The 42653-nt window shown below is 52.8% G+C and carries 49 protein-coding genes, 1 pseudogene and 1 riboswitch; of the genes and pseudogenes, 40 read left to right on the top strand and 10 right to left on the bottom strand.

The window, feature by feature from the left end; genetic code table 11:
- Positions 1-607: diacylglycerol kinase family protein (locus QW71_RS27245; protein WP_039306722.1), on the bottom strand; the 607-nt coding region annotated here is incomplete at its 3' end.
- A gap of 86 nt (positions 608-693) precedes the next feature.
- Complete coding sequence (locus QW71_RS27240) at positions 694-1032, bottom strand: DUF4870 domain-containing protein (RefSeq protein ID WP_039306720.1); 339 nt, start codon at positions 1030-1032, stop codon at positions 694-696.
- Positions 1033-1658: 626 nt separating this feature from the next.
- Here QW71_RS27240 and QW71_RS27235 point away from each other — a divergent pair.
- The 7 genes from QW71_RS27235 to QW71_RS27205 all read left to right on the top strand — a co-directional run bounded on the left by QW71_RS27235 (position 1659) and on the right by QW71_RS27205 (position 7672).
- Positions 1659-1847 carry a hypothetical protein gene (locus tag QW71_RS27235; RefSeq protein ID WP_019913840.1) on the top strand — a complete coding sequence of 63 codons (189 nt, stop codon included), beginning with the start codon at positions 1659-1661 and terminating at the stop codon, positions 1845-1847.
- Positions 1848-2248: 401 nt separating this feature from the next.
- Positions 2249-3298, top strand: coding sequence for a cytochrome c oxidase subunit II (gene coxB, locus QW71_RS27230; protein ID WP_039306711.1), 1050 nt, complete (start codon positions 2249-2251; stop codon positions 3296-3298).
- A 137-nt stretch (positions 3299-3435) separates the two neighbouring features.
- Positions 3436-5274, top strand: a complete 1839-nt coding sequence (gene ctaD / locus QW71_RS27225; protein WP_047014007.1) for a cytochrome c oxidase subunit I — start codon at positions 3436-3438, stop codon at positions 5272-5274.
- A 6-nt stretch (positions 5275-5280) separates the two neighbouring features.
- Positions 5281-5907, top strand: a complete 627-nt coding sequence (locus QW71_RS27220) for a cytochrome (ubi)quinol oxidase subunit III (RefSeq protein ID WP_039306709.1) — start codon at positions 5281-5283, stop codon at positions 5905-5907.
- Between the two features lie 4 nt (positions 5908-5911).
- Positions 5912-6235 (top strand): cytochrome C oxidase subunit IV family protein, encoded by a 324-nt coding sequence (locus QW71_RS27215; RefSeq protein ID WP_039306707.1) that lies wholly within the window; start codon positions 5912-5914, stop codon positions 6233-6235.
- A 27-nt stretch (positions 6236-6262) separates the two neighbouring features.
- Complete coding sequence (gene ctaG / locus QW71_RS27210) at positions 6263-7189, top strand: cytochrome c oxidase assembly factor CtaG (RefSeq protein WP_039306747.1); 927 nt, start codon at positions 6263-6265, stop codon at positions 7187-7189.
- 18 nt (positions 7190-7207) lie between these two features.
- Positions 7208-7672, top strand: a complete 465-nt coding sequence (locus QW71_RS27205) for a DUF420 domain-containing protein (RefSeq protein WP_039306705.1) — start codon at positions 7208-7210, stop codon at positions 7670-7672.
- Positions 7673-7768: 96 nt separating this feature from the next.
- Here QW71_RS27205 and QW71_RS27200 read toward each other — a convergent pair whose 3' ends face one another.
- Complete coding sequence (locus QW71_RS27200) at positions 7769-8566, bottom strand: MBL fold metallo-hydrolase (protein ID WP_039306703.1); 798 nt, start codon at positions 8564-8566, stop codon at positions 7769-7771.
- A 352-nt stretch (positions 8567-8918) separates the two neighbouring features.
- Between QW71_RS27200 and QW71_RS27195 the strand changes: the two genes are divergently transcribed.
- The 6 genes from QW71_RS27195 to QW71_RS27170 are packed head-to-tail and all read left to right on the top strand — an operon-like array spanning position 8919 to position 13436.
- Positions 8919-9647 carry a hypothetical protein gene (locus tag QW71_RS27195; protein ID WP_039306700.1) on the top strand — a complete coding sequence of 243 codons (729 nt, stop codon included), beginning with the start codon at positions 8919-8921 and terminating at the stop codon, positions 9645-9647.
- A gap of 54 nt (positions 9648-9701) precedes the next feature.
- On the top strand, positions 9702-10097 hold the full coding sequence (locus QW71_RS27190; RefSeq protein ID WP_039306744.1) for a GntR family transcriptional regulator: 396 nt from the start codon (positions 9702-9704) through the stop codon (positions 10095-10097).
- Between the two features lie 14 nt (positions 10098-10111).
- Positions 10112-11041, top strand: a complete 930-nt coding sequence (locus QW71_RS27185; protein WP_039306741.1) for an ATP-binding cassette domain-containing protein — start codon at positions 10112-10114, stop codon at positions 11039-11041.
- 3 nt (positions 11042-11044) lie between these two features.
- Positions 11045-11947, top strand: coding sequence for an ABC transporter ATP-binding protein (locus QW71_RS27180; protein ID WP_039306699.1), 903 nt, complete (start codon positions 11045-11047; stop codon positions 11945-11947).
- Positions 11940-13229 carry an ABC transporter permease gene (locus QW71_RS27175; RefSeq protein WP_039306696.1) on the top strand — a complete coding sequence of 430 codons (1290 nt, stop codon included), beginning with the start codon at positions 11940-11942 and terminating at the stop codon, positions 13227-13229. Before QW71_RS27180 ends, QW71_RS27175 begins: the two co-directional genes overlap by 8 nt.
- Positions 13230-13241: 12 nt before the next feature.
- A complete protein-coding gene (locus QW71_RS27170) occupies positions 13242-13436 on the top strand; it encodes a hypothetical protein (RefSeq protein WP_039306693.1) in 195 nt (64 codons plus the stop codon).
- 73 nt (positions 13437-13509) lie between these two features.
- Here the strand turns inward: QW71_RS27170 and QW71_RS27165 are convergent, their stop codons facing one another.
- Positions 13510-14139 (bottom strand): bifunctional 2-polyprenyl-6-hydroxyphenol methylase/3-demethylubiquinol 3-O-methyltransferase UbiG, encoded by a 630-nt coding sequence (locus QW71_RS27165; protein WP_039306690.1) that lies wholly within the window; start codon positions 14137-14139, stop codon positions 13510-13512.
- A gap of 129 nt (positions 14140-14268) precedes the next feature.
- On the opposite strand from QW71_RS27165, the gene QW71_RS27160 reads away from it, so the two are divergent.
- Complete coding sequence (locus QW71_RS27160; RefSeq protein WP_047014004.1) at positions 14269-14655, top strand: DUF4878 domain-containing protein; 387 nt, start codon at positions 14269-14271, stop codon at positions 14653-14655.
- 118 nt (positions 14656-14773) lie between these two features.
- Positions 14774-14962, top strand: a complete 189-nt coding sequence (locus QW71_RS27155) for a hypothetical protein (RefSeq protein WP_039306684.1) — start codon at positions 14774-14776, stop codon at positions 14960-14962.
- Between the two features lie 346 nt (positions 14963-15308).
- On the opposite strand, the gene QW71_RS27150 is transcribed toward QW71_RS27155, so the two are convergent.
- Entirely contained in the window at positions 15309-15755 is a 447-nt protein-coding gene (locus tag QW71_RS27150) for a hypothetical protein (RefSeq protein WP_039306681.1), read from the bottom strand.
- 173 nt (positions 15756-15928) lie between these two features.
- A riboswitch (cyclic di-AMP (ydaO/yuaA leader) is annotated at positions 15929-16098 on the bottom strand.
- Between the two features lie 512 nt (positions 16099-16610).
- Between QW71_RS27150 and QW71_RS40085 the strand changes: the two genes are divergently transcribed.
- Entirely contained in the window at positions 16611-16832 is a 222-nt protein-coding gene (locus QW71_RS40085; RefSeq protein WP_200905980.1) for a hypothetical protein, read from the top strand.
- 70 nt (positions 16833-16902) lie between these two features.
- Here QW71_RS40085 and QW71_RS27140 read toward each other — a convergent pair whose 3' ends face one another.
- Entirely contained in the window at positions 16903-17145 is a 243-nt protein-coding gene (locus QW71_RS27140; RefSeq protein WP_039306675.1) for a glutaredoxin family protein, read from the bottom strand.
- Entirely contained in the window at positions 17142-17468 is a 327-nt protein-coding gene (gene ytxJ / locus QW71_RS27135) for a bacillithiol system redox-active protein YtxJ (protein ID WP_039306673.1), read from the bottom strand. The genes QW71_RS27140 and ytxJ overlap by 4 nt, the downstream gene beginning before the upstream one ends.
- Positions 17469-17698: 230 nt before the next feature.
- Here ytxJ and QW71_RS27130 point away from each other — a divergent pair, with 230 nt between their 5' ends.
- The 4 genes from QW71_RS27130 to QW71_RS27115 all read left to right on the top strand — a co-directional run bounded on the left by QW71_RS27130 (position 17699) and on the right by QW71_RS27115 (position 20043).
- Positions 17699-18421 carry an SDR family NAD(P)-dependent oxidoreductase gene (locus tag QW71_RS27130; RefSeq protein WP_039306670.1) on the top strand — a complete coding sequence of 241 codons (723 nt, stop codon included), beginning with the start codon at positions 17699-17701 and terminating at the stop codon, positions 18419-18421.
- A gap of 76 nt (positions 18422-18497) precedes the next feature.
- On the top strand, positions 18498-19133 hold the full coding sequence (locus tag QW71_RS27125; RefSeq protein WP_039306668.1) for a ThuA domain-containing protein: 636 nt from the start codon (positions 18498-18500) through the stop codon (positions 19131-19133).
- Positions 19134-19270: 137 nt separating this feature from the next.
- Positions 19271-19636 (top strand): MerR family transcriptional regulator, encoded by a 366-nt coding sequence (locus QW71_RS27120; protein ID WP_039306735.1) that lies wholly within the window; start codon positions 19271-19273, stop codon positions 19634-19636.
- Positions 19637-19701: 65 nt separating this feature from the next.
- On the top strand, positions 19702-20043 hold the full coding sequence (locus QW71_RS27115) for a co-chaperone YbbN (RefSeq protein ID WP_039306666.1): 342 nt from the start codon (positions 19702-19704) through the stop codon (positions 20041-20043).
- A gap of 180 nt (positions 20044-20223) precedes the next feature.
- Here QW71_RS27115 and QW71_RS27110 read toward each other — a convergent pair whose 3' ends face one another.
- On the bottom strand, positions 20224-21126 hold the full coding sequence (locus tag QW71_RS27110; RefSeq protein ID WP_039306663.1) for a CHAD domain-containing protein: 903 nt from the start codon (positions 21124-21126) through the stop codon (positions 20224-20226).
- A 286-nt stretch (positions 21127-21412) separates the two neighbouring features.
- On the opposite strand from QW71_RS27110, the gene QW71_RS27105 reads away from it, so the two are divergent.
- Positions 21413-22309: a hypothetical protein gene (locus tag QW71_RS27105; protein ID WP_052770290.1), complete on the top strand. Its 897-nt coding sequence runs from the start codon at positions 21413-21415 to the stop codon at positions 22307-22309.
- 455 nt (positions 22310-22764) lie between these two features.
- Here the strand turns inward: QW71_RS27105 and QW71_RS27095 are convergent, their stop codons facing one another.
- Positions 22765-23544, bottom strand: a complete 780-nt coding sequence (locus QW71_RS27095; protein WP_039306657.1) for a carbon-nitrogen family hydrolase — start codon at positions 23542-23544, stop codon at positions 22765-22767.
- A 108-nt stretch (positions 23545-23652) separates the two neighbouring features.
- Here QW71_RS27095 and QW71_RS27090 point away from each other — a divergent pair, with 108 nt between their 5' ends.
- From QW71_RS27090 to QW71_RS27050, 9 genes and pseudogenes are all read left to right on the top strand, one after another.
- Complete coding sequence (locus QW71_RS27090) at positions 23653-24081, top strand: MarR family winged helix-turn-helix transcriptional regulator (RefSeq protein WP_039306654.1); 429 nt, start codon at positions 23653-23655, stop codon at positions 24079-24081.
- A 39-nt stretch (positions 24082-24120) separates the two neighbouring features.
- Entirely contained in the window at positions 24121-24756 is a 636-nt protein-coding gene (locus tag QW71_RS27085) for a nitroreductase family protein (protein WP_039306651.1), read from the top strand.
- 131 nt (positions 24757-24887) lie between these two features.
- Positions 24888-25184, top strand: a complete 297-nt coding sequence (locus tag QW71_RS27080) for a putative quinol monooxygenase (protein ID WP_039306648.1) — start codon at positions 24888-24890, stop codon at positions 25182-25184.
- Between the two features lie 21 nt (positions 25185-25205).
- Positions 25206-26400, top strand: a pseudogene (locus tag QW71_RS37370) (pyridoxal phosphate-dependent aminotransferase).
- Positions 26401-26615: 215 nt separating this feature from the next.
- Positions 26616-28244, top strand: coding sequence for a phosphatidylserine/phosphatidylglycerophosphate/cardiolipin synthase family protein (locus tag QW71_RS27070; RefSeq protein WP_039306645.1), 1629 nt, complete (start codon positions 26616-26618; stop codon positions 28242-28244).
- Between the two features lie 64 nt (positions 28245-28308).
- The gene (locus tag QW71_RS27065; protein WP_039306641.1) at positions 28309-28686 is read left to right on the top strand and encodes a hypothetical protein; all 378 of its coding nucleotides are present in this window, start codon (positions 28309-28311) and stop codon (positions 28684-28686) included.
- A gap of 112 nt (positions 28687-28798) precedes the next feature.
- On the top strand, positions 28799-29125 hold the full coding sequence (locus QW71_RS27060; protein WP_039306638.1) for a metalloregulator ArsR/SmtB family transcription factor: 327 nt from the start codon (positions 28799-28801) through the stop codon (positions 29123-29125).
- 108 nt (positions 29126-29233) lie between these two features.
- Positions 29234-31012 carry a SulP family inorganic anion transporter gene (locus QW71_RS27055; protein WP_039306635.1) on the top strand — a complete coding sequence of 593 codons (1779 nt, stop codon included), beginning with the start codon at positions 29234-29236 and terminating at the stop codon, positions 31010-31012.
- Positions 31013-31228: 216 nt separating this feature from the next.
- Positions 31229-31930 (top strand): DUF1361 domain-containing protein, encoded by a 702-nt coding sequence (locus QW71_RS27050; protein ID WP_039306632.1) that lies wholly within the window; start codon positions 31229-31231, stop codon positions 31928-31930.
- Here QW71_RS27050 and QW71_RS37365 read toward each other — a convergent pair.
- Positions 31906-32286 (bottom strand): MGMT family protein, encoded by a 381-nt coding sequence (locus tag QW71_RS37365; RefSeq protein WP_047014003.1) that lies wholly within the window; start codon positions 32284-32286, stop codon positions 31906-31908. The genes QW71_RS27050 and QW71_RS37365 overlap by 25 nt on opposite strands.
- A gap of 280 nt (positions 32287-32566) precedes the next feature.
- Here QW71_RS37365 and QW71_RS27040 point away from each other — a divergent pair, with 280 nt between their 5' ends.
- The 10 genes from QW71_RS27040 (at position 32567) to QW71_RS26995 (ending at position 42521) form a co-directional block, all read left to right on the top strand.
- Positions 32567-34114: a spore germination protein gene (locus QW71_RS27040; RefSeq protein WP_052770287.1), complete on the top strand. Its 1548-nt coding sequence runs from the start codon at positions 32567-32569 to the stop codon at positions 34112-34114.
- Complete coding sequence (locus tag QW71_RS27035; protein ID WP_039306629.1) at positions 34111-35265, top strand: Ger(x)C family spore germination protein; 1155 nt, start codon at positions 34111-34113, stop codon at positions 35263-35265. Before QW71_RS27040 ends, QW71_RS27035 begins: the two co-directional genes overlap by 4 nt.
- 2 nt (positions 35266-35267) lie before the next feature.
- The gene (locus QW71_RS27030) at positions 35268-35471 is read left to right on the top strand and encodes a hypothetical protein (RefSeq protein WP_039306625.1); all 204 of its coding nucleotides are present in this window, start codon (positions 35268-35270) and stop codon (positions 35469-35471) included.
- A gap of 27 nt (positions 35472-35498) precedes the next feature.
- On the top strand, positions 35499-36593 hold the full coding sequence (locus QW71_RS27025; RefSeq protein WP_039306622.1) for an endospore germination permease: 1095 nt from the start codon (positions 35499-35501) through the stop codon (positions 36591-36593).
- A 124-nt stretch (positions 36594-36717) separates the two neighbouring features.
- Entirely contained in the window at positions 36718-37338 is a 621-nt protein-coding gene (locus tag QW71_RS27020) for an alpha/beta hydrolase (protein ID WP_039306619.1), read from the top strand.
- 15 nt (positions 37339-37353) lie between these two features.
- A complete protein-coding gene (locus QW71_RS27015; RefSeq protein ID WP_039306615.1) occupies positions 37354-37650 on the top strand; it encodes an antibiotic biosynthesis monooxygenase in 297 nt (98 codons plus the stop codon).
- A 17-nt stretch (positions 37651-37667) separates the two neighbouring features.
- The gene (locus QW71_RS27010; RefSeq protein WP_039306612.1) at positions 37668-38483 is read left to right on the top strand and encodes a phosphotransferase family protein; all 816 of its coding nucleotides are present in this window, start codon (positions 37668-37670) and stop codon (positions 38481-38483) included.
- Between the two features lie 27 nt (positions 38484-38510).
- Positions 38511-39056, top strand: a complete 546-nt coding sequence (locus tag QW71_RS27005; protein ID WP_039306609.1) for a DUF1697 domain-containing protein — start codon at positions 38511-38513, stop codon at positions 39054-39056.
- 264 nt (positions 39057-39320) lie between these two features.
- Positions 39321-41507: a glycosyltransferase family 39 protein gene (locus QW71_RS27000; protein WP_039306606.1), complete on the top strand. Its 2187-nt coding sequence runs from the start codon at positions 39321-39323 to the stop codon at positions 41505-41507.
- A 30-nt stretch (positions 41508-41537) separates the two neighbouring features.
- Positions 41538-42521: a glycosyltransferase family 2 protein gene (locus QW71_RS26995; protein ID WP_039306604.1), complete on the top strand. Its 984-nt coding sequence runs from the start codon at positions 41538-41540 to the stop codon at positions 42519-42521.
- Positions 42522-42653 lie beyond the last annotated feature (132 nt).

Here is a 42653-nt window from a genome sequence, read left to right as displayed (position 1 = left end):
GGTTGCAGACCGAGACCAGCCACGCCCGGTCGAAGGTCTGCAACCTGCCGTCGCAGGTCACGCTGACCCGGCAGGACTTGAAGGTAATCAGCGTATGCAGAATGCCGATGATATAAGCCAGGCGGCCGGCACCGATGGCATTGCACAGCCGTTTGTAGCGGCTGTTGTTCACATTGACGGCCACCTGGGCATCGAAGCCGCTGGCTACGGCGGTCAGGGTGAGCCCGTCCGCGCCCGAGAGCAGATCAGCTTCGAGGCAGCGGTCCTGCAGCGCGTTATCCAGCGCCGCCTCCGGAGTAAGCGGGATACCGAAGCCCCGCGCGGTGTCGTTGCCGGAGCCGGCGGGGATTACGCCGAGCGGCACCCCTCTGCGCCGCAGTGCGCCCAGCACGCTGTGGATCGTGCCGTCGCCGCCGATAACGATGGCGGCGCGCCAGTCCTCGCGGCGGGCAAGGGCGTGCAGCACCTGATTCTCCGCGCTGTCTGCGCTTTGCGTGAACAGCGCTTCATGCGGAATGGCGCGCGCCTTGAGCATGGCTTCAACGGTATGCCAAGTCCGCAGCCCCGCTCCGCCGCCCGAGCGGGAATTTATGATCAATAAATACATGGATGTTCCCCCAGCCTGTAATGATTCCTGTATGTCCTGATTCCATTGTACGGAGAGGACAGGCAAAAGGGAATCTTTTTTGCCGGTTACAGCTGCCGCAGCTGACTCTCGGCGATTGCTCCTGCCCAGGGCAGCCTATACCATCTTCCGCCCAGTGCGTGGTAGATCATCAGCAGCCATACGGCGAAGCCCAGCAGGGAGAGAAGGGCGGCCACGACAGGACCGAGAAAAGGGATGAAGCCGCTCAGTACATGGGCTACCATCAGCGCTCCGAAGGCAATCAGGGATTGCAGCGAGTGGAACAGGACGAACCGGCTGCGCTTCTCCAGCGCGAGGAACACAATGGCACCAATGAACGGGAAGAAGTAACACAAGGCGGCGGCAATATTATCGGGCAATCCGGTGGAAGATCTGAAAGGGGACAAAGGGCTCACTCTCCTTGGTTTGGAGAAGAAAGGCACGGATAATCAACCTTCTTCCCTTCAAGCCTATGAAGAATCACGTTAAAGTATGAACTGCACAGGGGATATGTCCAATATTTTCTGCAGCATTGGGTAGACTAATATCAGGTTCCCGCTGCTGGCGGCAGACATACTATATATTTTAGCCAGAGAAGCCGGACGCGCGGCTGAGGTCAGGTTAGGAGTAGCGGTTGTAGCGGAAAATGAGGATCTTACTTAGCGTGGAAGCTAAAGAAGTATAAAAAATTTCCATTCGCATATTTTACAAGGAAAGGTGGAACTTGGACTGGAATATGATACAATATAACGATAAGGCCCGAAAGGAGTGATTCAGTAAGTGGCTCTTCGGGTAACTAAAGTGTCAAGGTGTCTTTACTCTGAGACATCCTTACTCTCAGCCCAAATCACGACGAACCTGCTTCACCGGCAAGGCGGATTTCCGGAATACCGGAAGGATGGTCAAGGCGGATAATGCAAGCCACGTATGTGTAATGGTTTCTTAACTTGCATTTCAAGGTTACGGCGGACTTTTCATCATGCATTCTCTACAACGGAGCATTCATTTTCAATGTTTTGGGAGGGAACTGATCATGGCAAGTAAAGGTCATAACGAAGTCAAGGAAAGTCTACGGGAAATGACACGCATTTTCCGGCCCAAAGATCCCAAGAAATTTGTGAAGGAGTACGTCCGGAAATATCGGATCACGGGAGGCTATGAAGAAGAGCTGACCATGGTTGTTGAGCATGAACTGGTAAGAATGAATTCGTCCGTTTCTTAAACAACAGATAGAATTGTTCTGCTTCTGCTTTTTGATGACAACATTTTGCGCTATAACATCCATGAGGATTCTCATAAACCGTGCCCGGGCAGCCTGCTGCCGCTGGAATCGGTTTTTTTTGTATGCCCGGTTTACCGGATACAGGTACCTATAATTAGTCAAATGAATTAATAGACACAAATACATATGAATACGCTTTAAAAGTAGTTTAACAGTTTTCAGCTTATTTTGAAAGCGCTTTTAAAATCAGTAAGGACAAGCTTTTTTCTTTTTAAAAATGATTTTGTGAAATTGTTGTGAACGATTGACAAAACAGTGGGGCGAACTTATATTAATAGTGATTGTTATAATTGACAGGAAAATACTCTAATCTACGAATTCGGGAAAAGCGGGGTAGATCAATGATGAAAACGTGGCAGGCTGGAAAGCGGCTTCTTCCCATGACCGCAGCGCTTGGACTCATTCTTGCCGGATGCGGGCGGGAAGACTTGTCGGTACTCAGACCGCAGGGACCCGCAGCGGAAAGCTCGTTTGCACTAATGAAGCTGTCGATCTCAATCATGATCGTGGTGCTTTTGGTCGTCTTCTCCATTGCGGCTTATGTATGGATCCGTTTCCGCCGGAAACCGGATCAGAACGAGATTCCCAAGCAGGTGGAAGGCAGCTTCAAGCTCGAAGTGCTGTGGACGGTCATCCCGCTTATTCTCGTAGTTGTGCTGGCGGTTCCTACAGTGAAGGCGGTGTTCGCTGCCGGTAATGATCATTCGGATGATAAGGATGCCATTAAGGTCAAAGTGACCGGCCATCAATACTGGTGGGAGTTTGAATATACGGATTACGGGGTGACAACAGCACAGGATCTGGTGATTCCCGCCGGCAAGGATATCGCTTTTGAGCTAAGCACCAAGGATGTCCTGCACTCCTTCTGGGTACCTTCGCTCTCCGGCAAAATGGACACCAACCCCGACGGAACGGTCAACCGCTTCAGCTTCAGTGCGCCGAATGAAGGCGTTTACCGCGGTAAATGTGCGGAGCTGTGCGGGCCTTCCCACGGCTTCATGGAGTTTAAGGTGAAATCAGTCAGTAGTACGGCCTTTGAGGAGTGGTTAGCTTCGATGAAGGCTCCTGATTCCGTGTTGCCGGATGATCCGGCGCTTGCGGAGACCTTCAAATCCCAGTGCCTGACCTGTCATGCGACTGGAAGTATGCAGGATCTTTCCCAGGCCCCCAATCTGACGGGAATCGGCTCCCGCGAATCGGTGGCCGGCATTCTGCTTAATGACGACACGCGCGTGGACGGGGCACCGGTAGAAGAGAATCTGAAGACGTGGCTGCATGATCCCCAGAGCGTGAAGCCGGGCAACAAGATGCCGGATCCCAAGGATCTGGGCTTAAGCGATGAAGAGATCGATGGAATTGCCGAGTTTCTGGCCGGTTACACGCTGGACTGAAGCCGGATAGCCTATAGCCCGAAGCGGAAGCAGCATATTTGAAAAAGGGGGTACGTACCTTGGCCGAAGCAGCGCAATCCTTGCATCCCTCCCAGCCCTTGAAGCATGGCCACAGCGTTAAGCGGCATACCGGGCTAATGGACTGGATCACCACCGTCGATCATAAGAAGATCGCAATTCTCTACCTGTGGGCTGGGGGCATCTTCTTCGGCATCGGCGGATTGGAAGCGATTCTGATCCGTATTCAGCTGATCAAGCCGATGAATACCTTTCTGGATGCCCAGACCTTCAACGAACTGATTACCATGCATGGCACGACGATGATCTTTCTTGGCGTCATGCCTGTCATCTTCGCACTGATGAATGCAGTCATACCGCTGCAGATCGGTGCGCGTGACGTAGCCTTTCCTTTTCTCAATGCGCTCGGATTCTGGACCTTCCTGTTCGGCGGTATTCTGCTCAACCTCAGCTGGGTAATGGGCGGTGCGCCTGATGCGGGCTGGACCGCATATACCCCGCTCTCCAGCACGGGCTACAGCCCCACGCACGGGGTGGACTTTTATACCATCGGGCTGCAGATTGCCGGTCTCGGCACACTTATTGGCGGCATTAACTTCCTGGCCACCATCATCACGATGCGCGCACCGGGGATGTCCTTCATGCGGATGCCGATGTTCGCCTGGACCACTTTTATTACTTCAGCCATTATTCTATTCGCTTTCCCTGCTATTACTGTAGGCCTTGTCCTGCTTACTTTCGACCGGATACTGGAAGCCAACTTCTTCAATGTGGCCGGAGGCGGCAATCCGGTGCTGTGGCAGCATATCTTCTGGATCTTCGGCCATCCCGAAGTATACATTCTGATTCTTCCGGCCTTCGGCGTCATCTCTGAGGTTATTCCGACCTTCTCGCGCAAGCGGCTGTTCGGGTACAGCTCCATGGTGTTCGCGACGATTCTGATCGCCTTCCTGGGCTTCATGGTCTGGGCGCATCATATGTTCACCACCGGCCTCGGTCCGGTAGCGAATGCGTTGTTCTCAGTCTCCACCATGCTGATCGCCGTTCCGACCGGGATCAAGATCTTCAACTGGCTGTTCACCATGTGGGGCGGACAGGTACGCTTCACCACCCCTAATCTGTTCGCAGCCGGCTTCATCCCAACCTTCACCATGGGCGGGGTAACGGGTGTCATGCTGGCCTCTGCGCCTGCGGACTTCCAGTTCCACGATACTTACTTCGTAGTGGCGCATTTCCACTATGTTATTGTCGGCGGTCTGGTGCTCGGGCTGTTTGCCGGACTGCACTACTGGTGGCCGAAGATGTTCGGGCGGATGCTTAGCGAGACGTTAGGCAAGTGGACCTTCTGGACGTTCATTATCGGCTTCCATCTGACGTTCTTCGTGCAGCATTTCCTGGGACTGATGGGCATGCAGCGCCGTGTATTCACCTATTTGCCGAATCAGCAGTTTGATCTGCTTAACCTGATCAGTACTATTGGTGCGATGCTGATGGGGGTCGGCATGCTGATCTTCCTCACGAATATCTTCCTGACCTCGAGACGGCCGGCTGATGCAGCCGATGATCCGTGGGAAGACGGGCGGACACTTGAATGGACGATTCCTTCACCGCCGCCGGAATATAACTTCAAGCAGACGCCGCTGGTGCGGGGCCTGGATGCCTTCTGGAAGGAAAAAATGGCCGGACACAAGGCGATGACCCCGTCCGAACCGGTGGGCTCGATTCATATGCCTTCGGCAACGATTCTGCCGTTCCTGATGTCGGTCGGTATTTTCATAGCGGGACTGGGCTTCATGTTCAGCCGTGATGAGTTCAGCAGCAGTATAATGAGCTTTCTGTTCAATAACTATATCGTTACGGCACTGGGACTGCTTATTACCTTCGGTTCCATGCTGATGCGGTCGCTGTTCGACGATCCGGGCTGGCATATTGAACCCGAAGAGCTGGAAGGAAGGTGAGCGGATATGACTACAGCACATGCTGAAGCAGCGAATGGGACTCTCCCGCATGAACCGGAAAAAGCAACACTCGAAGGACGCAACAAGGTGCTGGCCTTCTGGCTGTTCCTTGGTGGGGAAGCGGTGCTCTTCGGCACCCTCTTCGCAACCTTCCTGGCGCTGCGCAATCAGACCAATGAAGGCCCGTCTGCGAATGAGCTGTTTCATCTTCCGCTGGTCGCGGCGGCAACCTTTCTTCTGCTGGTCAGCAGTCTGACCAGTGTCTTCGCGATCCAGGCGATGCACCGGGGCCGCGTCACCATGCTGCGGAACTGGCTGCTGGTCACGGTACTGCTCGGACTTTGCTTCCTGGTTCTGGAGATTTACGAATTCAGCGTATACATCAGGCATGAGGAATTCGGAATGACCACCAGTGCATTCAGCTCGGCTTTTTATACCCTGGTCGGCTTTCACGGTGCCCATGTGGCCTTCGGTATTCTGTGGATATCAGTACTGATCGGCCAGTTAATGCATAAGGGGCTGACGGTGGTAACCGCACCTAAGATTTATGTGTCGGCGATGTACTGGCATTTCATTGATGTGGTGTGGGTCTTTATCTTCACGGTAGTATACCTCCTCGGAAAGGTGGGATGAAGCCATGGCGACGAAGCAGCATTCTCCGGACTCTCCGGTGAAGCACCGGCACCGCCCGGAAGGACCGCAGCGGCATATTGTAGTCTTTGTCTTCTCCATTGTCCTGACGCTGATCGCCTTTGCCGCAGTGGCCGCCGGAGGGGTGAATGCCACCTTTGCCGTTATTCTGCTGCTGGTGATGGCTGTGCTGCAGGTGATTCTGCAGATGGGCTTCTGGATGCATCTGAAGGACAAAGGGCATATGATGCCGATTATCTTCATGCTGGGCGGATTTTTTATCGCGGGTACTTGCATTATAATGTCGCTCTACTGGGTATGGTGGGATTAATACTGTACGGGAGGAGGGCTTGCCATGATGCCGGGATTACAATACTTCAGCTTTACTGAACTGTGGAGTCCGCTGTTTCTGGCCCTGATGCTCCTGCTGACTGCCGGATATTTTGTGCTGATCGGTCCGCTGGCCTCCCGGTTTGAGGGCAGTACTGCAGTCCCCTTCTGGCGGAGGGGGCTGTTCTTATGCGGAATGCTGGCCCTCTATCTGGCGCAGGGGGGGCCTGTCAGTCTGCTGGGGCATATCCTTTTTTCGTTCCATATGGTCAGTATGGCCTTGTCTTATCTTGTTGCAGTCCCGCTGATTATGCTGGGGATTCCTGACTGGTGCTGGCGTGCGCTGCTCCGGGTGAATCCGCTGCGCGGCCTTGCTTTTCTGGCTAAGCCCATCGTTGCCGCACTGCTCTTCAACGGATTATTCTCGCTCTACCATATCCCGGCGATTCATGATTATGTCATGCTGCATTTCGCGGTTCACCGCCTGTATTACGCCGTATTATTCCTGACTTCAGGGCTCATGTGGTGGAATCTGATCAATCCCCTGCCGGAATACCGGGCGCTGGGCGGCCTCGGTCAGGTAGGATTCATCTTTCTGAACATGGTCCTGCTGACACCGGCCTGCGGGCTGATTATTTTTGCCGGTTCTCCCCTGTATGCTACGTATAGTGACCCCAATACCTGGGCGATGGCCATGGGCTACTGTGTACCGCAGAGTCCGGCTGCTTTGCTGCAGGCTTTTGGCGGTCCCGGCTTCTTCGGATCTCTGTCCCCCAAGGTAGATCAGCAGGTCGGCGGCATCGTGATGAAGTTCATTCAGGAATTTATTTTTGCCTCGATGCTTGCTTATGTGTTCTATCATTGGTATAAAAAAGAGAACGGACAAGAGGACACGGAGTTGTCCGCGCCTGCCTCTGAACTTGCGGAGGAGGGTCTGAACTATAAGAGCTGGTAAGTGCCGAGGGGGATAATCATGGATATTTTCACATTGTTTCCAACGATCAGTACATCGTTCATCGTCATTAGCGCGGTGCTGGTGGCTATCGGCTGGAGACAAATCATTCAGGGCAAACGCGAAGCGCACAAGAAAACAATGATTGCAGCTGCTGTGGCGGCGATTCTCTTTTTCCTGGTGTACTCGTCAAGAACGATATTCGTGGGGAATACGACCTGGGGCGGACCGGATGATCTGTCGACGCTGTACCATGTCTTCCTGATCTTCCACATTGTGCTGGCAACCGTAGCTGCTGTATTCGGTATCACTACGCTGACGCTGGGCTTCAAGGCCAAGTATGCCAAACACCGCAAGTGGGGAAGAGTGACGGCTGTCATCTGGTTTATCACCGCTATTACGGGAGTGGCCGTTTATGTGCTGCTGTACATCTTCTATCCGGGCGGACACACGCTGCCGGTCTGGAAAGTCATTATGGGCGGTTAGCTGTAATTGAAGACAAGCCTGTACATCTGCTGTTCCGCTTATGCGGGGCGGGTGTATGGGCTTTTTGTTTGTGGTGCAGTAGTGGGGAGCGGTGGCTCAGAACTGCACGCTGAACCCCTTAAACCTATGTATCCCCGTTCCAAAATGATCCAGCTCCTGTTCCTGCAGATACTGGGCAGCCCGCCCGGCTTCCCGGAGAATCTCCGGATCGAGCCCCAGTGTATTATGCGAGCCGTATACTTTGCGGACGCCGTCAATTTGTGCAATCCGGGCCAATGAACGCACCAGGCCGGCGGGACTTGTCGAAGGATAGAACGCATAGACCGGCGTTGTGTCATAGAGCAGATCACCGGTGAACAGGAATCCCCGGCTGTCGTCCCCGAAGCATAAATGGCCCGGTGAGTGCCCGGGAGTATGATACACGGTTATTATCCGGCCTCCGCCCAGATCAAACAGATCTCCATCGCTGAGCAGCCCCGCCGGTTCCCCCTGATAAGGAGTATAGGCTGCCGGATCGAAGCCCTCCGGAACCTTGCGCGTAATGTCCCTGCCGATATCCCGCCGGATCTGCTCCAGAGACAAGCCCTGAATGCCGTGGACCAGCCAGTCCCGGTCAGCTTCATGCACATAGATTCGTTCGAATTGCCCATGGCTGCCGATATGGTCGGTATGCACATGAGTGGTAAGCACATCAACCGGGAGATTCGTCAGCTGGCCGGTTATACTGCGGATATTGCCGATGCCTAGCCCCGTATCAATCAGCGCCGCCCGGTCTTCCCCGATCAGCAGGAAGGAATGAACCTGCTCCCAATGCCCGTATTCGCTGATGGCGAAGGTGGTCTCATCTATAGACTCTACGGTAAACCACGGATCATTCAATCTATGCAGATCCAACTATACGCACCTCCAATTCCCCTATCGGATTTGAATTCCACACCATGCCTTGCCCGATATTTCCAGGTAGTCCGTTAATCATGCTGAGTTCTTACTGACCCGGCTGGAAGCAGGTGCATGTGCCGCAGCGGGCCCATATTATTCCATAATAGCACAGTGAACCGTGAAGGCGTGTTTCCGGACTTTATAATAATGCGCCCAATTACGTTGGTTGAAAACCCTTGACACTGGAAAATACAGGTCATATACTGTGTATATAGATATATACAGTAAGCGCAGAGAGAAGCACACTGAACCGTGTGAATCTGCTGCCGCCTGCCGATGATGACATCACAAAGCGAGGTTAACGGTTATGACAACATTAAAGAATGCATGGTTCATCGTGCGCAGCGATTTCCGCGGTGACAGGCTGAAGCTGCTGTGGGCGCTGCTGTTCGCCGTCGTATTCATGGGGTATATGGCCGCACTGGCCGGAATGGTATTGAATGATGCGATGGACCGGGGCGAGGGGAAGCTGCTGAGCGATGTTTTGCTGGTCACCATTATTTCTATGCTGGGAATTACCTTCTCCCGGAGAAACATGAAATATTTGGCGGATGATACCTATACCCGAATGCTGGCGTATATGCGGTCCCTGCCGGTACCTGCTGAGGTCATTCTCTGCAAAAGAAAACTGAATACGCTGTTTGCCTTTATCCTGAACAGCACACTGTACTTTGGTTTAATCTATACAATCGGCGCCAATATACGCAGCGAGCTGCCGGTCTCCGCGTATCTCGCATTTGCCCTTACCTGGATTGGATGCGGTCTGGTCATTGCCGGAATATACATTTTTATCGAGTTCTCGGTCAGCGGCAAAGCATATTTCCTGATTATGATCATCGTCATATTCCTGGCCATAGGTATTGCAGGACTGGTCTATCTGGCCGGAGGGAATCTGCTGCTTGCAAGTGTGGCTGTCTCGAAGGAGTGGGGGCTGTTGTCTCCGCTGATGTGGGGTTCGCTGCTGCTCGGCATTGTATCGGTACAGCTGTTCTCCCGGTGGACGATTCACCGGCTGAAGAGCCGTGATCTCGTATGAAACGGGGTAAAGTTTTAGTCCGGCATGCCGGAGCGTGGAAGGCAGGTGCGTATGATGTGGATACCCATACAAATTAATGAGAACAGCGCAGAGCCGCTGTACCATCAGATCGAAACCCAGCTGAAATCGCTGATTATCTCTGGCACGATCACGGAGGGCACTCTGCTTCCTTCCATCCGTGAGTTTGCGGGTGACCTGAAGTGCAGTGTGATCACCGTCCGGCGGGTCTATCAGGATCTGGAGAATGAAGGGCTGCTGCGCACAAGACAGGGAACGGGCACCTTCGTCTCCCATGTAGGAGACGGAACCATGGCAGGCTATAAGCAGGATGCCATCCGCAAAGCGCTGGAGAGTGCAGTGGATGTGGGGCTGTCCGTACATTGCAGTGAAGATGAGCTGACACAGCTGTTCAAGGAAATTGTGCAGGACAAATACGGGAAACAGAAATGAAGGACGGGGATCTCATGGTACAGCAAGCCATAGAACTACGGAATGTGTGCAAGAAGCGGAGGGGCAAGACGGTAGGGCCGCTTAATGTTAATCTGCCGCAGGGTTACATTACTGCGCTGGTGGGCCAGAACGGCTCCGGCAAAAGCACGCTGCTGCACATGCTGCTGCAACTGACTTTTCCAGAGGAAGGCGAGATCCGCTGGTTTGAGGAAGCCTACCGTGACGGGCTGCCGCTGCAGCTCCGCCAGACTATCGCTTATGTACCGGAGATCTCGCAGAATGAAGAGAATCTCTGGACAGCCGGCGAGGCTGCCGATTTCCGCCGCCGCTGGTATCCTTCCTGGGACCAAGGTTATTACGAGGAGCTGATCCTGAAGCTGGAGTTGCCGGAGAATGCCAGGCTGGGCAAGATGTCCAAGGGCGAACGCCGCAAATTCGAGATTGCCGCGGCCCTGGCTGCGAAGCCCCGGCTGCTGCTGCTGGATGAGCCGTCTTCCGGCCTTGACCCTTTTGCCTGGAAGATTATGATTGAGACTCTGCAGCGGTACATGGATGAGCATGAGGCCACCATCGTGATCTCGACCCACATTGTGGAAGAGGTGCGGCGGCTAGCGGATTACATTGTCCTGATGCATCAGGGGCAGCTGCTGGGAATGGCCGAGAAGGACAGCTTGTTCGGCTCCTGGAGTGAAATATGGGTTCAGGCAGAGGGCGGACAGGCGCTGGAGGAACTGGCAGCAGAGCTGCCGCAGGCGCTGGAGCTTAAGCTGGAAACGCCGGGAGTGGCTTCATTTTTGACCCAGCAAATCTATCAATATGAGAAACGCATTCATGATTTGGGCGTAAAGGTTATCAAGAGCCGCAGCCTGGAGCTTGATGAAATCCTAAGCTTATGGAGCCGGGGACATCGTCCGGTTCTGATTGACCAGAAGAGAGGGGAATAAGGAATGGAAGCTTTGCATTTGGAACAGGTAGTGAAGCAGTACGGCGATAAGACAGCAGTCAACGGAATCAGTCTGAAGGTAGAACAAGGCGAAATTTACGGTCTGCTGGGTGCAAACGGCGCCGGCAAAACGACGACTATGCGCATGGTGCTAGGTCTGATCTATCCAGATGAAGGCCGGATTCTTTATAACGGCAAGCCGTATAGCACGGAGCTTCAGCATCTGATGGGTTATCTTCCAGAGGAGCGGGGGCTATACCCGAAGGTCAAAGTAAGCGATCAGATTATCTATCTGGCCCGGCTTCGCGGCATGCCGGCAAGTGAGGCGGATAAGAGCCTGCGTTACTGGCTGGACCGGTTCGACGTTCCGGAATACTACAATAAGAAGATTGAAGAATTGTCCAAGGGCAATCAGCAGAAGATGGGCTTCGTCGCTGCCGTCGTCCATAAGCCGAAGATTCTGATTCTGGATGAAGCCTTCAGCGGCCTCGATCCGGTGAATGTGGAGCTGCTGAAGGATACAGTCAGAGAGATGCGGGATCAGGGCACGAGTATTCTTTTCTCAACCCACCGGATGGAGCATGTGGAGGAGTTATGCCGCAATATTACGATTCTCGACCGCTCAAACACCGTAGTTCAGGGAGACATCCGTGAGATCAAGAAGGGTTATCCGCGGGAAGCAGTCGTACTGCGTACAGCCGGGGAAGTGAACGGGCTTGCGGAGATTGCCGGAGTCACTGCAGTGGAGCGCCAGGAACGCGGATATCTGCTGTCCATCAGCGAGATTGGCGCAGCACAGCGCATTCTGCAGCTGGCCATGGCTCAAGGCGAGGTAGAGCATTTCGAGATTAAGGAACCGACGCTAAACCAAATCTTTATCAGGGCGGTGGGTGAATCTAATGAATAAGATGGGGAGCATTATCAACTTCACATTCAAGAACAAGGTAAGAACGAAATCCTTCATGATTACAACATTAATTCTGGTGCTCCTGCTGAGTATCGGGATGAATATTCCTTATCTGATCAAGGTGTTTAAGGGAGAAGACGGTGCCAAGGAAGCTACGCAAATCGGAGTGGTTGCAGAGCAGGGCTTCCGGCCTGCCGAACTGCTTCTGGCGTATACACCACCGGCTGAAACAGATGCTCAAGTCGAATTCACAGCTTATACCTCCGCAGATGATGCTGCGCTGAAGCAAGGGCTGGAAGACGAGAAGATTGAGGGTTATCTCTCCTTTGCTTCAGAGGGCAGTGAAGGGGTACCGCCGGTTACGTATCACAGCAAAGACGGGGATATCAGCGACAAAGTGCAGAGTTATCTTCAAACTGCTTTGCAGCAGGTGAATACCGGACTTATTGTCGGCGATAAGCTGACGGAGAGCCAGGTAGCTGCGATATTTGCTCCGGTCTCGATTGGCACAGAACAGCTGAACGCCGATGCAGCAGCATCTGCATCAGAAGAAGGAGATGCCAAGCCGGTCATTAACTATGTCGTTGTCTATGTCCTGCTGATGCTGTTCTTCATGTCCGTGATGATGACAGGCAACATGATCGCCGCTGAGATTACCTCGGAGAAAAGCTCGCGTATCATGGAGATTCTGATCACCAGCGCATCACCATTAACACAGATGTTCGGCAAGGTCATCGGGATCTTCCTCGTCGGCCTGCTGCAGATCGCCATTATATCCGCCAGTATCGCTGTCAACCTGATGCTTCCGCACAATTCCGGCATCCTATCTGATTTCAACCTAGATCTGGGACAGCTGAATGCCAGCATTCTGGTGTATGGATTTATCCTGTATATCCTGGGTTACTTCCTGTACGCTCTGATGTATGCAGCTGTCGGTTCGATTGTCAGCCGGACAGAGGATCTGGGGCAGGCAGTTATGCCTGTGATGATGGTGGGCTTCGTCAGCTTCTACCTGCCGCTGTTCAGCATCTCGAACCCGGATACCCTGCTGGTTAAGGTAGCGAGCTTCGTTCCATTCACCTCTTCACTCAGCTTGCTGCTGCGGATCGGCGTGGGGCATGTGGCCTTCTGGGAGATCATAGTCTCGCTGGCAATCCTGCTGGCAACGACCTTCGTCTTCGGCTGGCTCGCCGCCAAGATCTACCGCACCGGCGTCCTGATGTACGGCAAGCGTCCTAGTATTAAGGAGATTAGAAAAGCGATGAAGGCTTATAAGATCTAAGGAGTGGAAGTTATGGATAAAAAGCATCAGCAAAACACCGGATTACTGTTTGCAGCTTCTTTTCTTTCACTAACAGCGGGCCGAATGCTAGATTCTAACGGAAGCAACCTGATAGATTTCACGCAAGGGATGCTCACGGGTATAGGCATTGTGGGTATGGTGGTGACCATCATAGCCTTTGGCAGATATCAGAAGCGCAGCCAGTAAATATAGATCAAAGCCCATTCGCCGGTGGAGGCGGGTGGGCTTTTTCTACTTATGCAGACAGTCTTGGTGAGCGCTATCCTACCTTTTTACATTTTACAATTAAGAAGTTTATGGAAGGTTTGTTTTTCATACTCTTACCGGGCTCATCTATTTCTGATATCTCGACCAGGCCATAGTTGGCAAAGTCTTGTTGAATGGAGTCAGCATCATAAAAAAACATGTTCACTCGGTCCATGATCTCGAAATAGTCTGTATCCAGTTGGACGCCCTTACCGTACATTGGAGCTTTTTTGGATACCGTTGTAAAGACCATATATCCACCCGGCTTCAGCTGATTATAACAAGCCTGAATGAACTTCTCCCGCTCACGCTGATCCAATAAGTGAATCAGGGCATAGCAGAATATACCGTCATAGAGCTTATTGTCAAAAGGCATATCCGTTACCGAGCCGTGGTAAACATTCATATCCAGCCCGCGCTGCCTAGCCAGATTAATCGCTGTTTGTGAAATCTCAATACCTGTAACATCTATCCCATTATCCATAAAAACCTTAGCATTTCTGCCATATCCAATACCGGGAATCAGGATGTCTTTAACATTCTTTTCGTGGAAAAAATCCTTGGTTAGGATGGCCGAGTCAGAAGGTTCAAATCCCCACATCGTTTGTTTTTCTATGAAGCTTGCTTCCCAAAACTCCGTCATAGCCCGATCTCCTTTAATCACACTAAATAGTTATTACAGACACATTATATCTACGATAAAACTGATTTGCAATGTTATTGTTAATCCTCGTATTTAAACAGATAGACTTTTGTGAAGCGGACGGATATTATGTTAGATGGATTTAGAACGATTAAGCAGCAGAAGCTAAGTGATGATCCGGAGCTGAACAGTGTGGTAGTTAGCTACCTGGATGATTTCAATGATATCTATAAATGGAGTGAGTATGCATCGGATGATTTCATCGCGAAAGTGTACATGTGGTGTTCCGGAGATACCTCAGAAAGTAAGACGATAGATGAAATGAAGGCTCTGTATGCTGAAATCAGCAAGGAGACGGCAAATATAACAGATTACGAAATTAATGAAATGAATAAAATAAACGCTGATGAATACGAAGTGGTAGTGTACAGGTCCTGGGATAACGGGAGTGATGATACCGCTGTCTATTCAATGATTAAAATGGATGGGGTATGGAAGGTGGATGACCGGTATTGATGAAACGGGCTTATGAATAATGCTGTTCTATAGAGTGAGTACAAACCACCCCAAACTGGTTAAAACCCCGCAGATAGTGTACCTTAGTAATATTAGTAATTAGGAGTGGTGATTTTTTGTGAAAAAAAGTAGACAAACCCCCGTGCTGGTCGTGGTCTCCATCCTGCTGATCATTATCAGCAGCCTGATCCCGTCGGACAAATCAACCTGGCTGGGGGCACTGCAGACCATCTTGCTGGGCGTCGGGCTGCTCGGATGCTGCATGGCTTTTTGGCGGTTCGCCAAGGGCGGCAAAGGTAAGCGCTGATTTCTGGCACTGGAACGGATAGCATAGCATAGCAAATGGAGAGCCGTGGCGGATGCTGCGGCTTTTATTAATATGAACGACGTCAGCGGATTTACTCTATGCAGCGCTTGCTACGCGGACTGAGAGGACCTTATTTTGTGAAAAAGCCTGCTTTTTTGCTCGTTGCGGACTCAGGAGCGCTTATATTGTTCGATGGAGCTCAAAATGAGGCGAAACTGGTTAGTTAAGGTCCTCTGAGTCCGCATGGATCGCTGAATGGCCTGACCGGACGAAATAACGGATCTACAGTCCGCATGGATCGCAGCAGCATGGTTGATTCTATTGGTGCAGGCCCCAGCAGCTTGCCCTATCCCGCCGATGGGCGCGGGACAGCTGGCCGCACAGCAGCCATCTGTTCGCGAATCCCTCTGAGCTGCGCTTTCAGCTCAGGAACGCTTCGCTGCAGGATGAGGCTGATCTCGGGCAGCGGCAGCTGGATGCCGTACCATAAGGCGCTGGCGATCTGATCCTCCCAGGTGAGCAGGGCAGAAGAGCAGCGGCCGCGGTCTTGAGCAACCAGCGAGCATTGCCGGATGCATTCCCTGTAGGCGGCAAGGGAGTAAGCATCTGCTTGGATGCTGCCCTTGAGCCACGGCTCAGAGAGTGCCGCGAATGTGGCAATTGCGGCTTGATCGGCGCGGGCGCCTTTCTCCAGCAGGAGACAGCTTAGCGCATAGATGGTTCCGCTATATTGCTCAATATAGCTGGTGAATCCGGCAGCGGGAACTGCATTGGACGATAATGGGTCTGGCATGTGGACACGTTCCTTCCTGAATGTGGGCGATTTGTAGTTTGATTATGTAGTTGATTGGTTTGCCGAAATGCTGATCCGCCGGAATAAGTGCGCAAAAAACCGCAGACAGAGGAGGACCTCTGCTGCGGTTTTGTTACAGGCGTAAGAAGCCTGGGGCAAAATCGTGGCGGATCAAGATCTCTCTCTTTACGCTTACGGGGTTAGCTGTCGGATTCGGACGGTGAGAGTCGCCCTACCTTTTGAGACTGCGCAATTGAAGTCTCCTTCGGATTCACCCCAAGTAGGCCTGCGGCCTGATGGTTCCCCCGTTTTCCGCTTGGCGGAAATTCAGCGTGCATTCATAGTTTCGTTGGTAACTTTCAACACGAATCATACCCTTTCAGGATTGTCTTTGTAAAAATGGAAAAGAGTGCTTCTGCGCCGGATTTGCAATAAATTGCTGCTTCGCAAGGAATATTGGAGACTAAAACCATATATGTGGCCGATTATCATCCGTTTATCTCGCTCAATCGCCGTTTTTTATTTTTGGGAGGCAGCGGTGAGGGAACTTCGGAAATATTAATGCGTTAGACGGAAATGCCGCCGATAATGAATTTTTGAAAAATATCGTATTAGTGAGATATCGGGCGATAATGAGAGTTTGAAGATAAAGTAAGCGTTACCCGTCAGGAAAATGGATTCTTGATTGTGTTATTAGAGTAATTATGGCGGTTTACAAATTGCACCTGAATTAGAGCCTGATTTTACGAAAAGTGTATCCTTTCTAGCCCCGCAAACGATACATCCCGGAGGGCAAATTCCCCGTTTCCCGAACGCTTGACTTGGACCGGCGGCCACCGCATTGCCGTCGCAGACGTGAACTTTGAGCGCCGCGCCTATGAGAAATGGACAGCCTACGGCCAGTCGAAGACCGCCAATGTGCTGTTCGCCCTTGAACTGGACAAACGCGGGCAAGCACATGGTGTCCGGGCCTTCTCAGTGCATCCCGGCAGCATCCTGACCGATCTGGCCGGCATCTGCCTTATGACGAGCTGCGCGGCATGTGAGGCTATGACAGGGGTTACATTCCCGGCCTGACAGATCTGAACAACAAAAATGGTGCCGGCCCTGTAAGAGGGCGGCACCATTTTGCATAGGGGAATAATCATTAATGAACAGCTGCCTCAATAAGCTCCTGAAGCTCAGGAAGATTGAAGCCCTTGACAGCCCGGTCTCCGGATACGGTGACTGGAACACCCATGAAGCCCAGCTTCTCGACTTCTTCCTGGTAAACGGTACTGGTCATCACATCTCTGACTTCGAAGGGAATGCCCTTGCTCTCAAGCAGCTGCTTCACCTGATTGCAGTCGCTGCAGCCGGATGTGGAATAGATGATTACGTTCTGGCTCATTGCTCCACAGCTTCCTTGATGGCGCCACGGGTGATTTTCCAGTGGGAAGTGTTCCAGCGGACCTCACCATCCTCCAGCAGGAAAATCTGCGGCGATTCATGCTTAATCCCGAAATCCTCGGCAATCTGATTGGAGACCGGACGGTCTTCGATAACATGTACAATGGCGGCAGGCGTGTCGGAATTCTGTGTATAGGCCTGGAACTCCTCATTTGCTTTGGCGCTGATCGGGCAGGTGGTGCTGTGCTTGAAGAGCAATTTTTTGCCGGGTTGCCCTACGTATTGTTGCAGTTCATCCAGTGTATGGATTTGTTGAATAGACATCAGAGGATCACCTTCCTGGAATAGAATTTAGAAAGCATCTTGTCAACAATTGTGTTGTTAACAACTATTATTCTTGATTGTAACATAGTTCAAAATTAAAGCAAAAGAATGTTCAGCAGGCTTATCCCCTCCCTTGCAGGATGTTGATAAAGGCTAATTGCCATGCTAATGTGAGAGTGATGCAGCAACGCTCTGCGCATAAATAAGCAGGTATGAGGGGGGGGCAATTCATGAAAAGGGTCGCTTTTGTAACCGGTGCCGACCGCGGGCTCGGGTTTTATCTGGTACGCTTTCTTCTGGAGAATAAATACACAGTGTTTGCCGGCCGGTATTTACCGGAAGCGGAGGCACTGGAGGTTCTGAAAGCGCAATACCAGGACACGCTGATGCTGGTCCCTCTTGATATCGGCAGCGCAGAGAGCGTGAAAGAGGCAGCGCGGAGTATTGCGGGCAGTACGGGACACATCGATATTATTATCAACAATGCCGGTATTATCCACCAGGCGGACAATGCTACAATGCTCGTGGATATGGATGATGAGGCCATGGCGCAGCTCTATAATGTGAATACGCTCGGCGCACTCCGGGTGAGCAACGCGTTGATGGGACTGCTCCTGCAGGGTAAGCAGCGGCTAATTATTAACATCTCCTCAGAGGCAGGCAGTATCAGCCGGAACAAAAGAATTAATATGTACGGCTACTGCATGTCGAAGGCGGCACTGAATATGCAGTCTTCGCTGATGCACAATCATCTGCTTAAGCTGGGCGGACAGGTGATGGTCTTCCATCCCGGCTGGCTGCAGTCTTATATGCACGGAGAGAAGAATATGGAAGCGCCGATTCCTCCGGAGGAATCAGCGTATAAGATTATGAATATCGTACAGGTTCATAAGAAGTATCTGGGCGAGGAACCGGTGTACATCGATCTTGACGGCAATCTCTGGCCCTGGTAACAGCAGCGGACTTTTGTGGGATAATGGATTAAGCAATAATAGATGATTTACTTTGCACAAGAGAGGTGTGAATGCAATGACTTCCTTCAAAGCACTTGCGTTTGGCAGCTATACCGAGGTTAAATATCATCCGTTCACGGGAGTTGACCGCGAGATCGAGCAGCTGCTGGAGCCGGAGTTTCAGGTCGTATCGACTGAGGATTACGGGCTGATGAACAAGGAACAATTGTCCGACTGCAAGCTGGTGGTCTCCTATACTGAATTCTCTGATGAGAAATTATCCGCTGCGCAGAGCGGTGCACTGCTGTCTTATGTGGCTGGCGGCGGCGGTCTGCTCGTAGTGCATAACGGGATCTCCCTGCAGCGCAATCAGGAGCTCGGCGTAATGCTGGGCGCCCATTTCACCCACCATCCGGACTATACCGCGCTTCATATGACGATTCCGGGCCGGGAGCATCCGATTATGCAGGGCATCAATGACTTTGTGATTGAGGATGAGCCGTACTATTTTGAGCAGCTGCCATACTTCGAATCAACCATTCTTGCAGAATATCCCCATGGAGGGGCGATGCGGCAGGCGGCTTGGTGCCATGAATTCGGACAAGGGCGGGTAGTCTACCTGATGCCTGGCCATCATCTGCCTTCCTTCTCGGTAGAGCCGTTCCGCCGGATGATCCGCAGAGGCGGGTTATGGGCAGCCGGACTGCTGTAAGATAATGTGGAGACCAGCTTAAGTTATGCTTAGGCTGGTTTCTTTTGTTTATTCTAAAAAAACACCTTGACCCTGACACTAGTGTCAGGGTTTATACTAAGAGTAGACCATTTCTCATGAACCCCGGGGAGAATGCCATGAAAATAGGTGAATTAGCTACACTTACGGGCGTAAGCGTCCGTTCATTGCGATATTATGAGCGTCAGGGACTGATCAAACCGCTGCGCCAGGACAACGGGTACCGTGAATACTCTCCGCTTGCCGTGGATACGGTGGAGACGATTAAGCTGTATTTGAATCTTGGCTTGTCGACAGAAGAGATTGCCGGATTCCTGAACTGTGTTCTGAAGAATAAAGAGGCATTCTGTGCGGAAGTGATGCCGCTGTACCGCAGCAAGCTGGAAGAGATTGAACGCCAGCTGGTTGAGCTGAATCAGATCAAGCTGAACCTGCAGGACCGGATGGCTTCAATTCTGCAAGAGCAGCAGAATGAAGCGGAATAAGGCGAATAGATTGAAGTTGTTGTTTCTGTGAATATTGAATGTTAAATTTTGAAGGAGGGCTTGAGATGGCTATGATAATTGCCGATAACGCCGGAGCTGTACGTGAACAGCTGAAGGCTGGAGGAACCGTGCTGGTGGATTACGGTGCGTCCTGGTGTCCGCCCTGCAGAACCCTGCTGCCGATTCTGGAAGAGCTGAATGCAGAATACGGGGATGACGTGAGTATGATTAAGGTGGACTGTGATGAACTGCCGGAACTTGCATCGGAAGCCGGAGTGATGAGCATGCCGACAGTGATCGTATACAGCGGAGGTCAACCTGTGGAGAAGCTGGTCGGCCTGCGGCCGAAATCCGTATATCAGGGTGTGTTGAACAAAGTTGCCGGAGTGGTACGCGGTACAGTCTAAGTATCATTACTGGAAAAGGGCCAGGAGCGCCGCTTTGCCGCCGATATCGTGGAGCACAAGCCCGCGATTCTTCCCAGGCAGCGTTTCCTGGCACTCGCAGCCCAAGAATTAAGGCAGGATGCCGCATGAGGATCATGCAGCGTCCTGCCTTTGTATTTTCCGGAAATATATATAATGCCGCTATTTCGTGCTCTCTGCTGGAGGAACTACAGGGACAACCTCATTCTGGTGCAATGCTTCCAGTACCTCTGCGCGCAGACTTTCGGTGAACGCCGCCCATGTTTTTTTGCCGACATCCAGCTCTTCACGTCCAATGGAATTCAGTGTTTCGAGCCACACCCGCTTATCATTAATCACCCCGAGCTGCTCCTGAATATCCTTGTAGATGGCCTCGTGGGCATGGAATTTCTGATTCAGCGCAAAAGCGGCCGCGTTAGCGGTATAGCGCAGATGCTTGGCGGCAATCCGCAGCTCATGAAGAGCTTCGAAGGCTTCCTTCGATTCAGCCTCGGGCCCCTTGAACAGGGTCTTGCAGGCTTTTTTCTTCTGCTCAAAAGCGACTTCAAGCTCGCGCATGACCACATTGGCATCTTTTTTGGCGGCGAGCGGCTCCAGCTGTGTATCGATAAAAGGGGTCCACTGCGCATCAAGAGCTTTGCCGGACAGCTTCGGGAGCCCTTCCTCCAGCTTCTTGCGGAATGTCTTCCGCTTGGCCTTCTGGTGTTTGATTACTGCTGTGAGCAGTTCGGCGGTTTTGACATCGCCCGCCTCTTTGGCGGTCTTGCGCCGTTCCTTGAACGATGCGATCAGTACATCTGCGTCCCTTACCTTGCCGAGCTTCTTCTGTGCCTGCTTGAATGTGCTGTACAACTCTTCCGTAGCCGAATGGCCCGGATCAAGAATGGACAGGAGCGTCAGCAGCTTGCGGCTGTTGACTCTGGCCTGATGAATATCTTCATCTCCGAAGCCCTTCAGCACATCTTGGCTGTAGTCCCGGAAGTTGATATACAGCTTGTTCATTGCCTGCTCCCATTGTCTGGCCTTGCTTAGTTGCCTGTCCTTTGTCAGTTGTTCGGTTGTCATGCGGCATCACTCCTAAGGGTTGTGTATAGCATGAGCTTCAACGCGATTCTTATGGCTGGGATTATCTTCTTATCCTCTAAGGATAACGGGTTCCAGCCGCCATTTCAAATACAGAGTTTATATACCGGGGGCTTCGCGGCCAGGGCGGAGATCGGTTACAATAGATTAATTAAGAAAGTGTAATTACAACACAGCGGAATACGCAGCGTGACTTGCGGGATCAGGGCGGTGCCCGGCCTGCCGTATCCGGGGAAGAGGTAGTCAGTGGGACTCGCAGGCATTCTGAATGAGAAGTGAACCTTATAATGTGCTGGAAAATGGAGTGGCGGGCAGGCTGCCTGAAGAGATGGTGCTCTTCACGCATTTGAGCGGAGAAGCGGAGGGAACGGAATCCGGGCAGGATATGCTTGTTCCGTTTGCCTTCGAGGAAATGCTGTGCCGGGATGTCGGAGCCGGACAGGTTCCGCCGGTACTGCATCTTTGGAGCCACCCGGGCGGTGTGGCGCTGGGGCTGCGGGACAGCAGGCTGCCCCGTGCAGGGGCGGCGATGCAGGCGCTTGAGGAGCGGGGAATCCGCACAGCGGTCCGGCATTCAGGCGGTGCTGCGGTGCCGCTAGATGCCGGAATTGTCAACGTGTCCCTGCTGCTGCCCAAAAGTCCGGGCAAACTGGACTTTCACGATGATTTCCGGCTGCTGGCTTCGCTGATTGCCGAAGCCGTAGCTGTGAGCCATCCGCAGGCGGCGGCTCTGATCCGTGCCGAAGAAGTCACCGGGTCGTATTGCCCCGGTGACTTCGATCTGGCCATCGGCGGCCGCAAGTTCTGCGGCATCGCCCAGCGGAGACAGAGCAACGCGTACTTCGTCCACGCGTTTGTTGTCGTGTCCGGCTCCGGGCTTGCGCGCGGAGAACTCATCCGCAGCTTCTATGCAGAGGCAGCGGACGGGGACGAATCGCTGGATTATCCCCGCGTGCGTCCGGAGACGATCGCTGCGCTCGGGGAGCTTGGCGGCCCGGATTCGGCCGCAGTCTTCACGGCAGGCATCCGGCAGGCAGTTGCCCGCCGGGGCACCCTGCTGAAGCCGGCGGACCGCCTGCAGGAGGAGACCGGCTACAGCCTGCAGTACGGCGATCCGCGTGTACTGGAGGCGGCGCATGTGCTGCGGGAGAGATACGCGCGCTGAAACAAGCGCGCAATGTAACGGGAGTCAATGGGGAGCGTGGAGAGCGGGCGGTCATTGAAGAGTGCAGGTAGGTGCACACGAAGGGTGCAGGTAAATGCAGACGAGTGCAGGCGAGCTAAATTCGCCTGCGCTTTTTACTGCTTGGGGAGATAGAGGGAAAAATCCCTTTAAGTTGGTGGTGGGAGGGCATTTGGAGGTAGATAGAGGGAAAAATCCCTTTAAGTTGGTGGTGGGAGGGTATTTGGAGGTAGATAGAGGGAAAAATCCCTTTAAGTTGGTTAGTGGGAGGACATTTGGAGGAAATGAGGGGCACAAGTGTCCTTGAATTCGATGGAAGCGGGCATTTGGCGGAAATGAGGAGCAGAAGTGCCCCTGAATTCGATGGAAGCGGTCACTTGGCGGAAATGAGGGGCAGAAGTGCCCCTGAATCCCTGGAGAGGGCGTCTTATTCGCCCCTACAGATACAGCTCCGGACGCCGGTCGGAGAAGACCGGGATCTGCCCGCGCACTTCCCGCACCCTGGCGAGGTCGATCTCGCCGCTGAGAATCTCTTCGCTGCCGGAAGCCTCGCTCACAATCTCTCCCCAAGGGTCAATAATCATGGAATGGCCGCCAAAGATGTTGGCCGGATCAGAACCGGAGCGGTTGCAGGCCACCACGTAGCACTGGTTCTCAATCGCCCGGCTGATCAGCAGCGCCCGCCAGTGGGATAAGCGGGGCAGCGGCCATTCTGCACTGACGAACAGCACTTCTGCGCCCTCTGCCATATGAACCCGGACCCATTCCGGAAAACGGATGTCATAGCAGATTAATCCGGCACATAAAGTGCCGTCCAGCTTGAACAGTCCTTTGGCTGAGCCGGGCTGGAGGTAGAGATGCTCATCCATCAGCTTGAACAGATGCAGCTTGCTGTACTGCCCGGCGGGTGCTCCGGTACGGTCGAAGACGAACATACTATTGGTAACTCCGGTATCCTGCCTCACGGCGACGGAGCCGGCGACGATATTAATCCCGTATTCCCGGGCCAGACCGGAAATCAGGGTCCCCGCAGTGCGGCCCCCGTGATCTGCGATCTCGTCCAGCCGGGTCAGATCGTAGCCGGTCGTCCATAATTCGGGAAGGATTATGCAGTCCGGGTTGCCGGCGGCGGCTTCGCGAATTTTGCGTTCTGCCGCAGCATAATTCACCTCCGGATTGCCGAATGCTATATCGAGCTGAATCAGGGCTATTTTCATAAGGCGGTCTCCTCTGTTTTTTAATTAGTTGACGGGTCAATGATTTCGGTGTAAAGTAAGTTTTGTCAAAAAGATTTTGCACAATATATTTGCGTGAGGGGGTTAATTTTGACAGAACATCTGCCCGATGAAGATACGATCTTTGAGCTGCTGCAGGCGCTGCATAAGGGAATCAGCCCGAAATTCGAGCGCTGTGCGGGCATTACACCCACCCGGTTCCGCCTTCTCCAGGAATTGTTTCGAGTCTCCGAGATCAGCCAGATTTCGCTGCAAAAGACACTCGATATCGATGCCGCAGCGGTCACCCGCCACTTGAGAGGACTTGAAGACAGCGGAATGATTGCCCGCCGGAATAATCCTGCCGATAACAGGGTCACCCTCGTCTCCCTGACCGATCACGGCCGGGAACATATTAATTCCTACCGGGAAGAGAAGACCCGCTTCATCAGCGACCTGCTTACCGGGTTCAATGAACAGGAACGCACCGTACTCGCAGAGATGCTTACCCGGCTGCAATATAATATTAATTTACTGTAGCCGTCACCTATAATCAAACCATAAAGGAGCTTATTATTCATGAACACAACCAGAAACAATGATTTCACAAGCATTATTACAGGACGCCGCTCAATCCGCAAATACGATACCTCCTTCAAAATCAGCAAAGAGGAAATGACAGAGATCCTTACTGAAGCGACTCTGGCCCCTTCCTCCGTTAATATGCAGCCTTGGCGTTTCCTTATCATCGAAAGCCCGGAAGCCAAAGCCAAGCTGGCCACCATTGCCAAATTCAATCAGCTTCAGGTAGAAACCTCCGCAGCAATGATTGCCGTATTCGGTGATCTGAACAACTTCGATTATGCTGAAGAAATCTACGGGACTGCGGTAGAACGCGGACTGATGCCTGCTGAGGTAAAAGAAAGACAGCTGGCTGCCCTGGGTGCCCACTTCGCGAAGCTGCCTGCGGACGTGAACAGAGAAACGGTAATGATTGATGCCGGTCTGGTCTCGATGCAATTGATGCTGGCAGCCCGTGCCCATGGCTATGACACGAACGCGATCGGCGGATTCGAGAAGGATCAGATTGCTGAATTGTTTGATATGGACAAAGAACGTTATATTCCGGTCATGCTGATATCGATCGGCAAAGCGGTTGAAGAAGGCTATGCATCCGTCCGTCTGCCGGTTAACACCGTTGCCCAGTGGAAATAAATATTGGATAATGCTGGACAGCTGAGTTAATATTCAAGGAAAATCAAACTTCAGCAAAGGCTGCCTGAGCCGGTTGTGTACATCACTGCTCGGGAAGCCTCTGCTGCATATTATTTTAGGAGGAATACTAAATGATTATTACCCACGCATTGCTTCAGGTAAATCCCGCACGTGAGCAGGAGTTCCTTGAAGTCGCGAAGACCCTGGTTGCCGCAACCCACGAAGAAGAAGGCAACATCTCATATGAATTGTATAAGCATACAGCTGGCGGAAATACCTACATTATGGTCGAGATCTGGCGTGACCAGGCGGCTGTAGCCGCCCATAATACAAGCCCGCACTTCACCGGCTTCGCCGCCAAAGCAAAAGAATTCCTGACTGCACCGCTGGATGTTAAGCTGTATAACGCTGAAGAATTGAGCAAATAATTCCGGCTTGAAGAGGGGAGCATGCCCGTGAATCGTTTTGAACCTTCACAAATGCTGAAATCTCTGCCCAGGCAGTTCTTCGCCGCGCTTGTCGCCAGAGCCGGAGCCGTTGCTGACGAAGGGCACGACGTAATCAATCTGGGGCAAGGCAATCCGGACATGCCTACACCGGCCCATATCGTGGAGTCCCTCCAGCTTGCTGCAGTGAACCCTCTGAATCATAAATATCCGCCGTTTCGCGGCCATGCCTACCTCAAGGAAGCCGTGGCCGAGTTCTACCAGCGGGAATATGGAGTCGGGCTTGAACCGGAACGCGAGGTCGCCATTCTGTTCGGCGGCAAAACCGGTCTGGTTGAGGTGGTGCAGTGTCTGCTCAATCCGGGGGATACGGCGCTGGTGCCTGATCCCGGTTATCCGGACTATTGGTCGGGGATTGAGCTGGCGCGGGCTGTTATGGAGATGATGCCGCTGACGGCGGAACGCGGGTTTTTACCCGACTATGGCAGCATCAGCCCGGAGACCGCAGCGAAGGCGAAGCTGATGTTCCTGAACTATCCGAATAATCCCACGGGAGCTGTGGCGACCGCGGATTTCTTCAGGGAAACGGTGCAGTTCGCATCCGGTCACAACATTTGTGTGGTGCATGATTTTGCCTATGCCGCCATTGGTTATGAAGGGCAGAAGCCGCGGAGCTATCTGCAGACCCCGGGCGCGAAGGAGAATGGCATCGAGATATACACCCTGTCCAAAACCTACAACATGGCCGGCTGGCGCGTAGCGTTCGCCGTAGGTAATGCCAGCGTGATTGAGAGCCTTAATCTGCTGCAGGATCATATGTATGTCAGCCTGTTCGGCGCGGTGCAGGAGGCAGCCAGAACGGCGCTGCTTGGCCCGCAGGCCTTGGTACAGGCGAATGTGGCCCGCTATGAAGCGCGGCGTAATGTCCTGATTCAGGGTCTGCGCAGCATCGGCTGGGAGGTGGAAGCCCCCCCGCGGCTCCTTCTTCGCCTGGCTGCCGGTTCCTGCAGGCTATACCTCGCAGAGCTTTGCTGACCTGCTGCTAGACGAAGCTCATGTGGTGGTAGCGCCAGGCATCGGGTTTGGCGCCTATGGTGAAGGATATGTGCGGGTGGGGCTGGTCAGTGAGGAGGCCCGGCTTGCGGAAGCGGTAGAGCGGATTGCCGCGCTGAAGCTTTTTCAGCCCTCCGGGCTATAGTTCTGTAGCTCTCCTATTAAGCTAGCTAATATACACACCCCCAGGGGGGGGTTTCCCCATTTTGCATCCCGCAGCGGGAGGCGGAAGAAAATACTGCTAAGAAGCGGAACGTTTATAAAACAGGCGTGCCGGGTATCTAAGCTTACCCTTACACGAGCTGTAACGCGCAGGCGGGACCTGAAGAGAGTGGGGGATGAAAGGGATGAGGGGATCGAATGGGAAATATACATAGGAACAAGCAACTGCCGCAATTACCTGCAGTGCAGTGGGATGAACGGCTTCGGCAGGATCTCGCGGATTACGTGAATTACCGGATATCCGGCGGCTCGTTAAGAACTATCGCTAAGAATACGGACGCCGCCGATTCTATTATTGAGCCTATTCTGGACAGCGCTGCTGTCCGTGCATACCGGCAGGCGCAGCATGGAGGTGTGATCACCGATGTCCGGCAGCTGGAGGAGTATCCCGGATTCAGTCCGGAGCTGCTTGAACGGCTCGCATCGGCCGTGTCCGGTCTGGATTCCGGCAAGCTTAGAGCACTGGCGCCGCAGACTACCCGGCATAACCGGGTAGATCCTTATGTGAACGGGCCGCAGTGCCTGGAGATGCTGCTGGAAGAGATCCGTAATGCACAGCGTTATATCCATCTGTCCGTGATGCTGTTCTTCAATGACCATTCGGGAAATCTGATCGCTTCGGAGCTGCTTCATGCGCTTCAGCGGGGAGTAGAAGTCCGGATGCTGGTGAATTACACCGTCACCGCCTTGGGATACGGAAGTAATCTTGAAGTAGGAAGATTCTCCGAGATTGCAGAAGTCCTTGAGCAGGCAGGAGCCCGGCTGAAGGATACATTTCATTCCTGCTACCCTGCTGCGGAATGGGCAGTGAAGCGTGAGGAACTGAAGTCTCAGGGCGTCCCTGAAAGTATCCTCTTTCTGCAGGACAAGGTACAGGAGGATGTGAAAATCACCGGGCTGAATGTGATCGACCACCGTAAATTTATGGTCATTGACGGAATAACATCCGTTATAGGCAGTCTCAATATCGGTGACCAGTATACTTTTACGACGCCTATCCGGGAATCGGCAACTGAACAGATTGACGGACGCCCGCTTGGGATTCCCTCCAGGGAAGAGGAGTGGCATGACGGCTGCTTCCGGATTCAAGGGGAGGCTGCCCGGCCGCTGAATGAGGCTTTTCACGCCAGATGGCTTCTGCTTGGAGGAGACCACTTTGAGGTGGAAGACCCGTTCTACCACCCTGCGGGAAACTATGAATTCGGCGGGGAAGAATGTACGCTCTTTCTAAGTTTTCCCGGAAATCCGGTGAATCTGATTCAGCAGTATTATCTGGATTTGCTTACGTATGCCGCCGAAGAGACTATTATTGTGAATCCTTATCTGATCGACCAGGCCTTCTGGGACCGGCTCGGTGAAGTTGGACTGGAGTGTTCCTGCCATATCTCGATATGCAATCCGCTTGAGGTCAATGATCATCCTACGAACAAGGCAGCGGTGCGCAGCAATATGTACATTCCTTTCTGCAATGGGGTGTCCTTCTATGACTACAGCTTTACAGAACGCTTCTCCCACTGGAAAATCACTTATGACCACAGAGCGCGGGCTGTATTCCACGGCTCGTATAATATCAACGAACGAAGTGCCTGCCACGATTTCGAAATGGGAATGCTGGTTAAGAGTGAGCCGTTCGCAGACAAGGTGAAACGGATGATTGATTATGATCTTGGGGTATCCCGTAAAATCAGCGACAAGCACGAATTCTTCAAGCATCCCTGGCTGCATCCCAGCACGTATCTGAACAAGGCGACGCAGAATTACACCTGATATGTCTGCTGGCCCATGTCATGTATAATGAGCGGTATAACATATGAAGATGGAGCTAATGAGGATGAACATAAACATACTTGGGACAAGCCTGAAGAAGAATGAGGTACTCTTCGCGTCTGAATTCGGCGAGGGCAGAGGAACCTGGTGCGGTGCCGCTGTGGCTGCCGGGGAGACCTGTGAGGCTGAATTTGAGCTGCCCCCGCTGTTCATGCGCTGGGTGGATATTGTGCCAGCGCACGGAGGCCGTTGTGAGATACGTATGGACGGGAATGTTGTCATATTGACGGGTATACTGGAGAACATAGAGGAAGACGGAACCGGGTATCTGCGGCTTGGCCGCGATTTAATCATGTTCGAGTGCCTGGGTGAACCGATGGCGCTGGGCGGATTCGTGGAGATCAGGACCGGGGAGATCATGCTGTACCCTGTCAATCCTTGAGCTTGCGGGGCGTATGCCGGACTAACTATTTCCTGCTCCGGCGTAGCCACCTTCGGCTAAATGAGCTAAGATAATATACATTAGAAAGTATAGCAAGAGGAGCAGAAGTCCCATGAACAGCGATATTCAACAATTTAAGACGGAATTCTTCAAGGCGCTGGCTCATCCGATGCGGATCCGCATTCTGGAGCTGCTCAGTGAAGGCGAGAAGAATGTGAATGAGCTGCAGGCGATCCTCGGCTCGGAAGGCTCTGCCGTGTCCCAGCAGCTGGCCGTACTCCGTGCCAAGAACGTAGTGGCCAGTGTCAAGGAAGGAACCACCGTAATTTATGCCCTCCGTGATCCTCTCATCAAAGACCTTCTGGCTGTAGCCAAACAAATATTCGACAATCATCTTGTGAACACCATCTCCCTGCTCGAAGGCATCCGCAGCGAATGACCCCGGCTTCCCGGGGGGCGGATTACCCCGTTGACAAGAACGGCAGGCAGGAGTAATGTGAGTCTTATATTCAAATAATCAGATATTCAAAGAAAAGAAGGTTAAATGATGACAGGGTGGGGCCGTTTTAAAGGCTACAATATTGCTTCTCTGCGTAAGGATATCATTTCAGGGACGATCGTCGGCGTGATTGCCATCCCCTTGGGGATGGCATTTGCTATTGCCTCCGGTGTCAAACCGGAGTACGGAATTTATACGACCATAGTAGCCGGTATTCTCATTTCCTTATTCGGCGGTACAAAGTTTCAGATTGGCGGGCCTACGGGTGCGTTTATTCCTATTTTATTCGCGATTGCCATGCAGTATGGATACGAGAATCTGCTGATTGCCGGAATGATGGCCGGGGTCATTCTCGTGGTGATGGGTGTCCTGCGGCTGGGGGTGCTGATCAAGTTCATTCCGAAGCCGGTGACAATCGGGTTCACGGCAGGAATTGCCGTTATTATTTTCAGCGGGCAGATTGCCAACTTTCTGGGGCTTAGGGATATGGAACGCCATGAGAGCTTTCTGGACAATATGAAAGAGATCGGCGCGCATATCTCGACAATCAATCTGTACAGTATCCTGACAGCTGCGATTTGTCTGGCTGTCGTAGTGCTGGGGATGCGCTTCGCGCCGAAGGTGCCGGGTTCTCTGATCGGGCTATTGTGCGCTACGATTATTGCTGCTCTATTCTTCACCGGCAAGGTGACTACAATCGGTTCAGCTTACGGGGATATCCCGAATACACTGCCAAGCTTTCATTTCCCGGTCATTACCTGGGAGAAGATCAGGCTGCTTATCCGGCCGGCCTTCATCATTGCGATGCTGGGCGCCATTGAGTCGCTGCTGTCCGCAGTAGTCGCCGATGGCATGTCAGGCAGCCGCCATGACAGCAACCGCGAGCTGGTCGGCCAGGGGATCGCCAACATTGCTGCGCCGTTGTTCGGTGGAATACCAGCGACCGGGGCGATCGCCAGAACGGCAACCAATATCCGCAGCGGTGCGGCTTCGCCGCTCTCCGGTATCATTCACGGCGTTGTTGTGTTTCTGATTCTGCTGTTATTCGCTCCCTATGCTTCCAGCATTCCGCTGGCCGCGATGGCCCCGATCCTGATGGTCGTGGCCTGGAACATGAGTGAACGCAAGGAATTCCTTCACCTGCTTAAGCTGAAGACGGGGGATTCACTGGTGCTGTTCATTACTTTCCTGCTGACTGTGTTTGCGGATCTGACGCTGGCGGTAGAGGTGGGGCTGGTGCTCGCGGTGATACTCTTCGTGAAGCGTATGGGAGAAGTGCACATGGTCTCCAAAGTGCTGCCTGACCCTTCCTCCGTGAAGGTTGAGGCACATATGGTGACGGACAGCCACGATTGTCCGCAGATCGGAATCTATAATGTCGAAGGACCGCTGTTCTTCGGGGCCGCCTACCGTTTCGACAGTACCATGCCGGGACTGGGGCCGGATCAGCCGAAGGTCATTCTGCTGCGCATGGGGAAGGTGCCGCTAATGGACACCACCGGTGAAGCCAATCTGGCTGGCCTGGTGAAGCAGCTGCACGCGGATGGCGGAAGACTGATGATCTCCGGTATCCAGAGCCAGCCGCTGGATCTGCTGAAGAAGACAGGTCTGTATGACAGAATCGGGGCTGCCCAGTTCTATGATCATACAGGGGAAGCGATCAATGAAGCGCTGGGAAGCATTGATTACAGTCGGTGCCTGGGCTGCAAGCATGCTGCCTTCAGAGAATGCAGCGCATTCTCAGGGCTTGATGAGGCCTCATCGCGCAGCGCAGTCTTCAAAGGGCGCACCCCGGCTGTCGCCAGGAAGCTGAGCGGCGGGGTATAGAGACCGGAATCCGGTCCTGCTGATCCGGACTTAACATTAATAGCAACAATAGCAACAGCTCCAGCCCGGACATTCACGCGTCCGGGCTGTTTTTATAGCTGCCGCATACAATGTTGGACTAAGCGGTTCCATATTTGTACAATTAGAAAGAGTGAAAAGGTAATTGCAGAGTGTATATAGCTGAACTATATAACAAGGTAAGGAGAGTACTCCCTCATGAAGGAACTGAATTATTCGAAGGTATTTATACTACTGGCTGGAATGACGGCGGCAACACTTGCCGTATATCGTGTAGTTTCGCTGCGGACTGATACGTTCTATGCCTTTCTGCTCTGGAATCTGTTTCTGGCCTGGGTGCCGTTCTTCTTCTCCATGGCCGCGCATGAGCTGGATAAGCGGAAGATCGGGGGGCTGCTGATTCTGCCGCTTGGCATAGCCTGGCTGCTCTTTTTCCCGAATGCGCCCTATATTATGACTGACCTCGTGCATTTAACCATCCGCAAAAGCAAATACATCGTAGGCGGGACGATCCAGAACCGGTACTGGTACGATTTGACCACCCTGCTCTTGTTCACCTGGAGTGGCTGGCTGACCGGATTCTTCTCCCTGTACCAGTTCCAGCATGTGATCTACCGCAAGACCAATGGGGTGCTATCCTGGATCTTCGTGCTGTTTGCCTGCGTAATGGGCGGTTATGGCGTTCTGCTGGGCAGAGTCTACCGCCTGAACAGCTGGGATGTGCTGACAGACCGACACCAGCTGTACCAGCTGGTTAAGGACAGTCTGAACCGGCAGTCTGTATTCTTCAGCTTATTCGTAGCCTTTGTGCTGCTGGTGATTTATGCCACGCTCTATTGTCTGCTGAACGGACTTGCCAGCGGGAGCGGCAAGGCTTATTCGAAGGGCGGCAGAAGATGATCTTCAGGTTCGGGGTTGAAATCTTGCTCCGTCTCCAGTTCCAGCACGGGTCCCGGATCGTACTGATAACGTTCAAGATCAACCACACCCCGCTCGTCAAAAATAATCCCTTCACCCAGCAGGTACAGCTGCTGCAGTGAGCCGGATTCGTCTTCGGTGAGCGAGATCATTCCTTTGGAATTAATGACCCTGTGCCACGGCAGCTTATACTTCCTGCTCATAGAGTGCAGAATACGCACCACCTGCCTGGCTGCCCGGGGACTTCCGGCCGCGCGGGCAATTCCGCCATAGGTCATGACAGCTCCTTCCGGGATGGACTGAATAATGGTGATCACTCTTTGGGTGAATGGCGTCATGTACAGGCTCCTTTGTCTATAACAGAACTATCGCTGTATGTACTTAGGACAACCATAACATAAAGCGCCACATAGAGCATCTGCCGGGAAGGAGTAACCGCGATAGCCTGAAAATAGTTCTCCCGGTCCCGCCCGGCCCAGCCCCTGTCTGTACAGACAGGGGCTATTTGCTGTTCGGCGCCTAAGCCTGAGTTCTTCCTCTACAGCATAATTATGGCGAATAGGAGTTAGAGAGACGGGGGATAATCAGAGCAATAGAAATGTGACAGGAGTGACTGCTGTGAAGAGCGAGGATGCTGCAATAGACAGTGAAGCTGACGGCAAAATATCATCTTCCCAGCCGCTAAGTCCTTCGCTGGATGATACGCTGGCTCTGTTCCGGAAGATTTTCAGTAATGATGGGACCTTGAGAATTCGTGTGATTGAGAATAAGCATAGCATGCCCATCCGCTGCGGCTTGATCTACGTGGATGGAATGATTGACCGTGATCTTATACAGAATGGGATTACCAAGCCGTTCATGGCCTATGGATTCACAGAGCAAGAGAGCGGCAATCCCGCAGAGCTGATGGAAAAAATCCGTATGGAAGTTATCAATATCAGTGACATTATGGTGTCCACGAAACTGGAGGAATTGGTTGGTGCTGTAGTCAGCGGCAAAACAGTATTCCTGCTCGACGGCTACGCCGGAGCGCTAAATATCAATGCCCAAGGCTGGGAGACCAGGGCCATAGAAGAGCCTACCACGGAAAAAGCCGTCCGGGGCCCCAGAGAGGGGTTCACCGAATCCCTGCTCGTCAATCTCACCCTTATCCGGCGCAGGGTGCAGAATTCCGATCTAAAATTTGTGTTCACCGACATCGGGACGCGTACGAAGACACAGACCTGCATCTGCTACATGGAGAGCCTGGCTTCACCCGATATTCTTAAAGAGCTCTACAGCAGGCTGGAGCGGGTAGAGATTGATTCCATCCTGGATACGGGTTACTTGGCTGAGCTTATCCGCGATGAACCCTATTCCCCATTCGAGACGATCGGCAATACCGAACGGCCGGATGCTCTGGTAAGCAAAATCATGGAGGGCAGAATCGCTGTGCTCATTGAAGGTACCCCGTTTGCCTTGACGCTGCCGTATGTTTTCGTAGAGAACTTCCAGGCCAGTGAGGATTACTATATCAACTATTATTTTGCATCCTTTAACCGTCTGCTCAGAGTGCTGGGAGCTTTCATGTCAATTAGTATTCCAGCCGGGTACGTCGCACTTGTAACCTACGCGCAGGAAATGGTGCCTACATTACTGCTGCTGAGTATCGCTACCGCAAGGCTGTCTGTCCCCTTTCCTACAGTCTTTGAGGCGCTGCTCATGCTGACAATCTTCGAGGTGCTGCGCGAAGCGGGGGCGCGGATCCCGACCTCAATTGGCCAGGCTGTCAGTATTGTAGGGGCGCTGGTGCTGGGCCAGGCTGCGGTAGATGCGCGGATTGTCAGTGCGCCCATGGTGATTGTGGTAGGGCTAACGGGAATAACGACACTGCTGAATCCAAGGCTGACAGGCCCCTTGATTATAGTCAGGCTGGGGCTGCTGTTCATGACCTTTTTCCTGGGGATATACGGATATTTCTTCGGGCTGCTGGGTCTGGTGATTCATCTGATGAGCCTGCGCTCCTTCGGGGTCCCCTATATGCTCGGAGTGGGCTCGATCCGGCCTCAGGATATTAAGGATACCGCCATCCGTGCACCCTGGTGGGATATGTATCTGCGCCCTGCGATGATCGGAGCGCGGAATATGAAGCGGAAGCCCTCTAATAAGCGGGGGAAGCGGTCATGAGAGCCTTGCGCAGAGTCCTGTCCTGCCTGTTCTCAGTAGTACTGCTGTTCAGCATATCCGGGTGCTGGAATTATACCGAGGTGGATGATATGTCCATTGTAGCCGGCGTAGCTATCGACAAGAACAAGGCGGACGGCAAGCTGCTGCTTACTGTGGAGATGGTCGATACCAACGGGGGCCTGGACAAAACGCAGGCAGGGTTTAAGATGGTTAGTCTAAGCGGGGATACCATGTTTGAGATTGTCCGCAATATCATCTCCATAACCGGCAAGAAGCTGTTCTGGAGTCATGCCAAGGTCATTATTTTCAGCGAGGAGGTGGCCAGGGAGGGCCTCATTAAAGCAATTGACTGGTATAGCAGAGATACGGAGACAAGATCGGATGTATATATCTTCGTCTCGGGAGAGAAGACGGCCCGTGAGGTTCTTAATCTGAACAGTACGACGGAAATGATCTTGTCGTTTGAACTAGCCCAAATGATGCGGGATGAGATGCATATCAGCAGTGCGCCGACTGTGGAAATATGGGATTTCATCGACAAGCTTGAAACATCAGGTAATAATGCGGTAGCGCCGATGATTAATATCCATATGAAAAACGGCCAGAAGAATGAAAAAGTGGAGGGTACCGCTGTATTCGTAATGGACAGAATGGTCGGTAAGCTGGACGGAGATGAGACGAAGAGTATGTTATTTGTCAAAAATCTAATAAAAGGAGGAGTGTTGGATGTGGAGGATAAACACGGAACCCCATCGTATTCCCTGGAGATCATCTCCAGTCAGACCAAGCTGAAGCCCAGAATGGTTGACGGCAGGCTGCAGATGCAAATCCAGATTCTGACTACAACCGGACTGGATGAAGTCATGACAGCAGAAGGCTTCATGGAAGGGGAAACCATGCAGGATATTGAGAAAAGGGCTAGTGAGCGTATGGAGGCAGATATTCTTGCCTTAATCCATAAAGTCCAGCAGGAGTACGATGCCGATATTTTTGCCTTTGGCGAGAATATTCATGAGAACCAGCCCAAGATTTGGGCTAAGGTCAAGGATCACTGGCCCGAAGCATTCGCTGATCTGGATGTGACGGTCAGCTCCAAAGTCGAGATTCAGAGCAGTGCCAAAACAACGCGCGCGATTAGGCTGGGGGATTAGTCATGGTCGTTTACATTGTGATTATCTATGTGTTTGTGGCCATCCTCGATCCCTATGGACTGCTGAAGCGGGGAATGAAGCGGGACTTCTATGTATGCTCTGTGCTGTACCTGATCTCCTTCTCCCTAGCCTTTGCCTTGTCGATGCACTGGAAGATTCCAAGTCCGTCCCCGCTGATTGAAAATCTGATTAAGAGGCTGTACTAGAGCATACTCCTGAAGGAGGAGGTAAGCATGAGCAAAGAGATTATACCAGCGGGGCAGTCGATCAGCATTGCTATATTATTTATCAGCGGGAGCTCACTGTTCATGGGAGCCTCGGGGGAGTCCGGCAACAGCAGCTGGATTGCCCTGCTTTTGGCTATCCTGCTAGCCGTTCCGCTCATGCTGGTCTACTCGAGACTCCATGTGCTTTTTCCGGGTAAGGATCTGTACGACATGCTGATCGCTGTGTTCGGAGCAGTTCTCGGGCGTATGCTCTCCTGCCTGTACATATGGTACGCGCTGCATTTGGGAGCGCTGGTGCTGCGCAATTTCGGGGAGTTCAGCAAAACAGTTGCCCTTACTGCTACACCGATGATTGCCCCGATGCTGGTGATCGGATTGCTCTGTGTCTGGGTGGTGATTGCCGGGATGGAGGTGCTGGGCAGAAGCTCCAAGTTCCTGCTGCTGTTTTCGCTCATGGTGATTGTGTTTATAGAGCTGCTCTCTGTTCCTAAGTATGAATATCATCACCTCAAGCCGTTGCTGGATAGCGGATGGGGCCCTGTCCTCAGGGATACAGCCGGCTCATTCACCTTTCCCTTTGCCGAGATTGTAGTCTTTCTGGGGGCCTTCAATGTGCTTCCGGCCAAAGGCTCAGCCAGAAGGGTGCTGCTCAGCGGTACACTGATCGCAGGAACGATTATTATTTTTGTTACATTGCGCAATTTATTGGTACTGGGCCCCGATATTCTATCCAGTCTGTATTTCCCTTCGTATGTGGCTGTCAGCAGAATTAACGTTGGGGATTTCCTGACCCGGATCGAGGGATCGTCGGCTATTATATTTGTAACAGCGTTGTTCATAAAGGTCAGCCTGTGCCTGTATGTAACCTGTAATGGAGTAAGCAAAGTATTCAAGCTGAAGAGCTACCGGTCCGTTGTGCTCCAGATGGGGCTCATCATGGTGTATCTATCCGATTTCATCTATAAGGATATTATGGAAATGGAGTATTTTGCTTATCACATCTACAAAGTGTATGCCCTCCCGTTCCAGGTGGTTATTCCCGTTATGCTGTGGATTACAGCAGAGATCCTCTCCCGCAGAAAGAGCAGCAAATCCATATGAACTATGCCATCCCTCCACAGCCCCGCGTTGCGGGGCTATTTATTTTCAACCTGCACGGAAATTGGCTATAATGAGAGGCAGAGAATCATGTTGTAGAAGAGGAAGACGAAAGGCGTGAGAATAGATGAGTGTATCCAGCATCATAATGTCCTCACATTGGGGCAGGGAAGTCAGACATAAGTATGTGGCACAAGGCTCCAAGTCGCTGGCCGTGGTGTTTCCGGGACAGAATTATTCCGCCGAGCGTCCGTTGCTGGAGTATGCGGGCAAGCTGGCCCGGGAATACGGCTGTGACCTGCTGCTGCTGGAATATGGATACCAAAGTGCACGGGCGGCCTTCAAACGTGAAGAAATCGATATTGTTGCAGAGGAATGCAAGGTGGCGCTTGCTTCGCTTCCGGAGTATGAACAGCTGCTATTCATCAGCAAAAGCATGGGGACAGTGATCGCCGGAAAGGTAGCTTCAGAGACAGGAATAGGAGAGAAGGTTTCCCATCTGTTCCTCACCCCTGTTGCTGAAAGTATCCCGTACGTTAAGCAGAGCCGGGGCAGCGTTATTTACGGCGGGAGTGATCCGCTGTTCACTGAGCAGCATTCTGCCGAGCTCAGCGGCCTGAAGCAGGTGCGGGTGTACAGGATTGATGATGCCAACCATTCTTTGGAGGTAGGCAGTGTCAACGAGTCGCTGGCCGTGCTGCTGGTCATTATTAATTTCTATCATGAGTTTTTCCGCGATTCACTTTAAGAGGGAGATGAGAGCATGATTACAGAAGCGGCAATGCTGCAGGTAAAGCCGGGATTGACCCGGCAGTTTGAGCAGAGCTTCAGGGAGGCATCCCCGCTGATTGCCTCGATTGACGGTTATTTGGGACATGAGCTGCAGCACTGTATGGAGGACGACCATAAATATCTGCTGATTGTCAGATGGCGCAGCCTGGAGGATCATACGGTGGGGTTCAGAGAATCCGCCCAGTATCAGAAGTGGAAAGCGCTGCTGCATCATTATTACAGCCCATTCCCTGTAGTTGAGCATTATACCCGTATCATTCTGGATTAGAGGAAAGGAAGCGCAGTATGTTGGGGAAAGTAATCGGTAAAGGCCGGACTGCGGAAGTTATGGAGTATGGCGAAGGAACGATTCTTAAGCTCTATCTGAATGAGGTGCCGGAGCATCATGTGGACTGGGAATACCACATCAGTACCTATGCCTATGAACAGGGAGTGCGTACCCCGCGGCCGGTTGAGCTTGCCGCGGAGGAGGGCAGAAAGGGCATTGTGTTTCAGCAGATCCATGGCTCCTCGCTGCTGAGGCTGATGGGTGCGAAGCCGTGGCTAATTGCCAGCTACGCCAAGCAGATGGCGGCTCTGCAATACAGCCTCCATCAGCTTGCAGGCCCGGGTGAAGCCGGAGAACAGAAAAAACGGCTGAAGCAGAATGTTATTGCTGCCCCCATGCTTAATATGGAAGAGAAGGCACCTATTCTATCTCAGCTGGAGCTGCTTCCAGGCGGGAATAAGCTATGTCATGGTGATTTCCATCCGGACAATGTGCTGATGGACGGGCAGCTGTGGGTTATTGACTGGATGACTGCCGTTTCGGGAGATCCCGCAGCAGATGCTGCACGGTCCGTAGTCATGTTCAGTATAGGTGCCATGCCCAAACATGCCTCCCTGTTCACCAAAGTGTTCTTAGGCTTCGCCAGAAAGCGGATGACGAGTCAATATACCCGTGAATATATGAGACTCTCAGGGGTGTCCCGGGCGGACATTGAAGCTTGGATACTGCCGGTAGCGGCTGCACGGCTGGTGGAGTGGCTTCCGGTATCAGAGAAGGAGCAGCTGGTCCGCGAAATCCGCAAGCGCTTGAGATCACTGCCTCCCGCCCCATGACCATTCATAGAGAAAGCAGGTACGCTTATGAATACATACATCGCACTGCTGCGCGGAATTAATGTCGGCGGCAACAAGTTGATCAAAATGCAGGAGCTTAAGGCAATGTTCGGGGAGCTTCAGTATGCGAATGTACGGACGTATATCCAGAGCGGCAACGTGGTATTTGAGAGTGAAGAGGCTTCCGGTGCAATTCTCGCCGGGGTGATTAGCCAGCGTATCCGGGAGACCTTCGGCTTAGAGGTCCCTGTGATCATCCGTTCCCTGGACGAGCTGGAAGCGGTCATTACCGGTAATCCGTTCCCGCTGACAGAGCCGGAGGAATTCAAACGTCTGTATGTTTCATTTCTGGCTGCCGAGCCTTCAGCGGAAGCCCTCGAGAAGGTTCGTACTTACGAGGATGGAGCGGATCAGGTACGGGTTATCGGCAAAGAAATGTACACCTTCTACAAGGTGAGTGTAAGCGAATCGCCGCTGTTCAAAGTGCAGTTCGACAAGCTGCTGGGCACGAACCTCACCGCACGCAACTGGAACACCGTCGGTAAGGTGACGGCGCTGGCCCGCAAGCCGTAGGTAAGATTAGCTTAAGGAATATTGCTCTGTGTGCTTTATGTATACCCCCCGCATCCGTTCTCTACGGTGCTGCTCCGGCAGCATGGACGGCTAAGCGGGGGGTGTTTGCCGTTCCCTTTTATACAAAACCGTTTCAGCAAACATTCAGCCTGTATTCATTATGAGTTAAGGTAAGGATGCAATAATACACCTATACAAAGACAAGACCGGTCAACAAGGCGTCTTACCGGATGTCAAGAAGAACGGATTGGAGCGGGTGAAACTATGAAATGGTTAAAAAGGCTGGGTTCTGACGTCGTCTTGCTGGGTATTCTGCTGCTGGCGGCAGTTCTGTACGGTTATGGAATCTGGAATGATCAATATGTCAATACGTACTACACTACGGCAGTAGGGAGTATGCTGCAGAGTTTCCATAACTTCTTCTTCGCCTCACTTGACTCTGCCGGATCCGTAACTGTCGATAAGCCGCCGGTAACGTTCTGGCTGCAGACCATAAGTGCGCTGATCTTTGGCCTGCATGGCTGGAGTGTCATTCTGCCGCAGGCACTGGGCGGTGTAGGTTCGGTCTTAATCGTCTATCTGCTGGTGAAGCCTACCTTCGGGAGAGCGGCTGCTCGGCTTGCTGCCCTGGCTATGGCGGCTACACCGGTAGCAGCTGCAGTGAGCCGCACGAACAATATTGATGCGCTGCTGGTGTTTACTTTGCTGCTGGCGGCATGGTTTCTGTTCAGGGGCATCGGGACCGGCCGGATGGGCAGCTTACTGGCTGCATTCGGGCTGATTGGTGTAGCCTTCAATGAGAAGATGCTGCAGGCCTATATGGTTGTTCCGGCGTTCTATCTCTTCTATATCCTGGCGGCCAAGGTCAACTGGAAGAAGAAAACCGGGACTCTGGCCGCCTGCACCGCAGTGCTGCTGGCGGTTTCGCTCTCATGGGCGGTAATTGTTGATTCCATACCAGCGGACAAACGTCCTTATATCGGAAGCAGCGGCACCAACTCTGTACTTAATCTGGCTTTTGGCTATAACGGGGTTTCCCGTTTAACCGGTGACCGCAGTACGGGCGGCAGCGGAAGCGGCGGCGGTTTTGGCGGCGGCGGAATGCCCGCAATGAACGGGGAGATGCCGGAGTTTGGCGGTGAAATGCCGGCGGTGAATGGAGACGGCGGATCGTTCGGCGGAAATCAGCAAGGACAAGGTTTGCCACCGGGGATAAGCGGTGATGATCAGGGCGGCGGCAGCGGTGGCGGAACAGCCGGTGCTGCAGACGGCGGAGGCCGGGGAATGGCTCCTGGTCAGGCTGACGGAATGCAGGGGCAGGATGGAGGAGGCAGAACGGGCGGAGGCGGACGTCAGTCTGGTGATTGGGGCGGCGGGGACGGCGGCCAAGGCGGACGAGGCGGGATGAACGGCGGCGCTGGCGCTGGCGGGATGTTTAATACCGGTACCGCCGGCCCGCTGCGGCTGTTCCAGTCCGAGTTATCCGGCCAAGCCAGCTGGCTGCTGCCGTTCGTGTTGTTCGGCTGCAGCGGAATTTTTGCCAGCCTGCGCCGGAAGAACTTCACCCGGAAGCATAAGGAGGCCTTGTTCTGGCTCGCCTGGCTGGTGCCGGTCATGGGATTCTTCAGCATCGCCGGCTTCTTCCACCAGTATTATCTGATCATGATGGCTCCGCCGGTTGCGGCGCTGGCAGGTGCAGGGTGGTCACAGCTCTGGAGCTATTACAAGGAACGTGCGGTCTGGCTGTCCTGGCTGCTTCCGGCAGCGGTACTCGCAACAACGGTGTTCGAGGTATATATCATCCATCCTTATGACGATACCATCGGCAGCGGCTGGTCCATTGTTGTCCTGGCAGCAGGTGTTGCAGCTTCCGTAGTGCTGCTCATCCTGCGGCTGCTGAAAGCCAGCGCAAATAAGCAATCCTTATTGCATGCCGCTGCTGTAACAGGACTTCTGGTTCTGCTGATCGGTCCGCTCTACTGGGCTTTTACGCCGATCACGTACGGCAATAACAGCATGACTCCGGCGGCGGGCCCGGACAGCAGCAGCGCTGGCGGCATGGGCGGCAGAAATAGTGCTACAGGAGTTAATGAGAATCTGCTGGCCTATCTTAAAGAAAACAACACCGGTGAGAAATACTTGTTCGCAGCTATGGATTATGGAACGGCAGGTGCTTATATTATCGACGAAGGCGAATCGGTGGTCATCCTTAACGGATTTAACACATCAGACGTTCCCTATACCACAGATACTTTGAAGGCGCTCGTAGAGAGCGGCCAGGTGAAATACTTCCTGGTCAGCAGCGGCGGTATGGGCGGCGGGCGCGGAGGCGGCAGCTCGGAGATCACGTCTTGGATCACTGAGAACGGGACAGAGGTTCCGTCCGCAGACTGGCAGGGAACATCAGGCGGCGGCACTGGCGGAACATTATACGAGGTCACGCTTAACTAAGTAACTACATCATTTGAGGAGGAGCTGCCCATGAGCACCCAAGTGCGCTATTCCATAATTATACCGATGTTTAATGAAGAGGAAGTGATTCAGGAGACGTACCGGCGGATCAAGAAAGTAATGGGAGCAACAGGGGAGTCCTATGAGCTGCTCTTCGTCAATGACGGCAGTACGGACAACTGTGCGCAGATGATCGAGGAGTACAGCTACTGGGATGAAAGTGTGAAGTTGATTGACCTGTCCCGTAATTTCGGCCATCAGATTGCTATTACAGCAGGGATGGATTATGCGCTTGGAGATGCCGTGGTTATTATCGATGCGGATCTGCAGGACCCCCCGGAACTGATTCTGGATATGATTGCCGAGTGGAAAAAAGGCTACGAGGTCGTCTACGCCAAGCGTATCAAACGAAACGGGGAGTCCCTGTTCAAAAAATGGACGGCAGCCCTCTTTTACCGGATACTCCGATATTCGACAGATATCTCTATCCCGGTAGATACCGGTGATTTCCGGCTGATTGACCGCAAGGTATGCGATGAGCTGAAACGCCTGCCGGAGAAAAACCGTTTTGTCCGCGGACTGGTAAGCTGGGTGGGCTTCCGCCAGAAGGCGCTTGAATATGAGCGTGATGAACGTCTGGCGGGCGAAACCAAATATCCGCTGAAACGCATGATTAAGCTGTCACTGGACGGTATCACCTCCTTCTCCTACAAACCGCTGAAGCTGGCGGGCTATCTGGGAGCTCTGCTGTCCGCATCCGGCTTTCTGTACCTTATGTATGTGCTCTACCTGGCGCTCTTTACGGACGAGGCCGTTAAGGGCTGGGCATCGATGATCGGGATTACGCTAACCTTCAACGGATTTGTGCTGATCATGCTGGGCGTGCTGGGCGAGTATGTCGGCCGGATTTACGATGAGTCCAAGGGACGTCCGCTCTACATTGTTCAGGAGTTCTATGGCGGCAAGAAGCAGCAGAGTGCACAGAAGCACAGAGTAGCCCATCTCAACAAATAACTGAAGGCTGCGCGGGACGATTACGAGTACGGCAAGCGAACCGTGATCGTCCGGAGCAGTTTTTTGCTGCGGCTGAACTCTGGAGCATTATCGTTAACCCCCGAACCCCCGAACCCCCGAACCCCCGAACCC

It is taken from the genome of Paenibacillus sp. IHB B 3415 (genome assembly GCF_000802655.2).
In the GTDB taxonomy this organism is placed as follows: domain Bacteria; phylum Bacillota; class Bacilli; order Paenibacillales; family Paenibacillaceae; genus Paenibacillus_AQ; species Paenibacillus_AQ phytohabitans.
This window is presented reverse-complemented; position numbering and strand designations above follow the sequence as displayed.

Excerpts from the sequence above, each read along its gene's own strand:
- QW71_RS27235 (WP_019913840.1), top strand. The coding sequence starts at position 1,659 with ATGGCAAGTAAAGGTCATAACGAAGTCAAGGAAAGTCTACGGGAAATG.
- coxB (WP_039306711.1), top strand. The coding sequence starts at position 2,249 with ATGATGAAAACGTGGCAGGCTGGAAAGCGGCTTCTTCCCATGACCGCA.
- ctaD (WP_047014007.1), top strand. The coding sequence starts at position 3,436 with ATGGACTGGATCACCACCGTCGATCATAAGAAGATCGCAATTCTCTAC.
- QW71_RS27220 (WP_039306709.1), top strand. The coding sequence starts at position 5,281 with ATGACTACAGCACATGCTGAAGCAGCGAATGGGACTCTCCCGCATGAA.
- QW71_RS27215 (WP_039306707.1), top strand. The coding sequence starts at position 5,912 with ATGGCGACGAAGCAGCATTCTCCGGACTCTCCGGTGAAGCACCGGCAC.
- ctaG (WP_039306747.1), top strand. The coding sequence starts at position 6,263 with ATGCCGGGATTACAATACTTCAGCTTTACTGAACTGTGGAGTCCGCTG.
- QW71_RS27205 (WP_039306705.1), top strand. The coding sequence starts at position 7,208 with ATGGATATTTTCACATTGTTTCCAACGATCAGTACATCGTTCATCGTC.
- QW71_RS27195 (WP_039306700.1), top strand. The coding sequence starts at position 8,919 with ATGACAACATTAAAGAATGCATGGTTCATCGTGCGCAGCGATTTCCGC.
- QW71_RS27190 (WP_039306744.1), top strand. The coding sequence starts at position 9,702 with ATGTGGATACCCATACAAATTAATGAGAACAGCGCAGAGCCGCTGTAC.
- QW71_RS27185 (WP_039306741.1), top strand. The coding sequence starts at position 10,112 with ATGGTACAGCAAGCCATAGAACTACGGAATGTGTGCAAGAAGCGGAGG.
- QW71_RS27180 (WP_039306699.1), top strand. The coding sequence starts at position 11,045 with ATGGAAGCTTTGCATTTGGAACAGGTAGTGAAGCAGTACGGCGATAAG.
- QW71_RS27175 (WP_039306696.1), top strand. The coding sequence starts at position 11,940 with ATGAATAAGATGGGGAGCATTATCAACTTCACATTCAAGAACAAGGTA.
- QW71_RS27170 (WP_039306693.1), top strand. The coding sequence starts at position 13,242 with ATGGATAAAAAGCATCAGCAAAACACCGGATTACTGTTTGCAGCTTCT.
- QW71_RS27165 (WP_039306690.1), bottom strand. The coding sequence starts at position 14,139 with ATGACGGAGTTTTGGGAAGCAAGCTTCATAGAAAAACAAACGATGTGG.
- QW71_RS27160 (WP_047014004.1), top strand. The coding sequence starts at position 14,269 with ATGTTAGATGGATTTAGAACGATTAAGCAGCAGAAGCTAAGTGATGAT.
- QW71_RS27150 (WP_039306681.1), bottom strand. The coding sequence starts at position 15,755 with ATGCCAGACCCATTATCGTCCAATGCAGTTCCCGCTGCCGGATTCACC.
- QW71_RS27140 (WP_039306675.1), bottom strand. The coding sequence starts at position 17,145 with ATGAGCCAGAACGTAATCATCTATTCCACATCCGGCTGCAGCGACTGC.
- ytxJ (WP_039306673.1), bottom strand. The coding sequence starts at position 17,468 with ATGTCTATTCAACAAATCCATACACTGGATGAACTGCAACAATACGTA.
- QW71_RS27130 (WP_039306670.1), top strand. The coding sequence starts at position 17,699 with ATGAAAAGGGTCGCTTTTGTAACCGGTGCCGACCGCGGGCTCGGGTTT.
- QW71_RS27125 (WP_039306668.1), top strand. The coding sequence starts at position 18,498 with ATGACTTCCTTCAAAGCACTTGCGTTTGGCAGCTATACCGAGGTTAAA.
- QW71_RS27120 (WP_039306735.1), top strand. The coding sequence starts at position 19,271 with ATGAAAATAGGTGAATTAGCTACACTTACGGGCGTAAGCGTCCGTTCA.
- QW71_RS27115 (WP_039306666.1), top strand. The coding sequence starts at position 19,702 with ATGGCTATGATAATTGCCGATAACGCCGGAGCTGTACGTGAACAGCTG.
- QW71_RS27110 (WP_039306663.1), bottom strand. The coding sequence starts at position 21,126 with ATGACAACCGAACAACTGACAAAGGACAGGCAACTAAGCAAGGCCAGA.
- QW71_RS27105 (WP_052770290.1), top strand. The coding sequence starts at position 21,413 with ATGAGAAGTGAACCTTATAATGTGCTGGAAAATGGAGTGGCGGGCAGG.
- QW71_RS27095 (WP_039306657.1), bottom strand. The coding sequence starts at position 23,544 with ATGAAAATAGCCCTGATTCAGCTCGATATAGCATTCGGCAATCCGGAG.
- QW71_RS27085 (WP_039306651.1), top strand. The coding sequence starts at position 24,121 with ATGAACACAACCAGAAACAATGATTTCACAAGCATTATTACAGGACGC.
- QW71_RS27080 (WP_039306648.1), top strand. The coding sequence starts at position 24,888 with ATGATTATTACCCACGCATTGCTTCAGGTAAATCCCGCACGTGAGCAG.
- QW71_RS27070 (WP_039306645.1), top strand. The coding sequence starts at position 26,616 with ATGGGAAATATACATAGGAACAAGCAACTGCCGCAATTACCTGCAGTG.
- QW71_RS27065 (WP_039306641.1), top strand. The coding sequence starts at position 28,309 with ATGAACATAAACATACTTGGGACAAGCCTGAAGAAGAATGAGGTACTC.
- QW71_RS27060 (WP_039306638.1), top strand. The coding sequence starts at position 28,799 with ATGAACAGCGATATTCAACAATTTAAGACGGAATTCTTCAAGGCGCTG.
- QW71_RS27055 (WP_039306635.1), top strand. The coding sequence starts at position 29,234 with ATGACAGGGTGGGGCCGTTTTAAAGGCTACAATATTGCTTCTCTGCGT.
- QW71_RS27050 (WP_039306632.1), top strand. The coding sequence starts at position 31,229 with ATGAAGGAACTGAATTATTCGAAGGTATTTATACTACTGGCTGGAATG.
- QW71_RS37365 (WP_047014003.1), bottom strand. The coding sequence starts at position 32,286 with ATGACGCCATTCACCCAAAGAGTGATCACCATTATTCAGTCCATCCCG.
- QW71_RS27035 (WP_039306629.1), top strand. The coding sequence starts at position 34,111 with ATGAGAGCCTTGCGCAGAGTCCTGTCCTGCCTGTTCTCAGTAGTACTG.
- QW71_RS27030 (WP_039306625.1), top strand. The coding sequence starts at position 35,268 with ATGGTCGTTTACATTGTGATTATCTATGTGTTTGTGGCCATCCTCGAT.
- QW71_RS27025 (WP_039306622.1), top strand. The coding sequence starts at position 35,499 with ATGAGCAAAGAGATTATACCAGCGGGGCAGTCGATCAGCATTGCTATA.
- QW71_RS27020 (WP_039306619.1), top strand. The coding sequence starts at position 36,718 with ATGAGTGTATCCAGCATCATAATGTCCTCACATTGGGGCAGGGAAGTC.
- QW71_RS27015 (WP_039306615.1), top strand. The coding sequence starts at position 37,354 with ATGATTACAGAAGCGGCAATGCTGCAGGTAAAGCCGGGATTGACCCGG.
- QW71_RS27010 (WP_039306612.1), top strand. The coding sequence starts at position 37,668 with ATGTTGGGGAAAGTAATCGGTAAAGGCCGGACTGCGGAAGTTATGGAG.
- QW71_RS27005 (WP_039306609.1), top strand. The coding sequence starts at position 38,511 with ATGAATACATACATCGCACTGCTGCGCGGAATTAATGTCGGCGGCAAC.
- QW71_RS27000 (WP_039306606.1), top strand. The coding sequence starts at position 39,321 with ATGAAATGGTTAAAAAGGCTGGGTTCTGACGTCGTCTTGCTGGGTATT.
- QW71_RS26995 (WP_039306604.1), top strand. The coding sequence starts at position 41,538 with ATGAGCACCCAAGTGCGCTATTCCATAATTATACCGATGTTTAATGAA.